This is a genomic window from Psychrobacter sp. TB55-MNA-CIBAN-0194, from assembly GCF_040309505.1.
GTDB classification, from domain to species: domain Bacteria; phylum Pseudomonadota; class Gammaproteobacteria; order Pseudomonadales; family Moraxellaceae; genus Psychrobacter; species Psychrobacter fozii.
This window is the reverse complement of the sequence record NZ_JBEOOW010000011.1, coordinates 57672-115342: the sequence shown is the minus strand read 5'-3', so window position 1 is coordinate 115342 and position 57671 is coordinate 57672. Positions and strand designations below refer to the sequence as shown.

47 protein-coding genes, 1 tRNA gene and 1 pseudogene (1 of these 49 only partly in view) are annotated in these 57671 nt (G+C 41.0%); 30 read left to right on the top strand and 19 right to left on the bottom strand.

Annotation, left to right across the window (positions count from 1 at the left end):
• The 6 genes and pseudogenes from AAEY75_RS12990 to AAEY75_RS12965 form a co-directional block, all read left to right on the top strand.
• A protein-coding gene (locus tag AAEY75_RS12990) for a haloalkane dehalogenase (RefSeq protein WP_352259771.1) crosses the window boundary here: on the top strand, positions 1-134 show its 3' end. Its footprint begins 778 nt before the window's first position; the window shows 134 of its 912 coding nt (coding positions 779-912); the start codon falls outside the window, past its left edge; it ends in the stop codon at positions 132-134.
• 10 nt (positions 135-144) lie between these two features.
• Positions 145-885 (top strand): SDR family oxidoreductase, encoded by a 741-nt coding sequence (locus AAEY75_RS12985; RefSeq protein ID WP_352259770.1) that lies wholly within the window; start codon positions 145-147, stop codon positions 883-885.
• 80 nt (positions 886-965) lie between these two features.
• Complete coding sequence (locus AAEY75_RS12980; protein WP_352259769.1) at positions 966-1610, top strand: SDR family oxidoreductase; 645 nt, start codon at positions 966-968, stop codon at positions 1608-1610.
• A gap of 79 nt (positions 1611-1689) precedes the next feature.
• A complete protein-coding gene (locus AAEY75_RS12975; protein ID WP_352259768.1) occupies positions 1690-2397 on the top strand; it encodes a DNA alkylation repair protein in 708 nt (235 codons plus the stop codon).
• Positions 2398-2399: 2 nt separating this feature from the next.
• Complete coding sequence (locus AAEY75_RS12970; RefSeq protein ID WP_352259767.1) at positions 2400-3302, top strand: haloalkane dehalogenase; 903 nt, start codon at positions 2400-2402, stop codon at positions 3300-3302.
• 327 nt (positions 3303-3629) lie between these two features.
• Positions 3630-3985, top strand: a pseudogene (locus tag AAEY75_RS12965) (transposase); the annotation flags it as partial.
• A 1000-nt stretch (positions 3986-4985) separates the two neighbouring features.
• On the opposite strand, the gene AAEY75_RS12960 reads toward AAEY75_RS12965, so the two are convergent.
• The 3 genes from AAEY75_RS12960 to AAEY75_RS12950 form a co-directional block, all read right to left on the bottom strand.
• On the bottom strand, positions 4986-5183 hold the full coding sequence (locus tag AAEY75_RS12960; protein ID WP_502944409.1) for a recombinase family protein: 198 nt from the start codon (positions 5181-5183) through the stop codon (positions 4986-4988).
• 77 nt (positions 5184-5260) lie between these two features.
• A complete protein-coding gene (locus AAEY75_RS12955) occupies positions 5261-6424 on the bottom strand; it encodes an MFS transporter (protein ID WP_352259766.1) in 1164 nt (387 codons plus the stop codon).
• Between the two features lie 79 nt (positions 6425-6503).
• The gene (locus AAEY75_RS12950; protein WP_352259765.1) at positions 6504-7466 is read right to left on the bottom strand and encodes a DMT family transporter; all 963 of its coding nucleotides are present in this window, start codon (positions 7464-7466) and stop codon (positions 6504-6506) included.
• Positions 7467-7637: 171 nt separating this feature from the next.
• On the opposite strand from AAEY75_RS12950, the gene AAEY75_RS12945 reads away from it, so the two are divergent.
• Positions 7638-8156: a MarR family winged helix-turn-helix transcriptional regulator gene (locus AAEY75_RS12945; protein ID WP_352259764.1), complete on the top strand. Its 519-nt coding sequence runs from the start codon at positions 7638-7640 to the stop codon at positions 8154-8156.
• A 270-nt stretch (positions 8157-8426) separates the two neighbouring features.
• Here AAEY75_RS12945 and AAEY75_RS12940 read toward each other — a convergent pair whose 3' ends face one another.
• A complete protein-coding gene (locus AAEY75_RS12940; RefSeq protein WP_352259763.1) occupies positions 8427-9917 on the bottom strand; it encodes an ATP-binding protein in 1491 nt (496 codons plus the stop codon).
• Position 9918: 1 nt separating this feature from the next.
• Positions 9919-10638, bottom strand: coding sequence for a heavy metal response regulator transcription factor (locus AAEY75_RS12935; protein ID WP_352259762.1), 720 nt, complete (start codon positions 10636-10638; stop codon positions 9919-9921).
• A gap of 243 nt (positions 10639-10881) precedes the next feature.
• Between AAEY75_RS12935 and AAEY75_RS12930 the strand changes: the two genes are divergently transcribed.
• From AAEY75_RS12930 to tatA, 10 genes are all read left to right on the top strand, one after another.
• The gene (locus AAEY75_RS12930) at positions 10882-11166 is read left to right on the top strand and encodes a hypothetical protein (RefSeq protein WP_102093213.1); all 285 of its coding nucleotides are present in this window, start codon (positions 10882-10884) and stop codon (positions 11164-11166) included.
• Positions 11167-11342: 176 nt separating this feature from the next.
• A complete protein-coding gene (locus tag AAEY75_RS12925; protein ID WP_352259761.1) occupies positions 11343-11621 on the top strand; it encodes a hypothetical protein in 279 nt (92 codons plus the stop codon).
• Positions 11622-11711: 90 nt separating this feature from the next.
• Positions 11712-12305 carry a c-type cytochrome gene (locus tag AAEY75_RS12920; RefSeq protein ID WP_352259760.1) on the top strand — a complete coding sequence of 198 codons (594 nt, stop codon included), beginning with the start codon at positions 11712-11714 and terminating at the stop codon, positions 12303-12305.
• 139 nt (positions 12306-12444) lie between these two features.
• Entirely contained in the window at positions 12445-13092 is a 648-nt protein-coding gene (locus tag AAEY75_RS12915; protein WP_352259759.1) for a DUF411 domain-containing protein, read from the top strand.
• A 97-nt stretch (positions 13093-13189) separates the two neighbouring features.
• Complete coding sequence (locus AAEY75_RS12910) at positions 13190-14890, top strand: copper resistance system multicopper oxidase (protein WP_352259758.1); 1701 nt, start codon at positions 13190-13192, stop codon at positions 14888-14890.
• Positions 14891-14915: 25 nt separating this feature from the next.
• Positions 14916-16184, top strand: a complete 1269-nt coding sequence (locus AAEY75_RS12905; RefSeq protein ID WP_352259757.1) for a copper resistance protein B — start codon at positions 14916-14918, stop codon at positions 16182-16184.
• A gap of 27 nt (positions 16185-16211) precedes the next feature.
• Positions 16212-16697, top strand: coding sequence for a DUF305 domain-containing protein (locus tag AAEY75_RS12900; protein ID WP_110922566.1), 486 nt, complete (start codon positions 16212-16214; stop codon positions 16695-16697).
• A 129-nt stretch (positions 16698-16826) separates the two neighbouring features.
• Positions 16827-17006 carry a hypothetical protein gene (locus AAEY75_RS12895; protein ID WP_110922567.1) on the top strand — a complete coding sequence of 60 codons (180 nt, stop codon included), beginning with the start codon at positions 16827-16829 and terminating at the stop codon, positions 17004-17006.
• A 115-nt stretch (positions 17007-17121) separates the two neighbouring features.
• Positions 17122-19752, top strand: coding sequence for a copper-transporting P-type ATPase (locus AAEY75_RS12890; protein WP_352259756.1), 2631 nt, complete (start codon positions 17122-17124; stop codon positions 19750-19752).
• An 80-nt stretch (positions 19753-19832) separates the two neighbouring features.
• Positions 19833-20117: a Sec-independent protein translocase subunit TatA gene (gene tatA / locus AAEY75_RS12885; RefSeq protein ID WP_110922569.1), complete on the top strand. Its 285-nt coding sequence runs from the start codon at positions 19833-19835 to the stop codon at positions 20115-20117.
• Between the two features lie 58 nt (positions 20118-20175).
• Here tatA and AAEY75_RS12880 read toward each other — a convergent pair whose 3' ends face one another.
• The 5 genes from AAEY75_RS12880 to AAEY75_RS12860 form a co-directional block, all read right to left on the bottom strand.
• Complete coding sequence (locus AAEY75_RS12880) at positions 20176-23517, bottom strand: tyrosine-type recombinase/integrase (RefSeq protein WP_352259755.1); 3342 nt, start codon at positions 23515-23517, stop codon at positions 20176-20178.
• Complete coding sequence (locus AAEY75_RS12875; protein WP_352259754.1) at positions 23504-25978, bottom strand: site-specific integrase; 2475 nt, start codon at positions 25976-25978, stop codon at positions 23504-23506. Before AAEY75_RS12875 ends, AAEY75_RS12880 begins: the two co-directional genes overlap by 14 nt.
• A complete protein-coding gene (locus AAEY75_RS12870; protein WP_352259753.1) occupies positions 25978-26487 on the bottom strand; it encodes a hypothetical protein in 510 nt (169 codons plus the stop codon). Before AAEY75_RS12870 ends, AAEY75_RS12875 begins: the two co-directional genes overlap by 1 nt.
• 605 nt (positions 26488-27092) lie before the next feature.
• On the bottom strand, positions 27093-27770 hold the full coding sequence (locus AAEY75_RS12865) for a hypothetical protein (protein ID WP_352259752.1): 678 nt from the start codon (positions 27768-27770) through the stop codon (positions 27093-27095).
• A 14-nt stretch (positions 27771-27784) separates the two neighbouring features.
• Positions 27785-28924, bottom strand: coding sequence for an SEL1-like repeat protein (locus AAEY75_RS12860; protein WP_352259751.1), 1140 nt, complete (start codon positions 28922-28924; stop codon positions 27785-27787).
• Positions 28925-29050: 126 nt separating this feature from the next.
• Here AAEY75_RS12860 and AAEY75_RS12855 point away from each other — a divergent pair, with 126 nt between their 5' ends.
• The 8 genes from AAEY75_RS12855 to AAEY75_RS12820 all read left to right on the top strand — a co-directional run bounded on the left by AAEY75_RS12855 (position 29051) and on the right by AAEY75_RS12820 (position 40502).
• Complete coding sequence (locus AAEY75_RS12855; RefSeq protein ID WP_352259750.1) at positions 29051-30598, top strand: type I restriction-modification system subunit M; 1548 nt, start codon at positions 29051-29053, stop codon at positions 30596-30598.
• Positions 30588-31760, top strand: coding sequence for a restriction endonuclease subunit S (locus tag AAEY75_RS12850; protein ID WP_352259749.1), 1173 nt, complete (start codon positions 30588-30590; stop codon positions 31758-31760). Before AAEY75_RS12855 ends, AAEY75_RS12850 begins: the two co-directional genes overlap by 11 nt.
• Complete coding sequence (locus AAEY75_RS12845; RefSeq protein WP_352259748.1) at positions 31760-33061, top strand: DUF6161 domain-containing protein; 1302 nt, start codon at positions 31760-31762, stop codon at positions 33059-33061. Before AAEY75_RS12850 ends, AAEY75_RS12845 begins: the two co-directional genes overlap by 1 nt.
• A gap of 47 nt (positions 33062-33108) precedes the next feature.
• A complete protein-coding gene (locus tag AAEY75_RS12840; RefSeq protein WP_352259747.1) occupies positions 33109-33852 on the top strand; it encodes a hypothetical protein in 744 nt (247 codons plus the stop codon).
• A gap of 152 nt (positions 33853-34004) precedes the next feature.
• The gene (locus AAEY75_RS12835) at positions 34005-37316 is read left to right on the top strand and encodes a type I restriction endonuclease subunit R (protein WP_352259746.1); all 3312 of its coding nucleotides are present in this window, start codon (positions 34005-34007) and stop codon (positions 37314-37316) included.
• 28 nt (positions 37317-37344) lie between these two features.
• Complete coding sequence (locus AAEY75_RS12830) at positions 37345-38169, top strand: M48 family metallopeptidase (protein ID WP_352259745.1); 825 nt, start codon at positions 37345-37347, stop codon at positions 38167-38169.
• Between the two features lie 357 nt (positions 38170-38526).
• On the top strand, positions 38527-39225 hold the full coding sequence (locus tag AAEY75_RS12825) for a M15 family metallopeptidase (RefSeq protein WP_352259744.1): 699 nt from the start codon (positions 38527-38529) through the stop codon (positions 39223-39225).
• 56 nt (positions 39226-39281) lie between these two features.
• Complete coding sequence (locus AAEY75_RS12820; protein WP_201584307.1) at positions 39282-40502, top strand: DUF819 family protein; 1221 nt, start codon at positions 39282-39284, stop codon at positions 40500-40502.
• An 826-nt stretch (positions 40503-41328) separates the two neighbouring features.
• On the opposite strand, the gene AAEY75_RS12815 is transcribed toward AAEY75_RS12820, so the two are convergent.
• From AAEY75_RS12815 to AAEY75_RS12805, 3 genes are read right to left on the bottom strand one after another with little or no spacing between them, the layout of a single operon-like run.
• Positions 41329-41619, bottom strand: a complete 291-nt coding sequence (locus tag AAEY75_RS12815; RefSeq protein WP_352259743.1) for a hypothetical protein — start codon at positions 41617-41619, stop codon at positions 41329-41331.
• Entirely contained in the window at positions 41616-42818 is a 1203-nt protein-coding gene (locus AAEY75_RS12810) for an Arm DNA-binding domain-containing protein (RefSeq protein ID WP_352259742.1), read from the bottom strand. Before AAEY75_RS12810 ends, AAEY75_RS12815 begins: the two co-directional genes overlap by 4 nt.
• An 11-nt stretch (positions 42819-42829) precedes the next feature.
• A complete protein-coding gene (locus tag AAEY75_RS12805) occupies positions 42830-43045 on the bottom strand; it encodes a hypothetical protein (protein ID WP_045447035.1) in 216 nt (71 codons plus the stop codon).
• 150 nt (positions 43046-43195) lie between these two features.
• Between AAEY75_RS12805 and AAEY75_RS12800 the strand changes: the two genes are divergently transcribed.
• Entirely contained in the window at positions 43196-43420 is a 225-nt protein-coding gene (locus AAEY75_RS12800) for a helix-turn-helix domain-containing protein (protein ID WP_110922585.1), read from the top strand.
• 241 nt (positions 43421-43661) lie between these two features.
• On the opposite strand, the gene AAEY75_RS12795 is transcribed toward AAEY75_RS12800, so the two are convergent.
• A tRNA-Val gene (locus AAEY75_RS12795) sits at positions 43662-43738 on the bottom strand.
• Positions 43739-44038: 300 nt separating this feature from the next.
• On the opposite strand from AAEY75_RS12795, the gene AAEY75_RS12790 reads away from it, so the two are divergent.
• Positions 44039-45016 carry a glutathione S-transferase family protein gene (locus AAEY75_RS12790; protein WP_352259741.1) on the top strand — a complete coding sequence of 326 codons (978 nt, stop codon included), beginning with the start codon at positions 44039-44041 and terminating at the stop codon, positions 45014-45016.
• Positions 45017-45213: 197 nt separating this feature from the next.
• Here AAEY75_RS12790 and hemB read toward each other — a convergent pair whose 3' ends face one another.
• The 5 genes from hemB to AAEY75_RS12765 form a co-directional block, all read right to left on the bottom strand.
• Positions 45214-46221: a porphobilinogen synthase gene (hemB, locus tag AAEY75_RS12785; protein WP_197099950.1), complete on the bottom strand. Its 1008-nt coding sequence runs from the start codon at positions 46219-46221 to the stop codon at positions 45214-45216.
• A gap of 399 nt (positions 46222-46620) precedes the next feature.
• On the bottom strand, positions 46621-48435 hold the full coding sequence (locus AAEY75_RS12780) for an efflux transporter outer membrane subunit (RefSeq protein ID WP_352259740.1): 1815 nt from the start codon (positions 48433-48435) through the stop codon (positions 46621-46623).
• Positions 48432-51692 carry an efflux RND transporter permease subunit gene (locus AAEY75_RS12775; protein ID WP_352259739.1) on the bottom strand — a complete coding sequence of 1087 codons (3261 nt, stop codon included), beginning with the start codon at positions 51690-51692 and terminating at the stop codon, positions 48432-48434. Before AAEY75_RS12775 ends, AAEY75_RS12780 begins: the two co-directional genes overlap by 4 nt.
• A 35-nt stretch (positions 51693-51727) precedes the next feature.
• Positions 51728-53128: an efflux RND transporter periplasmic adaptor subunit gene (locus tag AAEY75_RS12770; RefSeq protein ID WP_352259738.1), complete on the bottom strand. Its 1401-nt coding sequence runs from the start codon at positions 53126-53128 to the stop codon at positions 51728-51730.
• 842 nt (positions 53129-53970) lie between these two features.
• A complete protein-coding gene (locus AAEY75_RS12765) occupies positions 53971-54996 on the bottom strand; it encodes a polyprenyl synthetase family protein (RefSeq protein WP_197216859.1) in 1026 nt (341 codons plus the stop codon).
• Between the two features lie 837 nt (positions 54997-55833).
• Between AAEY75_RS12765 and rplU the strand changes: the two genes are divergently transcribed.
• The 3 genes from rplU (at position 55834) to lolA (ending at position 57568) form a co-directional block, all read left to right on the top strand.
• Entirely contained in the window at positions 55834-56145 is a 312-nt protein-coding gene (rplU, locus tag AAEY75_RS12760) for a 50S ribosomal protein L21 (RefSeq protein ID WP_110922591.1), read from the top strand.
• Positions 56146-56236: 91 nt separating this feature from the next.
• Complete coding sequence (gene rpmA, locus AAEY75_RS12755; protein WP_021813611.1) at positions 56237-56494, top strand: 50S ribosomal protein L27; 258 nt, start codon at positions 56237-56239, stop codon at positions 56492-56494.
• Between the two features lie 390 nt (positions 56495-56884).
• Positions 56885-57568, top strand: coding sequence for an outer membrane lipoprotein periplasmic chaperone LolA (gene lolA / locus AAEY75_RS12750; RefSeq protein ID WP_110922592.1), 684 nt, complete (start codon positions 56885-56887; stop codon positions 57566-57568).
• Positions 57569-57671: the final 103 nt, after the last annotated feature.

Sequence of the window (57671 nt, the reverse complement as noted above, 5' to 3'; positions counted from 1 at the left end):
TGGAGTACTTAAGAAGCTTTATTAAAGGCTGCCCTGAGCCCTTAAAAATTGCAGAAGCAGGACACTTTGTTCAAGAATACGGTGTTGAAATTGCAGAGAAAGCGCTTGTTCACTTTGAAATGAATAATAAATAGGCTATATCCAATGAATACAAATATTGAAAATAAAGTGATTGTTATAACGGGTGCAAGCAGTGGTTTAGGTGAAGCAACTGCGCGTTTTTTGGCTCAAAAAGGCGCTAAAGTCGTATTGGGTGCGCGTCGTAGTGAAAAACTAGCAGCTATCGTAAATGATATTCGTGCTCAAGGTGGCGAAGCTGAATATGTCACGATGGATGTCACCAAATCCGATCAGGTTAAAATGCTTGTCGACAAGGCAATTGAGACTTTTGGGCGCTTAGATGTGATGATCAATAATGCCGGCTTGATGTCGATTGCTCCGATGGCTGAGGTTAAGATTGATGAATGGGATCGCATGGTCGACATTAATATCAAAGGAGTACTTTACGGTATCGCCGCTGCACTTCCCGTGTTTACCAAACAAAATAGTGGTCACTTTATTAATCTCGCTTCCGTTGCTGCACATAAAGTTTCACCGGGTTCGGCTGTCTATAGCGGTACAAAATTTGCGGTTAAAGCGATAACAGAAGGATTGAGAGCGGAAGTGGGTGGCAATATACGTACAACGCTATTATCACCCGGCTTAATTGATTCTGAATTAAAATTCGGTAGTTCGGATGAAGCCACCTCTCAATTTGTTAAAGATATTTATAAAGACGCCATTCCAGCGTTATCTATTGCCAAAGCTGTCGCCTATGCGATTGAACAACCAGATGATGTCGATATTAACGAAATTATTATCAGACCAACTATTCAAGACTTCTAATCTAATGTGAGTTGATCCTGCCTTTTTTGTATTTTGTTTGGCAGGTCAACGTGAAACAGTTGCTTTAAAAGGTATAAAAAATGAAAAAAACACTCGTTATTGGCGCTAATGGCCAGATTGGTAAAATAGTGGTTGAGTTGCTTCACAATCAGGATCGCCCAGTTGTCGCAATGGTTCGTAGCAAACAACAAGCTGAGAAGTTAGAAAATATGGGTGTAGAGGCTGTTATTGGCGATCTTGAAACTGATTTTGAACACGCTTTTAAGGGCTGCGATAAAGTAGTATTTAGTGCAGGTTCTGGCGGTAATACAGGCGACGATAAAACACTTTTAATAGATTTATGGGCAGCAAAAAAAGCAGTTGATTATTCTTTAAAGGAAGGTATACAACATTTTGTAATGGTAAGTGGTTTAGGCGCACAAGACCCTGACGAATTTGAATCAGAAATAAAACCCTATTTGGTGGCAAAGCATTTTGCGGATCAGTGTCTATTATCCAGTGGTCTAAATTACACCATTCTTAGACCGGGACTCCTTACGAATGATAAAAGCAACGGGCTCATAACAACCACGCGTTCGACTTCTACAAATGATCTATTCATTAGCAGAGAAGATGTCGCTAAATCAATAGAGTATTGCATTAATCGTGACGAAGTCAGTAACCAGATATTTGAACTTTATCATGGTAATGAAGTGATTAGCTCGGCATTAACCGCTAGCAATTAATTTATAACCAACGATTCGCTAACCACTATAAAATAATATATTAGCGAAAGAAGCTATTAATATTAGAGTTTTAAATAATATGCAAAACTACCTTCAAGAAATAGAAACAATCACTTCTAAAGCAGGTGAAACCGTTCCTTTACAAAGAAAAGCTTTTGAAGGAGGTTTTTCTTTTAAGCAATTGCCTTTTGATAAACAACTAGCGATATGGAGTTATATCTGGACTAACACCAAAGTGTATAGAGCAGAAATGTTTTGTTTGTATTTCTTGGAGGAGCATATTAAAAACAAAGATGAAATGCTGGCCGCTTGGCCAACGATTAAATTATGGCAAGACAAAATTAATCGATGGGAAACAAGCGATAGTATTTCAAAAATTTATGCTCAATTAGTAGAATATGATGCAGCACTAATTTTACCAACGTATAAAAAATGGAATACGTCTAAAAACCCATGGCATAGAAGACAAAGCATAGTGGGTTTACTTTATTATAGCGCTTATAGAAAACACTACTTACCTTTTCAAGTACTTATAGATTTGGTAGCACCTTTAATTTCTGACCACGCTTATTATGTGGAGAAAGGCGTGGGTTGGACTCTTAGAGAAATAGGAAATATATACCCTAAAGAGCAGGAAGAATTTCTATTTAAGAACGCAACTAAAATTTGTGCTTATGGATATAGCGCGGGTACAGAAAAATGGGATAAAGCAAAACGAGAAAAACTGAAGCAAATTAGAAAAGCAGCAAGAGTTTTAAACCGCAAAAAAACATTTAAAAAGGAATAAATATGTCAAACAACAAACAAATATCAGCAGCGTTTCCTTTTGAATCTAAATTTCAAGAAGTATTAGATTCTAAAATGCATTATGTCGATGAAGGAGACAAAAATTCAAAAGATACTTTTTTACTCATACACGGAAACCCTACATCAAGTTATTTATGGCGAAACATCATTCCGCATGTAAGTCCGTTAGGTCGTGTGGTTGTTCCTGATCTTATTGGAATGGGTAAGTCTGACAAGCCCGATATAGATTATACATTTGAAGACCATATTACCTATTTGGATGCGTTTATTGAAAACTTAGGGCTGAAAAACATCATTCTAGTCATTCAAGATTGGGGTTCTGCTTTAGGTTTTAACTATGCCAATCAGCATAGAGAAAATGTAAAAGGGATTGTTTTTTTTGAAGCTATGTCTCAAGTTTCTTATTGGAAAAATACGACTAAAGAGACAGAAACATTATTTAAAAAATTTCGTGACCCTGCAGAAGGGCATGAAATGATTGTTAAAAACAACTTCTTTATTGAGGCTATGCTACCCATGATGGCGGGCAGAGAATTAACTCAAGAAGAAATGGACCATTACCGAGCGCCTTATTTGGAAGAAAAGAGCCGTAAACCACTGCTTATGTGGCCTGGTCAAATTTCGTTTGATGGCGTCCCAAAATTTACCACTGACATTGTTAATTCATATAATGAGTACCACAAAAATTCAGATGTGCTTAAGTTGTTATTTTATGCAGAGCCAGGACTAATCATTAATCGAGAATTAGGTGAGCATATCGCTGAAACGTGGAAAAATATTACTGCAGTAGATTTAGGTGAAGGGAAGCATTTTCTACAAGAGTCACATCCACACGAAATTGGTGAAGGTATTATCGATTGGTATAAAAATATTTTAAATAAATAAATAAATATTAATTATAGGAGCGAGTGGTCAAATAGGAAAAATGCTTAAGCGTTATATTGGGTAGACTACGGAACCATGAGCACATTTATTTGACCACGGCAACCTTAATTCTTTATTAGCTAAATGCTTCATGCTTTTCATAATTATTTCCAAAACGCCGTATAAGCTGCTTGCTCAAAAAGTAGACTTAAATGAAATTAAGTCTACATGGATAAAAAAAGTGCTGATAATTAGCTAGTACCTAAAACTACTTGTTGATGCGACGATACCAGTCATGTGAACCGCCCCGGGATTGTCGGAGACTTAACATTCTGAGAGAATACGAGAATGAAAAGACAAACCTACACCCCCGAGATGAAAGAACGCGCCGTTCGCATGCTGATTGAAGCGTCTGGCGATTACCCCTCCACATGGTCAGCTATTCAAACCATAGCCCCTAAGATTGGCTGCACACCTGAAACCTTACGATCGTGGCATAAAAAGCACATCGATCAAACCATTCCTGCCTCAGTGCAAGCTCAAAGTGAAAAAGAGCGCATCAAAGAGCTTGAACGCGAGAATAGAGAACTCAAGCAAGCCAACAAGATTATAGGTAAGGCTGCTGCTTTTTTCGTCCAGGCGGAGATGGGCCGCCCACCCAGATAATGGTTCAGTTTATTGATGACTATAGAGGTAGTTATGGGGCACTTGTCGCCTGAGTGTAGCTTTAAGTATGACAACCATTTTGCCACTTTGACGGCGACCTATGCGCTTAGTAAAGCAGATATAACATTGCCAGATCAAACACTCTATAGTCGATCCAATATAAAATAAATACAGCGATATGGGTTACATTTTGCGCAGTCTGCGTAGGCACAGCAAGCAAGAAAATGCATGCCAGTATTACATGATTATATTTGTACCTTTTTTATTTAGGACTAACTATATAACATAACAGGTTTTACCAATAAAAATCTTAAGGAAAATAATTTGACAGTTCGCCCAGCTTTAATAAGCTTTGGCTAAATATTCAAAGCAAAACTCAATAACACGCGTTTACCAGACTGAATTCGTGAAACACTGTGCTCATACTTATCGGGACGAAAAAAATAAACTCTGTCAAACAGGTTTATAATGCAGTTTGAACACTCGAACACACCACCAACTTTAGGCTGAATTAAGACAAAGTTTAATTTGTAATAACGGCCTTTTTGCACGGGATCACAGTGCTTCATAACGCTGTGGTTAGTAGGGTAGGTGACATAATTAATTGAAAAAATTCTACTACTGAAAATTGCTTTGTTGGTTACTCTTTCCGTCATATCTAATCCATTATTTTACGTGTATTAAACGTCTCTTAACGCATCTCAAGCTAATTGTATTGGTGGTAACTTAGTTGAATACTAGCGTGAATAATGTAATGAAATGTTCTACTTAATCTGAATTTTCGACAATGAATACTTGATAGGCAAGCGAATCAGCAGCTTATGGATAATTACATTCGTTTTGCCAACGAATTACATCAGAACTGCCAGTCATTATTATTTCATACTGTCATCGGATGACTGACGTTTACGATGCTCACTGAACATTCAATATCAAAGTTATTTAAGATAGATAGCTTTTTTGCTGATAACATTCTTTTGAGAGTATCCCAATCAGCTTGGTTCAAACGCGCCAATCGGCCAATTTGCTCAACTAAGATCACATCGCCCTTATGATATGAGCATCTTCAATCAGTTGCATAAGCTTGGGTCGCACCAAGATGGCTCCTAATTCGTTTTCGATATAGAAGGCGGCAATCTTGTGGCCATGATCGTTGGCAAAGGCTATGAGTTCGCTTTTGGCACGCTTAGCGTCTTGTTCTTTGGTAGACGCTCGTAGATACGCTCTGATAAACATAAACACCTAAAATAGTCTGTTATAAGTAGTCTATTAATAGGTTTGAAGGGTGAAATAGCTGGTTCCCTTGGGGTATACTAATAACGAACTACAAAGTCTTGTGGAGAGAATTTATTACAAATAGTGAATAACAGTAAAACTCCAATAATCATGCCAATCCACGCTCCCGTTAAATCACTTGAAGCATCAATTAAAACACCAGCCATGAATGGGAATGTGGATGCAATTAAGTATCCACCACCTTGCACAAAAGCTAATAAAGTCACAGCTTGCTTGGCATTAGAGGCATAATCAAGCGCTATGATTAAAGATAAAGGAAATAAAGCACCAATCCCCAGTCCTAAAATTATCACCGTTAAAAAAGCAAGCTTTGAGGGAATATAGATAAGCAGTACTAGACCAACTAATATGAGTGATAGAGTGACAAACAATGGCTTTCGGCGATCGGTAAATTTTTTGATAAATATAGAAATTAGAATACCAGAAATCACTTCTGCTACCGTTAAAATACTTAGTAAAGCGCCAGAAGCATCTCTACTCCACCCAAGCTGAGTGTAATTTAACGGTAACCAAGCTAAAACCAATGTATAGGCGCCTGTTCCTATGCCAAAGAAAAGCATTAACAGCCATGCATTTTTAGATCTTATAGGTAGAGGTAAATAACTGTTTCCACGGCTTTTAATATGTGGCATACCAAAGGAAAACAGTATAACTGCCAATATGGCAGGGATAGCCATAATTGATAAAGCAGCATTCCATCCAAAAGCTCCTTCTAATGGAGAGGTTGTAGCAGCTGAGATCGCAGCCCCAGCCATAATGCCTGTTGTAAATAATCCCATAAAAACGCTAGCATTGTCTGGCGAAATTCTTTTTAAGTAAGCGGGCATCAAAGTTTGGATGACTGCTATACCAATGCCTCCAATGAGAGACGTCAGCAATAGAGGTAACGTAGAGTCAGCAAAAAATCGGTAGCCACAAGAAATTCCTATCGCCAACAACCCCGCTAATATACCTATATACTCGCTTACTCTAGATTGAATTCTAGGACCTAAAAGTGCAAAGCAACCCATCATCGCAACTGGCAAAGTAGTCAATAATCCAGCAGTTTGATTATTGATTCCTATAGTATCTATTAAAACGGGTATGATTGGAGATATGGAAGCCATAATAGGTCTAAGATTAAGACCTACAAGTATTATTATGGTGGCTAGTAGCCATTGATTATAACTAAACTTACTCATTTTCTATCTCACTCTCTTGGTTGTATTTCTTTTTTAGTTATAAGTTGATGCATCATCAATATTTAAAAAATCAAACTTCCTAAGTTTTATTAGTCACTTCAAGTTTTTGTTTTGATAATGTCATCATCTTCATACCACCCCATGTAACAAGTGCAACACCGAGTGCAATCAAAGATGCACCTAGAATGAGTCCGTCCGGTGGAGACTCACCTTGTAAAAAAACAGCGACAGGCACACCTACAATTGCGCCAACAGACCCCAGTAAGCTAAGTAAAACCGGACCCCCCGTTTTTTGAAGTAGAAACAATAATTGAAACTGACCGGCGAATATGAAGGCCTGTAAGGCAATTAAACCAAGTGGCAGGAAACTTCCCAGTGGAGCAGTAAGTGAGAAGTCCGGTAGAAGGCTTGTTGCGCCCAGTAAGACTACAGCCGCAATCAGCATGCCTGGAGCAAGCGCATTGGGAGACGCTCCTTCCGGCCAACGCAATGTACGATAGAGATTTCCGATAGCGAGCAAAACAGGGCCACAGAGTGCTATCAAAATCCAAAACACACTGGCATCTGGTGCAGAAAATTTACGGGCAGCTAGCACACCTGCACCGGCAAGTGCAGCTGCAACCCCAAGAGCTCGAACCGTCTGAAATCGCTCCATTCCTAGCGCTAGCGCCCCAAGATAGGTGAGAAGCGGTGGTAAGGATATAATTAGGGCTACAAAACCGGCACCGACATGGGGAATAGCGGAGAAGAAAAGTAAGTTAGAGCCTGCAACGCTGACCAAAGCAGAGATAAAGTAATATTCAAAGCTGCGTTTATTGAGAGGTGGAAGTTCATGGCGTAGTAACGCAATAACTAACAAGATTGTGGCAGCACCAGCAATTGACCAAAATAAAAAGGCAAGCGGAGATAAAGCGATTTCACCCGCATATTTTGCAACGTTGGTAGAGATACCAAGTAACGAGCCTCCAACTAGAAGACAAATTAAAGGAACTAGCCATACACTTCTACAAGGAGAGCTATTTCGCTCTGTAAACTTAGTCATATAATATCCTAACGGCTGGAAATGACCTTGATGTCAGAATACCATTTAATATCTTGATGTCAAGATAAAAATATTGCTATTATTACTGCTTATAAGCAGTTTCTCAGTAGGAACAGACGTTTTAATATCTCCAAAATCATAAATATTTTGATCGTAACGAGGAGTAAATTAATGCAAACTGAAGAGTGTATACAGGAAGATGCGGTACAGAAGATTATTAGTCAGTGGCAAAACCAAGGATTTGCTTCTGATAGCTTGTTGGCAATGGAGACTATAGGGCGTATAAAGCGGTTAGAAGTGATATTAATGCGAAAGTTATCTGCTAACTATAAGATAAATTATCAAATATCACGCTGGGAATTTGATGTGTTGGCAACATTGCGACGCGCGGGAACCCCATATTTAATGAGCCCAACTGTTTTATTTGATAGCATGATGGTCAGTTCTGGTACGATGACCAATCGCTTACAGCATTTAGAAAAGAAGGGATTTATTGAGCGCATTGACAACATAGAGGACAAGCGAAGTTTATTAGTTCAACTGACTCCTAAAGGTCTTAAGTTAATTGATATAGCAGTCGTATCACATGTGCAACTAGAGAATGACTTAATGAAGGATATTAGTAAAGAAGAGCTGCTTATCATCAATTTGTTACTAAGGAAGGTTGAGAGTCAACTACCTGTTGACTAGATTGTATTTACCTTTATATAGAGATAAAAATCATATCAACTAAAATAACTAAATTTACTATGGAAAAACTCACTACATGTACATCACGAAGTACACCGTGACTATTTTAGTGAGTTAAAACATTGCTACCACTAGCCCACAGCCTACAGTTCAAGTCCTAACTAGGGAACCGCTATTGTTCTCACAATATAAGCAAACCTATCTCAATATTTTGTTGATCCATCGATACTTATCGTTTCTAAACCCCAAGCTTCATAGTATGAAGAGGGGTTAATACTTGGCCATCAACAACTCCACCTTAACCTCAAAATAATACTCCTCTTTGATAGTAATACTCACTCTACCTTTATGGGCATTAGCGATGGCCTGCACGATAGACAATCCCAATCCTGTACCTGCGTACTTATGACTAGTCTTATCATGACGATAGAATCGCTCGAATAATTTATCAGCCTCTCTCTGATCTAATGGTTTGTCTAAACGATTGGTCATCGCTATCCTTAACCATTGCTGCTTTGAGGGTCGAACCTCGTCTTTAGTCACATTAAGTGAGGTGGTTGAGGTGAAGATTGTAGCGGATATCATGATAGTACTATCACTAGCTGCATAATAAATGGCATTTGATATCAGGTTGGCAAACAGTCGTTGCAATAAGCCTTCATCACCCAACACCATTTCAAAATCACCCGATTTCTCAAAAGTTATCCCTCGATCTTCGGCAATCATTTCATAGTAATCAACGAGCTTGGTGATTAAGCTATCCGTATCCACGTGACTGATTTGCGAGTCACTTAACCCTTTCTGGGTTTTTGCCAGTAGCAGCATATTGTTAATCATGGCGGATAACTGCTCTAACGTATCATGCTGATGATGTAGCTGCTCGATATATTCGTCGCCTTCTCTTGGCTTAGTTAACATGACCTGCGTTTGTGTACTCAGCGTCGCTATTGGCGTACGTAGCTCATGAGCGATATTGTCTGAAAACCGTGATAATGATTCAAAGTTGCTTTCAAGCTTGATCATCATCGAATTGTAAGACTCTGCTAGTGGCCGCAGCTCTAACGGCATATCGCCAACCGACACTCTCTCATCTAACCTTTGCAGGTTTATGCCTTTCATTTTTTGTACGATAGTGGCCAACGGCGCAAACCCCCAATACACACTTAATGCCGCTACTGAAACCAACAACAAGGTGATGGCTGTGAGTATCAAGCTCAGCTGGCGATTAAACTGGATAAGATATTGATGATGCACATCGGTAGGTAGAGCAATAAACGCCAAAATCTCTTGATTTGGAATAATAATGGCTCGGTAATGCCTATTGTTTATCTTGATCATAAACTGCTGATCGTGATGTTCCTGCCATAGTGATAACAAGCTAAAATCGGCTGGCAAATTATGAATGAAGTTACTGGGGTCACTGGATAATAACTTGCCTTTTTTATCTGCTACTAAGGTTTTTAAATCATAATCCAGCCAAGAGGAATGCAAGTGATTGTCATCAATGAGTGATTGGGACTTTGACACAGTAGACTTTGATACTGTGAATGGTTCTATAGGCTCGTTAACACTAACCATGCGTTTACGCAGATTAAAAGCCGCATGGGTAATAATCTCTGAGTCCATTTGCTCAAAGTGTCCACTCACAGAGCGCTGCACCCACGCATAGATGATGACCTGAGAGATAATAACGAAGACTGTCAATAAGGAAATCGTTCGCCATAGCAGTGACCAGCGCCGGTTTCTGAGTGTATGGTTCATGCTATTTAGAATCGTCTCCGTCCGCATCACTTTGAACCTCAGTAGCCAGCGCCTCTAATCGATAGCCCATGCCGCGCACAGTATGAATGAGCTTTGCTTCATGATCATCGTCTATTTTTATACGAAGACGCCTGATCGCCACATCAATCACATTGGTATCGTTATCAAAATTCACATCCCATACTTGGGAGGCGATCACGGTACGTGGTAGCACTTCACCTCGGCGCTCTAATAAAAACTGTAGTAAGGAAAACTCTTTTGCCGTGAGCTTAATAGGCTTGCCGCCTCTATATACAGTGCGCTTGGCAATATCCATCTTGAGATCTGCTATTTGTAGGATCGTACTTTGATAGTCGGCTTGATTGGCGCGTCGTAATAGACTCTTTATTCTGACGATCAATTCTGCAAACGCAAAAGGTTTGGTCAAATAATCATCACCCCCAATCTCAATCCCTTTTATTTTATCGCTTAAGTCATCTTTTGCCGTTAGAAAGAGTACAGGCGTTTGCTTACCCGCTGCTCGGTAATTGCGAACCAGCTCAAAGCCGCTAACATCAGGCAGCATCACATCCATTAGGATCACGCTAAATTCTTCAGTCATCAATGCATGATAGCCATCTAGACCAGTTAGGTGATGATCAACAATAAACCCGGCTTCGGTTAAGCCTTTTTTTATATACTCGCCAAGCTTCAACTCATCTTCTACCAGTAGGACTTTCATTGTAATTTCTCAGTACGATTATGATTGTTTAATGTTCTAACCAGCACAGATGACAACATTGACTGCTAGCTGACAAAGATGTCATGTCCTCGTAATCAGATTGTCAGTCTTCTTTTGCTAATCTATATAAATGAAACATAGTGGCTCGTTCCTAATATCTAGCAGCTATGAATTATTCTTACAGGTCATTAATTTAATGACCTAATAACTCAAACACCTAACAACTTACAAAAGAGGCTTTATATGAAAATACACGGTTCATTCAAAAAAGTAGTACTGCTGTCGGTATCTGTACTTATCGGTATTACTACTGCTAATGCGCATACTACTGATCTGAGTACTTCAATCATCAATAACTGCGACGCTGTTACTGACTTTGCAAAAAACTTGGATCATAACGATGCTCAGCTTTCTAGCGCCCAAATGAAAAGCTATATCGATGCTAGAGTGGCTTGTGAGATTGAACACAAAGATCAACATCTACAGTCTGAAAAATACTTCATTAACAAATATGGTAGCGATAAGTAGTATCAGCTCTGATGTCATACTAAAGGATTGATGACAATATTAAAAACCATAAATAGCAAGATGACAGAATTGTAATCTTGCTGTCATCTCTCTGTCAGAATCAATAAAGTATGCTTTAAAGTAACTTAATATTTTAAAGTTTTTCGACTTCATACCAAATAAAATAAGGATTTACCATGTCACTATTCAAATCAATACCACTGTCTAAATCAATCGTAGCAACTGCTATAGCCTTAGTTGTTTCAACCTCTGCTTTAGCGCATGACCCAAAAATGCATGCTGAAAAAGATCAGATGAATTGTGAAAAAATGGAAAAGCACATGCAGATGATGGGCAAAATGGATCATAGCAAAATGGATATGAACGATCCTGCTATGAAAGCCATGATGACTAACATGAGCAAAATGAAAGCGATGTACCAAAAGCACTGTGTTACTAGTAAAAGTGACTCTTAGACATTGATCGTAGAAATTCAACATTGTTGTTAGATGGTTTTGTCGAGCCGTAGTTAGGTATTAACAAAAATGGATTTTTAGGACAAACCTATGAAGTTTTTACTAGGGATACTTTTTACTGTCTTTGTCGCTATTGTGGGCATTTTTATTGTGGTGACTAGTGGCGTGATAAATATCGGCGCTGATCAAGCCCATAGTCCGCTGGTTTACGATTTTCTAGAAACGGCCCGCACGCGTTCAATAGAAAATGCTAGTCAGGACATTGCGGTTCCAAACTTAGAAAAGACAGAAATGATCAGCTCGGGCGGGGCAGACTATAAAGATATGTGTGCAGGTTGTCACTTGTCTCCGGGAGTGGCACAAACTGACTTTAGCGAAAGTTTATATCCAAAGCCGCCCAGTTTTACCAGTGCTGCATTGGTTGAACGCTATAAGACCGATGCCGGTGCTCAGCAAGCCTTTTGGGCCATTAAACACGGTATTATGGCATCAGGCATGCCCGCATGGGGTGCTTCGCATGATGATGATAGGATGTGGGCAATGGTTGCTTTTATCAGATCGTTACCTGAATTAAATGAAGCCCAGTACACCATGTTAACGACTAGGATAGACGATGATATGTTGGACATGTCATTTGATGGTGAGATGGATATGCCAAGTGATAGATCGGGCATGCAACATTGATTTTTTGTAAGAGAGGCAGTGCTCAATAGTGCTGCTTTTTGCGATTGTCATTTTAAGTGATACCAGTATTACATGACTCAGTAATACGGCTTTGATTTTTATAAATTTGATCGTCAGACAGACGCTTAGGAGTGGTTTTATGAGACGCTATACTAATAGATTTATTAATGCACATCATCAGATATCTGGTCGTGTGCTCTCAGCGATCGTGGTATTGCCATTATCGTTAACGATTGCCGCTTGTAGTCAACCTAACGCCACTGCTGCTGACGCAACACCAGCGACTGAGCCAACTGCCGCTACGCAAAAAACAGCGCTAATAGAGCAACCACAAGCCGAAATAATACCTGTCAGTGCTCATTCAGATACCCAGTCAACTATTTTACGAAATGTGTCAGCCACCGTCTATAAAGACGCCAACTGTGGTTGCTGTAAAGAGTGGGTCAGCCACGCAGAAGACAATGGGTTAAGCGCAGTTGCCCATGATGTTGCCGACGTATCTTTGTTTAAGGATCGTTATGGTGTACCACAGCAAATGCGCTCTTGTCATACTACCGTGACGACTGATGGCTTTGTCTTTGAAGGCCATGTCCCTGCTAAGCACATAGCGCAGTTCTTGAAAAACCCGCCAAGTGATGCCATTGGTCTTGCCGTACCTGGTATGCCAGTTGGTAGCCCTGGTATGGAGTATCAAGATAAATTTATGCCGTATAAAGTGATGCAGCTTAACAAAGACGGCACCACAGAAGTTTATGCCACTATTGAGTCTCCTCAGCAGCAGATATAGTTTGATTAAAACATTACATAGCTCATTCTGCTTTATCAAAATCTGCCAGATATAGAGAGCCAACACTCATTTCATGGATTAAGTTAGGTAAATTATTATGAACAAGAATATGTTCAATCGCAGGCGTTTCTTAACAGGGTCTTCTACTTTATTAGGGGCATCCATGCTATCTACGCTGCCGTCTATTGCCAATAGTGCCCTCGGTAATGGGCAACAAGATGTAGCCGTCAACAGTGATAAAGCTGACCATATCGTACCCATCCTAACCGGTACAGAGTTTGACTTATACGTCAGTAAACAGTTCGCTATTGTGAACGGTAAAAAGAGCATGGCGACACTCATTAATGACTCGCTACCAGCACCGACGCTAAAGATGCGTGAAGGCGATACAGTAACCATCCGTGTTCATAATCAGATGGATGAGTCGACCTCTATTCATTGGCATGGTTTGCTCGTACCGTTTGAGATGGATGGAGTGCCAGGTATCAGCTTTGATGGTATTCCTGCGAACAGTACCTTTACTTATAAATTCAAACTTGTGCAATCAGGCACCTATTGGTATCACTCACACAGTGGGTTCCAAGAGCAAACCGGTATGCTCGGCGCTATCGTCATTGAACCCAAAGGGCGTGAGCGTCATCCAATCGAGGAAGACCATGTTATTGTGCTCAGTGATTGGACCAGTCGCAACCCGCACAATCTACTAAAGCTGCTCAAACAGCGTGCAGATTTTGACAATTATCATTTACCAGATTTCAAGAAACTGCTGGCCGATATTGCAGCAACAGATCTAGAAGCCGCTCATGACAAGCGCAAAATGTGGAATAAGATGCGCATGATGCCGACTGACTTCACCGATCTATCTGGTGAAAAAACCTTTACTTACCTTATGAATGGTAAAACCACCGCAGCCAATTGGACACAGCTAGTGAAAGCGGGACAGCCTGTCAAACTGCGCTTTATCAATGGCTCAGCGCAAACCATCTTCGATGTGCGTATACCGGGTCTCAAAATGACTGTGGTGGCAACAGATGGTATTGACGTCGCACCCGTTGCGATTGATGATTTCCGCATTGGGGTGGCTGAGACTTATGATGTCATTGTCACGCCTACTCAAGACGCGCATACGATATTTGCCCAAAATATCGATCGTTCGGGCTATGTCGCGACCACGCTTGCAACCAAGAAAGGCGCTCGTGCTGCAATACCTGCTATGGATAAGATCGAATGGCTGACCATGGCCGATATGATGGGTGCGATGGGTGACAAAGGCTACAACGCAAAGCATGCTAAGACCGAGTATGACTTTAAATCTGATATGCGTGTCGACAGTCCACGTATGAACCTCGATGACCCCGGTATCAACCTGCGTGAGATTGATAGAAAGGTTTTGACTTATGACCAATTACGCTCTGTCGATGAGGCCATATTTGCGGAGCAGCGCCAGCCTACTAGAGAGATCGAGCTACATTTAACGGGTAACATGGAGCGCTATATTTGGGCCTTAGATGGCGTTATGTTTAAAGATGCAACCCCTGTCAATATTAAGCCTAACGAACGCGTACGTATTACCTTAGTCAATGACACGATGATGAATCATCCGATGCATCTGCATGGAATGTGGAGTGATTTGCGCACGCCATCTGGAGACTTTCAGGTACGTAAACATACGATTGTGGTGCAACCAGCGCAAAAGATTAGCTTTGATGTGACGGGTGAGTTTGGACGATGGGCATGGCATTGCCATCTGCTTTATCACATGGAAGCCGGTATGTTCAGAGAAGTTGCTGTCGTTTAACAAACCTTCAAATATGAGGCTTATTATGAAAATATTTAAGAAAAATCTGCCATTCGTTGGTTTGTCATCGCTAGTCTTGCTCACATCATCTTTTGCAACAGCTGCTGAGATGTCTGATATGGATCACAGCGGCATGGATATGTCGGGCGATATGATGTCTGGCATGGATATGTCAGGCATGGATATGTCTGATATGGATCACAGTGGCATGGATATGTCAGGTGATATGTCTGGCATGGATCATAGCGGCATGGATATGTCAGGCATGGATATGTCTGATATGGATCACAGTGGCATGGATATGTCAGGTGATATGTCTGGTATGGATCATAGTGGTATGGATATGTCAGGTGATATGTCAGGTGATATGTCTGATATGGATCATAGCGGCATGGATATGTCAGGCGACATGTCTGGTATGGATCACAGCGGTATGGATATGTCGGGCGACATGTCTGATATGGATCACAGTGGCATGGATATGTCAGGCGACATGTCTGATATGGATCACAGTGGCATGGATATGTCAGGCGATATGTCTGGTATGGATCATAGCGGCATGGATATGTCTGGTATGCAAGGTGGGCAGCCACCAGCCGATGCTCGCAGTCCAGACTATTCAAATGGGGTTCCCTACGGACAGTATGGTAAGCCAATGATGATGGGCAGCATGCCATTATGGGGAGTGTCAGTAGACGACTTGGGCTATCAGTTTGATGAAGATCAAATCAACTTCGAGGCGACGGGTTGGTATGGTACTGATAGCAATCGTATAAGGCTACGCACGGAAGGTAGTGCTCAGACTAAAGATGATAAAGAAATCGATAGCTTGAGCTCGCTTGCTTATTGGAAACCACTGAGCATTTTTTGGAATGGTGAAGCTGGTGTCGCTTACGATACTGAAAACGATAAATCTGCCCTTATGGCAGGTATTGTCGGCACCGTGCCGTATTTCATCGAAACAGATGTGAGAGCCTACTTATATACCGATGGTCAACTTCGTCTTGATCTGGGCGCAGAGTACGAATGGCGTTTGGATCAGCATTGGGTGGTCATACCGGAGGTGGGATTGACTGCCTTTAGTAAAGATGACCATGATAATGACATTACCAAAGGCTTTAATGAGATGGAAGCTGAGGTTAGGCTGACTTATGAGACGTTTAGTCGCCAGCTAGCACCTTATGTAGGCTTTAGTTATGAGACAGCGCTTGGCAAGGCTCGTGGTCAACGACGTCAAGAAGATGAATCGGTTGATAGCAGTAGTTTGACTGCGGGGGTCAAATTCTGGTTCTAATATTATTAAAATAATAGGAGATATACTATGAATACTTCAGATCAAAGCACCATGAATCATCAACAGGGCATGAACCCGTATGTAAAGTTCACCCTGATGATTGTGACGTCTACGATTGTGATGTACATCATGATGTATTTCAATACTTATGAATGGGATCATATTTATTTTAGTGAAACCCGAGCTTATATGGCGCTCTACATGGGTGCTGGTATGGCAGTGGTCATGTTGGCATTTATGACCAATATGTATAAGAAGACCAAGGTCAATTTGATGGTCTATGGTCTAAGCGTATTAATGTTTGCCGTCGGTATTTGGGGCGTTAGATCACAAGCAACTGTGGATCAAGTCGATTGGATGCAAGCGATGATACCGCATCACTCGATTGCTATTCTCACCAGTAGTCGTGCTGATATTGAAGATCCGCGTGTACAGCAGCTTGCTGACGATATTATAAAAGCACAAAAACGTGAAATTGATGAAATGAAACAGTTAATTGATGAGTTGGAATAAACAGTCACAAATTCTGAGCACTCTGTATTAGGTATCATTAAGTAAGTAGCCTATTGAAAGGTATATGTTCACACGCCAGTACTATATCATTACTTATACTAAGGAAATAACAAGTAAGGAGTACTCATCATGATTATTATGATGCACGGTATGATGAGCGGGCCTATGGATGGCCTCATGAATGGATCGATGATGCACGAGATGAGCTGGGGGATGATGGTTCTATGTTTAGTATTTGCCCTACTGTTTTTGGCCATATTGATATTAATTATTATGTCGCTACTCAAACACCTGCGTAAACCAGATTGAGTCTTATTCTTAGATAAGTTATTAAGCGTATAAAGTAAGAGTAGAGACAACGGCTATCAGCGGTTGATATGACTGAATCAGAATATTTACTTATGGTCTTCAAGGAGTAGTTTTTATGAAACATGTGGCCAAGCAAGCGCATATCAAAAGCGGTAAATACGACAAAGTGCCAGAGGGCTACAGCGGAACTGTTTATACCTGTCCGATGCATCCAGAGGTGAAAGACGTTACAGATAGCGGCTGTCCCATATGCAAAATGTCTCTTAAACCTGAAGACACTGTTGTCGAGATGGTAGCAATGAAAGATGACCATACAAGCTGTCATAGTCCGTCAAATACCGAGGCCCATCCTACTAAAGAAAGTAAGTACGACAAAGTACCGGAAAATTATAGCGGTACCGTTTATACCTGCCCTATGCATCCCGAAGTGAGAGATGTGGAAAAAAGCGATTGCCCAATATGCGGTATGTTTCTCAAACCTGAGGGCGAGGTTACTGATTCAAATGATAATGAAGACAGTCATGCACACCGTCATGGAAAGGATACTGACCGTACTAAGGTAAACTCTATAAAAGGCGGCAAGTACGATAAAGTGCCAGCTGGCTACAGCGGAACCGTTTATACCTGTCCCATGCATCCCGAAGTCAGAGATATTGAGAATAGTGGTTGTCCCATATGTGGTATGGCACTTGAATCAGAGACTGTTGCTATTGGTGAAGAGGATACCTCAGAGCTCGATGACATGACTCGGCGTTTTTGGATTTGTACCGTGCTGACCGTCCCTTTGTTTTTGTATGCAATGAGCGATATGGTAGGTATAAATTTAGACAGCTTCATTCAAGGCGGTCAGGGTGATATCGCTGGGCAGATTGCTCAGTGGATACAGTTTACGCTTGCGGTACCAGTGGTGCTATGGGGAGCAGCACCTTTCTTCGTGCGAGGTTGGCAATCCATAAAAAGTCGCAACCTAAATATGTTTACCCTAATTGCGATAGGTGTAGGCACAGCATTTGGTTTCAGTCTGATAGCAACCTTTATTCCGGGCATTTTCCCAGACAGTTTTAGGGATGCATCCGGTCGAGTCGGTGTTTATTATGAAGCAGCAGCAGTTGTCACGACGTTAGTACTACTAGGTCAGGTGCTAGAGCTTAAAGCCCGAAGCCAGACTTCTGGCGCAATTCGTGCTCTTCTTGAGTTGGCACCACCAAATGCAAGGCGGGTAGATGAGCAAGGCGTTGAGACAGAAGTCTCCCTTGACGAAGTTATCAGTGGCGACAAATTACGGGTTAAGCCAGGAGAGAAACTCCCTGTAGATGGTATTGTGCTTGAAGGCAGTAGCAGTATCGATGAGTCGATGGTAACGGGGGAACCTATTCCGGTTTCTAAAGCAAAAGGCGATACGGTTACTGGTGGCACGGTAAACGGCACGGGAACCCTACTGATTGAAGCGGTTGACGTGGGTGATGACACGGTTCTGTCCAAGATCGTCAAAATGGTTGCTGAAGCCCAGCGCAGTCGCGCACCAATACAGAAACTGGTGGATAAGGTGGCTGGATGGTTTGTGCCAATTGTCCTTATCTGCTCTATCATAACTTTTATCGTCTGGGCTATCTTTGGGCCTGCGCCTGCCATGGCTTTTGCACTGGTCAACGCTATTGCAGTGTTAATCATCGCTTGCCCCTGTGCGTTAGGACTCGCCACGCCTATGTCGATTATGGTCGGTACCGGAAAGGGTGCTCAGAATGGTGTGCTTATCAAAAACGCTGAAGCGTTAGAGAGCATGGAAAAAGTCGATACCATCGTTGTCGATAAAACGGGAACATTAACCGCAGGCAAACCAGAGGTCACTGCTATCGAAGCACTTGGTGGCTTAGATGAAAATGAACTGCTTATACTTGTCGCTGCGGTAGAGACTGCCAGCGAGCATCCTTTGGCAGAAGCTATCGTTAAAGCTGCGCAGGAAAAATCTCTTGATATTGCTAAAGCCAGTGATTTTAGCTCAACCACTGGCGAAGGCGCGCAGGCACTGGTCAATGGCAAGCAAGTCGCTGTAGGCAACTCAAAATTCATGCAACGTCTTGATAGCTTTGACAGTACGCTTTCAGAACGTGCTGATAAGCGCAGAAAAGACGGCGAAACGGTAATGTTTGTAGCAGTAAACGGCCAAGCTGCTGGTTTAATATCAGTCGCTGATCCGATCAAGCCGAGTACTAGCGAAGCGATATCTTTACTGCATCAGGCTGGACTAAAGGTGGTCATGCTAACAGGTGACAACGAAATAACTGCTAGAGCCGTTGCCAGTAAGTTAAATATTGATGAGGTACATGCTGACGTCTCTCCAGAAGACAAAAACCGTATTATCAAAGAGCTACAAAATAGCGGCAAGGTCGTGGCTATGGCGGGTGACGGTATTAACGATGCTCCCGCTCTTGCACAGGCTAACGTTGGCATTGCCATGGGCACAGGAACAGATGTGGCTATGGAGAGTGCTGGCATCACGTTAGTGAAGGGTGATCTGATGGGAATTGTCAGAGCCCATAAACTGAGTCATTCTACGATGCAAAATATCAGACAAAATCTGTTTTTTGCGTTTATCTACAATGCGCTTGGTATACCGCTTGCGGCAGGCGTTCTGTATCCATTCTTTGGGCTGTTGCTCAGTCCAATGATAGCAGCCGCTGCGATGAGTCTGTCTTCAGTATCTGTTATTGGCAATGCGCTGAGATTGCGTCGCTTGAAACTGTAATTTTTGTACGGTAAAGAGGGTCTTAAAGCACACATACACATACTGGTCTTATCAAGACTTTAAAATATAAGGATCACGTTATGGGCAGTTTTTCTATTACACATTGGCTGATTTTATTAGTAGTGGTGGTGGTCGTATTTGGCACTACTAAGCTTAAAAATGCTGGCAAAGATTTAGGCGGTGCAGTAAAGGGTTTTAAAGAAGCAGTCAAAGATGAAGAAACTTCGCGTGCTCGCAATAATCGTTCACTTGACCATGAAAATAGTACACCAGTTTCAAACAATGGTTCAAATACACAGGTAGGGGCTCAGGCTGATGATACAGAAATCAGTCCTGTCACCACTGATGATCAGCAAAAAGTATAAAGGCTGCATCTTGTTCCCGTAACGTGCGTTATGACAAATAAGGCTTGATGTAAGAAGATTAATTCACAATAGCTAGCTTTTCATCTGTAATAAGCATCATATGCACAAAAAACCGTAGTAGCGGTGAGTGCTGCCATTTATTCGTTTGCTCTCTAGGATCTCGGCTAGCAATACCGATATGGAGAGCGCTTGTCGAATCATTAGATTGCTGCTTAATGTCTTGATAATCAGTATGTGACATATTTTTCATCCATAAAGCTTCGTTGCTACTTATTAGCCAATGTTTCAAAGGCAGCAGTTTCTCAGCAATATTGATGAAACGCTGCAACTCTTTCTCATCTCCTTTTCTAAATGGTAGGTATGCTCTGCTATTAGAGAGTTTTTGACTACATATCTCAATAAACCAAGCCCAATCAGTTCCTGACTTTTCTCGTAGACGATAGGCATTATTTAATAAAGGTGACAGCAATCTTAAATCACTTTGGTATTGAATGTGCAGTGGGCTTAAGACAGTAGGTTCTGAGTCTATGAGCTTTACAAAACGAGGTTTACCGCGTTTAGTAGTGATAGCGACAACTTCGTTGGCACGTTTTATTAAAATATTTGCATCTTGAATAGGAATATGTGCCAACTGGGCTGCTTTATCTAATGGTATATTTTTATCATAAGTCTGTAGCAGCAGTTGAACTCGGTTTAGACCATAACGACCAAACAGTTCATTAGTGGCTAGCGTATTGGTACTCAAGAGAAATTGCTTATCACAGCTTTCGATCGTAAATTTCGGTGACTTGCGTTTGCCTTCTATGATATTTTTAAATAACAGCGTACGTATACTAGGCATATTGATCACACCGTTATCATCAATGTCAGCATTATCATTGATCTTTCTTTCGCTAATTTTAGTAGATTTGGTAAGATTAAGTAGTGTTTGTTTAGGTAGTTTTATATTAGAGACGCTTAACGCATAAGTAGCCATCAAAGTGGCAAAATGGTTGTAATACTCAAAGCTACGCTCAGGCGATAAGTGCCCCATAATACCTGATAGGGCGTACCAACGATCTTGTGCATCAATATGCTCACCCAATAAGCCATGTTTGATACGTAAAATATCGCTTTTATCATAATCGGTTAGTGCCTCTATGAGATCTGGATGACCTAATAGTGCTAAAGATAGGTTGCTCACAGCCGTATGTCTAAATCCATGAAAGGTATGCTCTGCCACATTGTCATCTACCGATATGTCTTTTAAGACTCGTTTGAGTAACTGTAAGGGAACATGATCACCAATAGGGCGCTGATCTGATGATAAGGTAAAGATAAATTTGTTTGAGTTACTGCCAATATTACTTTGTACAAAGGTGATAAAGAGATTCAATTCGTCAGGCTTTAGAAGGGCAAATATAGGAATGCGGCGGATACTACTTTGAGTCTTAGTTGAGCGGTAGCTATTAGGCCTGATCACCACTGAGGGTGTGGCTACATTTAAACCTTCGATGTCACTATACTTAAGTCCCAACAGCTCTTTTTTGCGCATGCCAGTACGATAGACTAAGATAAATAAAAGTGCGAACATCTCCCGCTCTAGTATATCTACAGAACCCAGTATTTGCGTGATAATGGTTTGGTACGCTTGCGGTGATATCAGCTCGGCACGTACACGCCGACCGTTTTTGGAGTGTTGAAAATTCACGGAGGGTAGATTATATTTGCTCTTAGCAAAGTTGTGCATACTCTTCAATAAATTGGCAGAGTATCCAATGTCAGTATTGTTCCGTACGACAGCTTTGTACTCTAAAATATCTTCATAAAGTTCCTCAAACTCTTCTTCTGACCAAATATCAAGCGGCTGCGCCGTTGTAAAATATAGCCATTCATAGCCTATAGTTTTAATATATTTCAAAATAGACTCATTACTAGGTGATTTTGACTTTTTTCTATTTAGTAAACTTAGTACCCAATCTAATAAAATTTTTTCACTTAAGTCATCATATTGCTTATAGCGTTTTTCTACTCTTTCGATAATTGTGTACGGATTGCTATTGGATTTTTTCTTTTCATATTTTTTATGCATTTTAAAGTCTTTAGTGAGACTCATAATCAAATCAGACTTTCTAACCTCTATTTTTTTGGTAGAAATGTTGGCCGTCTCTTTTTGAGCAATAGAGCTTTTACTGATAGATAGCGCTAAAATATGTTCTAGATTATAGTGCTCAACTTTATGTTGATATTTTTGGTTCAAAAAATTATCAAAATCCTGCGTGCTCAGTCCAGCAGTGTTATGCATACCTCGAAGTATACCAACTGAAGCATGATCAATATCAGCGCCATCGAGCATCTCCCAGTGGTAGCTTGCGTAATATAAAAATTTTGAAAAGGAGAGGGGTTTAATATTTAAAGGCTTGATTAGGTTAGATAAAACAGTGGTCAAGTATAGCTCAATCTTATCTGCTGACAGCTTGTCAATGATATGATTGATATCTGTTTGACTGCTGTTTTTATGGTAACGGATCAGCCAACACTGACTGACTACATCTACGACGATTTGCTTGGTGTTATAAAGCTTGTCACTTTCTTCTTCTCGTTCATTACCAAAGCGCTTTTGCACAAAGCGCGGTGAGATTATTATCCTTTCTTTGATGAATGGCTGATGTTTTTTGGCGAGCAATGAGGTAAGCCACCCTTGGAGCATCTGTATTTCATTAATACCACCATACACAATCCCTGAAAATATCAGCCAGCCTAAGATCTGATCTTGGCTATAATCAGCTGTTTGATTCCAGTGTGTTTGTGCGACACGAATAATCTTGACCAGTGACTTGCCATTTTTGACCCAGTCGTTATTAATAATCAATGGATTGAACTTTGTGGGCTGCGGCGCGACAATCTTAGGGTAATAGTGTTTTGCAAGCATGTAATATTGATTTTGATAATCAATAAATTGACTAACAGTTTGCCATGCTTGTGTTAATTTTTTGGTTGTTTTATAGGCTTTAGAAATTTTGTCTTGAACAACAACTTGAAACTTATCGAACCCTTCGTTAGATAAGGGTTTTAGTTTATTATCAAAGTCACGCTGAAATTGGTCTAGTTCTTGACTCTGTAATAACCATAACTCATCAGCAAAACTTATAGGGCTCGGTATAACTAAAAAGGTGCGATTACTTGGCCAAAGTACTTGTTCGTAATATTTGTCAAAAGATTTGGTGAACCTAATATTACCAGGATGAGTTCTTTGCAGGGAATCCCACTCAGTCTGCAGGTCGGCCAGTAGCTGTATGTCGTATTTTTTAGGGCTATCGTCTTTGAGTTCAGAAGGATAAGGCACGTAGCGTCTTTTTCTGCCATCAAAATTTGCCAAGCCATCGATGATTTTGGGCAGGTGAATATTATCTATCAACATGGTCTACTCCCGCATATATTCTTTCAATATGGCTTATCTTAGAATAGTTGTTTATCTCTATAAGGTTTAACCCTAACTGTTCAGCGATCTGCTCAAATACAGGTGCTACACGTCTTATATCTCTTTTACTGCTCGATGAGAAACGTCCTAATACCTCTTGACGAGATTTTTCATGACCAATAATAGTGTTGATGAGTGGCAGCTGAACACTACGTTTCTCAAGCTGAGTACGCACAAAGTGACGAGTCCAGTAAGGGTTGGCATCAATAACGTTTTTGGTAAAATTATAGGTGTCACCGCGCTTAATATCTTTTAGGTTACTTACACTTGCAGACAAAATTTTCAATAACGCTTCATCGTTACCTAAGCGAATATCATCAATGGTAGTGCTGATGTCATGCTTCAATTGATGCTTAGCCTGATAGTCAATTATATAGTCTCTATATTCTGTCAAATGGCGTACAAGGGTGAGGCATAGTGGTATCAGACGATCACTTTTTACTTTCTTAACGGGCTTATCGTTGATCTCTAGCCACCCCATATCAAGATCGATATCGTACATCTTGCCAAGACCGTTGTTCGGTCGCACACCCGTTAAAAGGCAAAAGATAAACCATATAAAAATACTGGTTCTATTAAAGTGCTCATCATAATTTGTACTTTGATCTACCCAAATTTTTATCTCATCTATGATGTTACGAACGGTTTCGAGCTTGAGTGCAAACCCAGAGCCTATGGTGTATTTATGCCAAGGGGTGATATAAGCTAAGTCAAAACTACTTATATTGCTGAGTACACTTAGCGCCGACTTATAGTGAGCGATGATCCCTTCACTAGTATGGCTGCTATAGTACATCGCTGGAGCATGGGGCGCTGGCGTGCGGCAAATGATATCGGCAATATGTGCATGACAATCTGGCGTATAGCGAGAGAGTACAACATGTAATATTGTTTCTATTCGATTGACCGAAAGATAGGGCAGTCCAAGGCTATTACGCAAGTTGGCAAGATAAGTCGTAAACTCTTCTTTTATAGGCAACTGACAAGCCAGCAGGTTATCAATTAGCCATAATGGCAGTGGAATTTTAATAGTGTCAGAATGATTTTCGTAATCTTCCTTTGTTAACGTTTGGCTAACAGATCGTTTAGTAATACCAAGGCTATGTTTAATATAAGCTCTTTTGTCATGGATGCTAAAAATACTAGGATGACCGACATAGCCTGGTATTATTAAGGACTTAACTGGAAGGCCAGTAAGCATTGATAGCAATAAAATGCCAGCGCAGGTTTTATTATTATCTGACTCTGGTAAAGATTTAGCATCTTGGTGTAGTGCTGCAAATAGGGTTTGATAACCAGCAACGGAAAGTAAGCGTGTGTTAGAGTTGAGCGCGAGATTACGCTGGGACATATAGTTTTGCTGCAGCGATAAGTCGATAGTTTGCAGCGGTATAGAGTTTCTAACTAGAGGGTTTGGATAGTTGTCGTAGCTGATATAGGGCAATTCATTGTGATCGATGTACTCTTCAAAGCTCGTCGTTAACCCTTCATAGGCTTCGGTATTAGCTTCCAGAAATGCTAGGTCTATGGTGGTAGAGTTGTGTTCGACATCATCAGGTGTGGTGTTCCAATTGTCTTTATCAGGCTCACTATTCCAGTTAGAGTTTGTAGCTTCATAATCGAGAGGATATATTGGTTTATCATCGGATAGGTTTATGGGTTTAATGCTGTTATTTTTTGGTGGCTTCTTGCGTTCAGGTTTTGGTGCATGCAAGTCGTGTGCGTGTTGGTAGGCAGTCGTTATTTTATCTATCTGGCTCAGCTTGGCTTTTATGTCAGACTTGTCTTTTTTTACTTTCTCTGTATGAGTAGCTTGGCCATTGATTAGTGCTACAAGTTCGCTTTTTTGCTGATCTAATAGACTATTAAATACCGATAATATACGCTCTATACTCATCTCAGTGTGGAAGATGTCAGGAAGTGCGTTCCAAAGCCATTTGCGCCTAGAAGATGCTGAGAATTGTGCCATCTTAAACTGCATCAGTATATTATTGGTATGAGTTTTCTTATCTTGAATGATAAGTAAAGCTGCAGTGTGCATTGCTATTGCTAACCAAACTAGGTGTTGCAATGAGTGGCCTAATTGTTGTTTGGTGACAATATTCTGCATTAGGATAAGCAGCTGCATCATCAGTGGTTTTTCTGCTAAATGAGTACGACTGATTTGCATATACTTAGAGGCAATAGGCTCATCTTGTAGTATTAGTACAGTCATCTCTAATAAAGGTTCAATAGAATTATTAGAGGGTTTATAACTGTCATGTACTGCGATAATGATGGTAGAGATAGCATCTATAATAGCTTCTGGGTAAACAAACGCTTCCTCACTCTTTAAATAATCAATGGTCTTTGCAGACAGCCATTGTTCCTCATTGGGTGAGGTGTCATTATCTTGAGCCATCACGATACTCCAGTAGGACGACGTTTATGATAAGTCTGCTCATTTATTTTTATAAGCCGACAAAATGTAGTAATAGCAAAAGTATTTTTGCCAAATAGTTTTTGGTTTATTTCTTGATCCAATAGCTCGTTTAGCTGCGTATAAACGAGCTTAATATCTATCTTTTTATTATGTTGAGCAATGAGGTCAATCAGCTCGTAAAAACTGATGCCAAAATCAAACTGACTCTTTGAGATGTATTTCACAGCCACTTCTTTTCTTAATACATCAAAATCAATATAAGGGCTTTTTACTGTATGAAATAGCTCAAAGTTGTTCAGCAAGAACCACTTTTTATCCTCTTTTATAAAGCGGGTAAGTTTCGAGCAAGCATTACTTTGCTCAAGTTCGATAGTCTTGCTGTCAAGCAGCGGTCTAATATGGCAGGTATAAATATCAAATAAACCAACGATTTCTGGATATACAAGCACATTGAGTGTTTGTAGCTTAGCAATCGATAGTGATTTCATATATTTCTCACTGAGATATCGAGTTGATGGTTTGGTCGTTATATCCTGTGTATTGACCTCCACTAATAATTTACGAGGATTAGCAAACAATTGAAAGCCAATTTGTGAGGTTTTGAGGAAAAATCATGAAATACACGACAGCAGGTGATGTCTTGCTATGCTTTTGAGCTTTTATAGACAATCTATGGTGATCTTATCTGAGGTAGTTTAGGAGTTTAGGAGTTTAGGAGTTTGTAGGCGTATGAATGGATAAGATAACTAGAAACGTAGTTTAGGGTGATAGCTTGGGAGTGGAAAGTGGAGCGAAAATGTTCTATTAATAGAAGAGTAAAGCTTAGATGCCTGATACAGATTGATCTGTAATTCTAAGATGTCAAAATAGGGTTTAGTTTTATTTCAAATCACTTCTTAAAATTTATAATATTTTTCATTCTTAATTCATATAGCTCAAGCTACTTTTTGTTCAATGAACACATGCACGACAGACTCGATTAATTATCGACATGAAAGAAATGTTGATCATAAACGCGAATACCTATGTGTCTAAATCATATAAATTTGGTGGCAAAGACAGGTGGTTTGTACTGAAGGTGGCTTTGACACCATTATTCACTCATATAGTTTATGATCTCAAAGCTATTTTCTGCCCAATACTGCAAACGCTTTTTGCTCTGCAATATATTGCCACTGCCATCGATCTGATAGCATTCGGACGAATTTTCATAGATATCAATATCTATACAGAGCCATGCAGTATTTGTGCTGGCACGTGATAGGGACCAAGTTAAGTTGTAAAAATCAACTGGTGTATTTTTGCTACTATCTGAGTAGATACGTTCAGTGACAAACTGATTTGAATCACCAATGCTCGCCATTTTAGGAATGACCACTGTCTGCGTCGCTAATGAATACTTGCCTGAAGGCTTATCAAAACCGTAAAAAGTTAAAGGATTAAGGGTGAAGTAGTTGATGCCGATAGATTCTTCGATTACCTCATCATCGTACCTATAGGTGAAGCGTTGCTCGGCACCTTGAACAAGTACGTTTTCAAATGTCAGGTTTCCTTTTGGTGTTACCTTGATTTCAATTGACTCTTTATGACCATATACAATAGCTGATAAGGTTCTACTGCTTTCTTTAGTATAGATATTGAGTAAGGCAGTCTCTACCGGAAATTGATTCACTACTTGATCGGTATCATCGAGCGATGAGTTGGTTTTTATCTCCGCCGCGTGAGCGCTTAAAACTAGGCTGGCTAGTAGACAGAATGTGACTGTTTTCATATGGACTTGTTCTATTATTGGGTTAATTCTCGATATTGAATACAGCCGTAGCGATTACCATTTTGACAAGCTTTAGCATACCATTTGGTTGCTTCAGCATCGTTTTGAGTGACTCCATCGCCATTGAGATATAACGAAGCAAGCATCAATTGAATAGAGTAGTCGTCTTTGCCACTTTCTACTATTTTATTTAACCATTTAAACGCTTGAGTATAATCTTGCGCGACATCTTCACCATCGTAGTACATCATTGCTAGCCCCGTCTGCGCCAGCAAACTCCCTTGATTCGCTGCTTTTTTATACCACTTTATAGATTCATCATGACTTTGAGCTACACCCTCACCCTCACCTCTAGAGTACATCCTAGCAAGCTCTGTTTGCGCGCTAGTATGTCTGTGCTCAGCCGCTTTTTGATACCAGTAGGCTGACTTCTGATAATCTTCTTCAGTACCATAACTATCGTAGTACATAAAGCCTAATGCGTACTGAGAACGAACAACATACTCATCGTTTGGGTCATCTCCATTAGCCATTTTTTTAAATAGTTCAAGCGCTTTTATTTGACTTTCATGATCGTCGTAGTGACCATGATACTCATATGCAAGATTAAACAAAGCGGGAACATAGTTTTGTTCTGCTGCTTTTGTAAGCCAATATTTTGATTTTTCTGGATCTTTAGGTACTTCATTGCCGTAAGCATATATTAGCCCTAAACCAAACTGTGCTTCGGCTACGTTTTCTTTGATTGCTTTTTGATACCACTTAAAGGCTTCAGAGTAATCTAGCTTGACATGTATACCATCATGATAAATACCGCCAACCTTCGCTTGGGCGACAGCATTACCTTGCTTAGCCGCTTTTAGGTACCAGCTCAAAGATTTTTTAGCATTTTTATCTACTGCTTTACCTTCATAATATAATTCTTGAGGTTCAAAGTTGACAACTTCACTATCCAGTTTTTCTAGCGCTTCATATTTTTCGGCAAGCTCAAGCTGAGCATTGACATCTCCTGATTCTGCTAATGCTTTAATAGACTCAAAATCTGCTGCTAATGCGGAACCACTTATACCCAAGACTAAGACTACTATGCCTATTTTCTGGATAAAGGTTTGAAACAAACTCATCTTTTTATCTTCCAGCATTTTAATAAACAAATGTTACACTATTTTAAGGGTGTTTCATAATTAAATGACTGTCAGTTTAAGATATCGACTATATACCCTGCTATCATTACCTCACTATAATAACCAGCAATTTTCCAGCGCGTTAAGGAATAACCAATGCCCGACAGTACTGCCAGTCATATTACCCAAATCAACCAAGACGACATCAACAAAGCGGTATGGAACGCCTGTGACACCTTTCGCGGGGTCATCAGCGCCGACACCTATAAAGACTTTATCTTGACCATGCTGTTCTTAAAGTACCTATCTGATGTTTACCGCGATGAGTACAACAAGCTGGTTGAGCAGTTTGGCGGTTCTGGTAACGAGAACCCTGAGCTGATCCATGCCATGATGTCTAAGCAGCGTTTTGTACTGCCTGAAGGTGCCAGCTTTTGGGACTTATACGAGCAGCGTCATCAGCCGGGCAATGGTCAACGGATTGACGAGGCGCTACATGCGATTGAGGAAGCTAACGGTACCAAGCTCAAAAACGTCTTCCAAGATATTAGCTTTAACACCGACAAACTCGGTCAAGAAAAGCAAAAGAACGAGCTATTACGCCATTTACTAGAAGATTTTGGCAAAGATATTCTGAACCTCTCCGCTGAGCGCGTCGGTAGCCTCGATGTGATCGGCAATGCTTATGAGTATTTAATCAAGCACTTTGCCGCTAGTAGTGGGGCGACGGCTGGCGAGTTCTATACGCCACCTGAAGTGTCTAACTTGCTAGCGACTATTCTTGAGCCTGTCGAGGGTGATGAGATATGTGATCCAGCCTGTGGTTCAGGGTCGCTACTCATCAAGTGCGGGGCGATGGTACGCAAAAACTCAAATACTAAGAAGTATGCGCTATACGGTCAAGAAGCCATTGGCTCGACATGGGCACTGGCCAAGATGAATATGTTCTTGCATGGTGAGGACAACCACCGTATCGAGTGGGGCGATACCATCCGTAATCCGCTGCTACTGGGTAGCGATGGCAAGCAATTATTACAGTTCGATGTGGTGACAGCTAACCCGCCGTTTTCACTGGATAAATGGGGTCATGAAGATGCCAGCAGCGATCCCTATGGTCGCTTTCATCGCGGTGTACCGCCCAAGACCAAGGGCGACTATGCCTTTATCAGTCATATGATCGAAACACTCAAGCCCAGCACTGGTCGTATGGGTGTGGTCGTACCGCACGGCGTGCTGTTCCGTGCCTCAAGTGAAGGCAAAATCCGTCAGCAACTCATCGAAGAAAACCTGCTTGACACGGTAATCGGTTTACCTGAGAAGCTGTTTTTTGGCACGGGTATTCCAGCCGCTATTTTGCTGTTTAAAAAGAACAAAACTGATGACAAAGTTTTGTTCATCGATGCCAGTAATGAGTTTAAATCCGGTAAAAATCAAAACCAGTTAACGCCTGAGAATATCAATAAAATCATCGAGACCTATAAGGCGCGAGAAAGTGTTGATAAATACGCGTATCTAGCGAGCTTCGATGAAATTAAAGAAAACGACTTTAACCTAAACATTCCACGCTATGTCGATACCTTTGAGGAAGAGGCGGAGATTGATCTGGATGCGGTGCGTGCTGAGCGTCTTGAGTTAAAAGCTGAATTAGAGAGTCTAGAAGCTGAGATGGCAGGGTTTTTAAAGGAGTTGGGTTATGGTGCCTAATGGGTGGGAAGTTAAACAGCTAGCCGATCTTACTACGAAAATAAGCGATGGTATTCATAGTACACCTCAATATGCCGAAAATTCAGATATCCATTTTATTAATGGTAATAACTTAAAAAATGGTTCAATAGTAATTTCATCTGCTACAAAGAAAGTTTGCGCTGAAGATGCTCAGAACCATGTAAGAGATTTGAGTGATAGAACGATTTTAATGTCAATTAATGGAACTATTGGTAACTTAGCTTTTTATAATAATGAAAATGTTGTCCTAGGTAAGAGTGCTTGCTATCTAAATGTGAATCATGACGTTGATATTAAATACATATATTACACACTGAATAGCTCTAAAACTCAGAATTTTTATACTACAGAGCTAACAGGTTCTACAATAAAAAATCTTTCGCTAAAGACTATCAAATCTACAAAAATATTGACTCCTCCGCTTCTAGAACAACAAAAAATTGCTAAAATTCTATCGACTTGGGATAAAGCGATCAGTACGACTGAGCGTTTGATTGAGAATAGTACCCAGCAGAAAAAAGCCTTGATGCAGCAGCTTCTGACGGGTAAAAAGCGTTTGCTTGATGAGTCAGGTAAGCGGTTTGAGGTCGAATGGGAGGAATTGAAATTAGAAAATGTTTTCAAATTATCTAGCGGTGATACTAAACCAAAAGATGTTGAAAATGAGCCTACCGAGGAACAGAAAATCCCTGTATTTGGTGGTAACAATATTATGGGTTATTCCGCTAATAGCAACTCAGAAGGCGATGTGATTTTAATTGGTCGCGTAGGTGAATACTGTGGTGTAACTAGACTTATTCAAGAAAAATGCTGGATTACTGATAACGCTCTTTTTACGAAGGAGTTTTCTGACGAATTTGATAAGTTGTTCATAGTATACCTTTTGCAAAATTTTCAATTATCACGTCTACGAAATAAAGGTGGTCAGCCTCAGATTTCTCAAAAACCAATTTACACTCTAAAACTCAAAATACCTTTACTTAAAGAACAACGAAAAATCGCCACTGTGTTAACCAATGCCGATAAAGAAATTGAGTTGCTTGAGCAGCAATTGGCTGATTTGCAGCAAGAGAAAAAGGCGCTGATGCAGGTGTTGTTGACGGGTAAGAAGCGGGTGGTGGTTGATGGGGAGGTTGTTTGATGGATATTGATATTACAAATAACGTCAACCCGAGAAATATTCAAGATAGAGAAATAGACATTTCATTTAAAGATGCGACAGGAAAAGAGTTCAAATTTAATACTCTATATAAACTACAAGATTTTATAGCTTCTGAAACAGAGTTTTGGATTAAAGCTGAAGAGCCTCTTCAAATAAATGAAAGAGTGAGTCTTGAAGAGCGAACTCAAGTGCATAACTTTAGAACAGAAAAGACCCCTTTAGTTTATTTAATAATGAGCACTGGTCGATGCTTCCAAGATTTAAATCACAGATTTGAGATTGAGATACATGGATATTTATTTGATACCCAGCCAGACCAAGACAATAAAATAAAAATGGCTATAAACTCTGTCCAGTATGGTCTTAACGGGGGTCAGTTCAATCACTGGATATGGTCCGAACATGTACTTTGTAGAAAAGGACTTAATATATTTAACGAGTCCGGCGCAATAGCAGCTAGTAGTTTTTTTGAAGCTTTCATTGAAAAACCTACATTTACCAACCTAAATAGTTTAGAAGGCTTCAAAGGTGCTCTAATAGCTTACGAATTTCAGATGCAAGGTGAGAACGGTTTAGAAAATAGGACAACTCTCGAAGCCAAATCCGTGAAAGACTTAAAAGATAATATTCTTGAGATACGAGATAACTTGTATACAGACGTGAATAAATCTAAGGAAGAATTCGATAATTGGAAAAAGGGTACAGCCGAATCATACAAGACGGATACCAAAAATTTACATGAGTCTCATAATAAAAAATTCAATCAATGGCTTGTTAAAGTTGAAAACCTTGAAAATACGTATAAAGAAAAATTACGTTTAGAGCCTGCTGCTAGCTACTGGAACACCAAAGCAGAGGACTATAAAAAGTTAGGCAATCGGTGGGCGTTCATTCTTTCAGGATTTGTCGCTGTTGGACTTGCCATTTTTGGTGTTTTATTTTATACGTGGGTAAATGCTCAAGCTACTGAGATAAGTATAGATAGTCTGCAGGGGGTTGTCCTGTTTATTACCCTTCTTTCAGTCTATGCCTTTGCTATAAAAGCACTTTCAAAATTGGTATTTAGCTCTTACCATTTGCAACGTGATGCAGAAGAGCGAGAGCAATTGACCTATCTATATCTGTCATTGACTCATGAAAAAGATGATTTTGATACCGATGCACGCAGTATTGTATTACAAGCCTTGTTTAGCCGAGCAGATACAGGGCTTATATCAGGTGATTCTAGTCCAACTATGCCTGGAGTACATGAAATTATTAATGCGTCGTCTAATAGATAGAAGCGTAGTGTGCGTGTCAGCGCACCGATTAAAAAAAGAGAAAATCAATGAATGTAGAGAGCTTTAAAGAGCTTTATGATAGTTTTGGTGTATGGGCACCAGTAATCATAGTTTCAATTACTTTGATAAGGATATTACTAAACCCCCAGAAGCTTAGAGAGTTTATGGATACATTTTCGTACGCTCGCCGAAGAAGTATTAGAGATAAAGAAAAGTCTTTAGAATCACCATATCTAGACTCACTAACTCGCGAGAGTATACAAAAGCAAATAGCCGAGGACTACTTTTATCAGTCTACAGGCATGAGGTTAGACTTTTATTTACGTCATGCTATATTGCAGTTATATGAGTATTCAAAGGGGAGTATAACCTTATCCAACTTTAAGAGATCTAAAATTCATCTATCTTACGAGGATAATCGACTTAAAGTTTCTATAAATAAATTTGAAAAATTGTTTGGAATATTCTCTGGTATTTTCTTCTTAGTATTGTCTGCTATAGCAACATTCTTAACGTTATACCTTATAAGCTTTTTGCTTATGACAGACTCTACTAATATTTTATCTAAAGATGATATAGGTTCTGCTATTGTCATCATTATCTATATTATAGTGATGTTATGGGGCTCATTTTTATTTCTAAATATTTTTTCTGAAATGAAAAGTTCTGAGAAAATTGAGAAATATTTGAATGAAAACCCTGATTTTAATGACGTGTATTTAACGAAAGAGTCAGTGTTTGATATATCTGCTGATAGGACACAAGCCATCGAAAATCAAGATGAGTCGTAAAGTAACTATAAAGCTGACTCTGCCATCACCGCCACGCTAAGCTAAGCCCTTTGGGTAACGCGCAACATTGGCGGTTCTTCTTTGCCTTTTTTATGACATTATCAGTTACAATCGATAAGACCAAACAAACGCTATGTCTAAAATGGGTAAATATGACCAACCCCAGCATCAACTTCCAAGAAGAATTTGCCTCAAAAATCCCTGCCTTAACCTTGCTGATAACATTAGGCTATGAGTTTATTCCACCTAGTCAATGCAGTGCCATGCGCTTAAAAGTGGCTTCAAATAAAGCGACTAACCAAGTCGTCTTATTGCCGATCATGCGTGCGTTTTTAGCCAAGCAAACCTTTACATTTGAAGGTCAGGCGCATCATCTATCAGACAGCGCCATAGATAAAATCATGCACGAGCTAAACCCAGCGATGAACTTAGGGCTGCAGGCAGCAAACGAGGCGCTATATAACGCTATGCTTTATGGCGTGACCGTGACTGAGTTCATCGATGGTAAGAAAACTTCGCAGACCATCGCTCTGATAGATTGGAATAACATCGACAATAATAGCTTTCACGTTACCGAGGAGTTGGTAGTACTCAATAGCGAGGGTACGAGTAGTCGTAGACCTGATATCGTCTGCTTTGTGAATGGTCTACCGCTAGCAGTGATCGAAGCCAAACGCCCGGACTCCAGTAGAGAGTGGCAATCGACCAATGCTCAAGCGGTATCCCAGCATATCCGAAATCAAAAGCCAAAAGAAATCCCACATTTATTTGCCTATAGCCAACTACTACTGGCGGTCAATGGTAATGACGGTCTATACGGAACGTGCAAAACGCCTGAGAAGTTTTGGGCAAAATGGGTCGAAGAAGAAATCTCTGAGCCTGAGTTTGCCCGCATAAAAAATCAAACGCTCAGCGATGAGCAGATTGAGAGTTTGTTTAGCCATCGCCCTGTCTCTATTAAAGAGGAATATAAATCATTAATTGATGGCGGTGATCTAGCCGTCACTGACCAAGACCGCTTAATCATCAGTCTTTTGCAGCCACAGCGTCTGCTTGAGATGACGCGCATGTTTACCTTGTTTGATAAAAAGGTGGGCAAAATTGTTGCTCGTTATCAGCAAGTCTTTGGTATCAAAGCCCTGATTGAGCGTATTAGCAGTTTCGATACTTCTAATCACAAGCAGGGTAGTCGGCAAGGTGGAGTGATTTGGCATACCACAGGCAGTGGTAAGTCTTTCACGATGGTGTTCTTCTCCAAAGCACTTATTTGGTTAGAAGAACTCGCCAAGTGCCGTGTCATTATCGTCACCGACCGTGTTGATCTAGAAACTCAGCTTAGTAAAACCTTTGCTTCTGGTGGTGTGCTTAGTGATCGCGATAAAACTGATGCCATGGCAACCTCTGGTCGCCGCCTAGCGCAGCAAATCGGGCATGGTAATGAACGCGTTATCTTCTCCATTATTAATAAGTTTGGTTCAGCCGTTAAGTATGATGAATGCTATAACGACAGCCCAAACATCATCGTCATGGTCGATGAGGGCCACCGTAGCCAAAACGGTGAGAATAATATCCGTATGGCGCAAGCCTTGCCAAACGCTGCCTTTATTGCCTTTACTGGTACGCCGTTGCTTAAGGATGATAAGACTGAGAATAAATTCGGTAGCATTATTCACTCTTATACCATGCAGCAAGCGGTAAAAGACAAAACGGTTACGCCACTGTTATACGAAGAGCGTATCCCTGAATTGAATACCAATGACCAAGCCATCGATGCATGGTTTGACCGCATTACCCAAAAGCTCACCGATGATCAGAAGAGTGATCTCAAGCGTAAGTTCTCCCAAAAAGGTCAAATCTATCAGGTTGAAGGTCGTATTGAGCTGATCGCTCATGACATCTCTGATCACTTCCAAAACTTTAAACAGCAGCATCTAAAAGGTCAATTAGCTTGTGATTCTAAAGCCTCTGCTATCCGCTATAAAATGGCATTGGATAAGATTGGCAAAGTGACCTCAGTGGTTGCCATGTCGCCGCCTGATACTCGTGAAGGGCATGATACTGTTGATGGAGAGTCAAAAGACATCGTCCAGAATTGGTGGCAAGATAATGTCGCCAAAGAGTATGGCGGTGACGAAAAAGCCTATACCAAAGCCATTATAGAAGCCTTTGGTCAAGATGATGGTCCTGACATTATGATCGTTGTCGATAAGCTACTAACGGGCTTTGATGAACCAAAAAACACCGTACTATATATAGACAAGCCTTTAAAAGAGCACAACCTGATTCAGGCAATTGCTCGTGTGAATCGCTTGCATGAAAAGAAACGCTTTGGTTATCTGATTGATTATCGTGGCATCTTAAAAGAGCTGGATGTCACCATTGAGAAATACCAAGACTTAGCAGAACGTACGCAAGGTGGCTTTGATATCGAAGATCTTGAGGGTCTGTATAACGCGATGGATACCGAGTATAAGCAGCTACCAAGACTGCATAGTGATTTATGGGCTATCTTCTCATCAGTGAAGAACAAACAGGATGGGCAAGCGTTAAGACAAGTACTTGCACCAAAAATGCAGGAAATAGAAGGTAGGGTAGTCGATACCAAGCTAAAAGAGCGAGATGACTTTTATGCAGCTTTGACCGAGTTTTCTAACGCCATGAAAATTGCGTTGCAATCAGCGTCTTTCTTTGAGGATAAGTCGTTTGATAGTAAACGTGATCGCTACAAAGCCGATCTAAAAGCCTTTGTTAATCTACGCAAGCAAGTGCGCGAGGATGCTGATGAAACCATCGATTACGATGAGTATGAAGCAGATATTCGCAGCTTACTTGATAAGCACATCGCAGGGCTTGAAGTGAAAGAAGCAAAGGGCATTTACCTAGTCGATAATTTAGGTAAGGATGTTAAGCCTGAAGCGATGAGTGAGGATGAAGCCCGTAACCAAACGGATAAAATCACTGGTCGGGTGACCAAGATGATTGAGCAAGATCTGGCTGATGATCCTTATGCCCAAGAGTATTTTTCTAAACTGCTCAAGCAAGCGATTGCAGATGCTAAAGCCATGTTCGATGCACCAGTAAAGCAGTACATGATGTTTGCTGACTTTGAGCAAGCCGTCAAAGACCGTGATGTCGCTGATGTGCCAAGTGCGTTTATCGATGATAGTGGTAAATTAAACAAACATGCACAGGCGTATTTTGGTCTGTTTAAGCATTTATTTGACGCCGACTTCTTAGCAGACAAAGAGCTAGATAACGACAAGCTAGTCGCTTACGCCTTTGAGATTGATAATATCGTTAAAACAGCAGTGGCTGAGTATTCTATTAATCCAGCAGAGATCGAAAATGCTATTAGTGTCAAATTGCTGCCGATGTTATTTATGGATTTGGGTATCGATAAAGCGCAACAGCTCATCGAGGAAGTACTAAAGATTACCCGTCTTGGACTTTCGAGAGACAAGTAGCCTAAGAGTAGCAAGAGGGTAGTAGGCAATGACTGAGAATGGTGTGTTTTATTATGGTCAAGATAAAATTGATTATGAAGTTGTGCGTAAAGAAGTAACTTATAAAGGAAAGATAAACAAGTCTAGAAGCGATGAGCTAATTACTGAAAAGACCAAGCCTCGCAAAGTGGTCATCAAAGTACATCCTAATCAGCGTGTGGTTGCCACCGCACCTGTCGATGCTACCGATGAGATGATTTATGATGCCATGATGAAACGTGCTCGCTGGATATGGCAAAGCCTACAGGACTTTGCCAAGCAACAAGATCATGTATTGCTCAAGCGCTATGTCAGCGGTGAGACCCAATTTTATCTGGGTCGTCGTTACGTGTTAAAAGTGATAACCAATATAGAAACTGCCAATGTAATACAGAGCACTGTGAAGCTTAGTCGCGGTAAGTTAAATATAGAATTGTCTCAAAGTGATTCTACATTAAATATTGAAGAACGAACTGCTATCGTCAAAAGCCTAATTGATGAATGGTATAAGAATAAAGCCAAGCTTATCTTTATAGAACGCCTAGAGGTGGTATTACCTAAAGCAGCGTGGGTAACTGATACGCCAGCTTTCAGACTGTTAGTTATGAAGAAGCAGTGGGGTAGCTGCTCTACTAAAGGTAATCTAATACTTAATCCTCATTTGGTTAAAGCATCAAAGGAATGCATCGATTACGTGATACTACATGAGCTGTGTCATATAGCTGAGCACAACCATAGCGAGCATTTCTGGCGGTTACTAATGCAAGTAATGCCGAACTGGAAAGAGGTAAAAGCGAGGCTTGATGAGATGGCTGAGCTGTATTTGAATGAGTGAGTATTAGTAACTACTGCTACAGCAATTACTCTAGGATCATAGATAGTCTCATCTATCGAGACTTTCATCAAATGCATTCTAATTTCTATAATCCGTCATTCTCTAGGTTACTAATATATATTATTGATATACTTGCCTGCTGTATAAGAACAAACAAATGTCTTTATCGTTGATTGATGACAATAATTTTAGATCCCTTAGAAAGTTATCATAAATGTTAGATTGATTTCACCTTTTATCTCATAAAAGCTCATTTTACCCTACTTTGCAATTACCAGTTAACTTGATCTAAGTATCAGCTGTATCTTTACAGTGCGCTATTAGAAAAACAGCTACCAGACTATTTCGAGAAATGAAATGCTTATATCTTCCATACCTACGTCTACCCAGCATAGTTGGAAAAACATAGAAAATATTCCTATTATTGAATCAAATGAATCATTGCTAACCATCCCAAATACTGAAAACCTAAAGCAATTTCCTATTTATTTTGATCATAATGTTCCTCATGCCATCAATATTTGTGTTGCTAGGCATTCTGTTACCCAGAGATTGCAACAAGCTGCTAACTTACTTCCTGACCATTTAGGTATTTTGGTACTTGATGCTTGGCGTTCTCGTGCTGTGCAAAAAGCCATTCAAGAAGAAGTTGGTAATACTATTGAGATTAAGTATCCACATCTTAGTGTCAGTGAGCAACAACAGCTTCTATCAGATTTTGTTGCGCCCGCGCGAGCAGATTTTATTAGCCCGCATTTAACAGGGGGCTCTGTAGATATCACTCTGTTTGAGCGTGAGACAGGTGAGTGGCTAGATATGGGTGCTGATTTTGATGAACCTACAGAACGCTCACATACTCATTTCTATGAAGATCAGCCTGAGCATCCTGCTTGTCAAAACCGACGCTTGTTATATTCAGTTATGAGTAATGTGGGTTTCACCAACTTACCCACTGAATGGTGGCATTTTGATTATGGAAATCCACTTTGGGCCTATTATAACCAACAAAATCATGCCGTTTATGGCGCCGCTCATTGGGATGCTGTAACCCATTAATGGTTACTACTTCTCTATTTTGAGACGTATCTATGTCAAGTTCAAGGAGGGACATTATGGAAACATTGATTCAAGCAGATGATCATTTAGCCTTATGGGCTTTTGTTATGGTCGCAGCAACCTCTGCTATTTTTATCGAACAACGTTATAAATGGGCAAGTAAAATTCCAGGTGCGGTCATTGCACTATTGATTGCCATTGCCGCATCCAACCTAAAAATCATCCCAACAGATGCACCTACATATGACATCGTTTGGGGTTATATCGTTCCTCTAGCAATACCTTTGCTATTGTTCAAAACCAACATACAGTCTCTTATTAAAGAGAGCTGGAAATTATTACTGTTGTTTTTAGCTTCGTCTATGGCAACTATGGTTGGTACTATTCTTGCATTTATGGCTCTACGTCATTACATTCCAGAATTAGACAAAGTAAGTGGCATGATTTCAGCGTCATACAGTGGTGGAGGGGTAAACTACGCCGCCATGTCAGCCAAGTTAGCACCAAGTGAAAGCATTAATGCAGCTACTATTGTGGCTGACAATATGATGATGGCTTTTTACTTCTTGATATTAATTGGATTGGCTGGAATACCTATTGTACGTCGCATATGGGGTTCGCCACATACTGATGCAATTGAAAAAAATCCGGAAATGTTAAACAGTCGTACATTGTCTGAAGCATTCTGGAAGCCCAATCTTATTTCCTTAAAAGATATTGCGATTTGCTTGGCTGCCTCAATGCTAATAGTATTAATTTCGTTCAAGCTGTCAGCATTTTTACAGGCGCTATTGGGCACTAGCGACAATATTGTAGTTGGCCTTATTATTAGTTTGATTACTGATAAGTATCTTTTGTTGACGACAATCACGTTTATAATAGTTTCTATCTTTAAAAGCTCTTTTGAAAAGCTTAATGGTAGCCAAGAGTTGGGTACTTACTGCATTTACTTGTTCTTTGTAGTCATCGGTATTCCAGCATCAATTGGTTTGATAGTGACTCAAGCACCACTGCTGTTTGTATTTGTCTTGATAATTGCTATGGTCAATTTAGCGATCACCATGGGTGTGGGTAAATTGTTCAAGTTTAGCGTTGAAGAAGTAGTGCTGGCTTGTAATGCAAATATTGGTGGTCCGACGACTGCGGCAGCGTTAGCTATTAGTAAGGGTTGGACTAACTTAGTAGGCCCTATCTTGGTTATCGGTACGGTAGGCTATGTAATCGGAAATTATGTAGGCACTATTGTATATTTCCTAGTGACTCAGATTGGTATGTAGTTATTAAAATAGAAAATACCATCAGTGTCGACTTTTGACATCTTGAAGGTTAGACAAGAAAAAACCATATCAGTTGTACGTTTTTATATATTGTTCAGGAACTATAGACTAAGAAAGAAAAAGTAAGCCATTTTTAGTGGCTTACTTTTTATTTGCGTTCTGAATAACTTTTTAGTTATGGCGTACCTGCATACCTCACACAGTTAACATACGCCCTTGGTTTCTACCTCAAATGAGGCTTTATCCCAGATTGGAAAGTTCCACTTAAAAAGATACAAAAGAATATCTTGATGATGTAGAGTCTTTAGGACTAGATGCTTACGGGTTCTATGATAAGGCTAAAGAAGCCAGTGTAGTTTGTAAGGTGTAATCTTATAAAAGTTTTAGTTAAAATATATCCAAACTGACTAAACTGAAAAAGCCTCAACTTACGAGCTGAGGCTTTTTTTATTTTTCCTATTTCAAACTAACCGCTATCTCTCACTATTTGAAGCTCTACCTACCTAAGACAAGCCGTCCACCAGAAAAACTGATACATCCCTCACAAAACCAAGAGTTTAATCTCCTTGCATAAGGTATATCTGCTGGAACATCTAATTGATAGGGACGACCACAGTACTCGCAGTGTACGTCATCTAAATAAACCTGACATTTCGTAAGCGTAGCAAACAACTTATTAATCTCCATGTTGTGGCCACAACAAAGCAGTTCCAAATGCGCTATATAATTACTAGGCGACACATAGGACCAATACTCATGGCACAAACGCTTTTCTGCATTCCCTAGAGCTAAATCAAAGACGAAGTTCATACTCATAATATTCTCCTTAGTACCCATAGCCAGTGTGTGGTAGTAGCTTGTAAAGCTCAATCTCCAACTGACCACGCATCTCATCAAGTATATAATCAGGATTAGCGTCTAAGCGCTTCTGTACCCATACCCGCATTGCCATATGATTATCGAAGCAGCTATCTACATTTAATAAACGAGCCAAACCAGCACCTGATTGAATACAGAGCTCACAAATGAGGTGGTTACCTATATTATTTGCGTCATTACTGGCATAGCCACTAGGTTTAAACGTTGCATGCAGTTTATCGTAATCAATGATTTTCATTGTGACGTCCCCTTGTCAGTAGATGCCTGTACAGTCTGACTACGCATAACTAAGGCCTCAAATGCACTGCCATCTTGGCGTGTCATATTTGGCACATAGCGGCTATAAGTATTGAATAGCATCTTAGTCGTAGAGTGTCCCATTTGGCTGGCAATCCACTCAGGACTTTCGCCAGCAGCTAGCCATAGCGTTGCTGCGGTATGACGGCTCTGATAAGCATTGCGCTTCTTGAGACCCAAAATCTTAAGAGTAGGATGCCAAACACGCTTATTCACGTTGTTGTAATCAAGTGGTTCACCTGTATGCGCGCAAAACACATAATCAGAGCGTCCATAAGTAATCGTTTGCTGTTCTTTTAGAGCATCATAGACCCAAGGTGACATTTGAATTGCACGGTAAGACTCCTGAGTCTTAGGAGGAACAATTTTGCCTTTAACATAAGCTTGTTTGATCACAATCTCACGTCGATCAAAGTCAATGTTCTCCCACGTCAACCCATCAATCTCACTCGTACGCATCCCTGTGAAAAAACGTACCAGATAATAATTGCGATAGTCTGCTCTCACACCATTAATAAACGTCCAAACCTCATTCAGTGTGAATGGTTGAATATCCGTTTTAGGCTGCTTGAGCGCATTGATATCGTAATAAGGGCTGTCAAACTGATAGCGTTTAGCCGCTTCTTTTAGTATCATACCTAAAGGTACCATGATCGAATTGATGCGTGCCGCTGACAGATGTTTGTTAGCTTTTCCGTACGTTACTTTGGCGAGCGATGAACGGAAGGCTAATACATCTGTCTTTTTTATGAGATGAATGGGCTTAGTCCCAAACTTAACAATCAAGTACATATCGATAATCTCCTTTATTTTGCGCTTATAAGTATCACGCCATTCAATTTCTTTTTCAGAAAACCATAATTTTGCAAACTGCTCAAAGGAAGGTGTATTCGTATTAATACATTCCTTGCGATCGTTCAACGCTACCATTTCTGCCGCTTTATCACTTTTTGGAAAGTACTTAGCGTAGTTGAATAAACCTAGGATGATTTCTGCTTCCATTTTCTCAATCACTTTTTCAAGCTTTTTGCGATTCGCTGGCGTGTCCGTCAGGTTTGTCGTCTCCCGACAGCGTATACCCATATAATAAAAATCGACGAATAGCATATTGCTACCTCTGCGGGTTCTAATACTAGCCATTCTATTTCTCCTTATTGTAGTGCCATGGCGTTGATACTACCGGCGATGCCAGTGCGCATATCTTTTTCAATCTCCTCCCAAATGTACAAAATCTTACGACCACCGAACGGGCGTATATAATGAATGCCTTCGATCAGCACACTATCCTTGAGCTCATTACGGATAGTACGAGGGTTATATTTGATGAGCTCAGAAAGCTCTTGGGTAGTTAGGTAGGTATGTGACATAATAAATTCCTTGTAAGCCAATTAAATAACTAGGTTGTTTTATCGAGATAACAAATAATTCTATAAAAGTAATTTGTTATTCGATAGAAGTACTTTACTAGTTATCGTTAGTCGATGCAAGTACTTTTTTAGTCTATTAAGGAATTATTAATGATTTTATGTAATTTACCAGTGCTACTAGCTGAACGTCGTATGAAGGTGGCAGATCTAATAAGAATGACAGGAATTAGCAAGTCGACAGTGCACAAGATCTATAACGAACAGACTTCAAGAATAGATTTTGACACTATGGATAAAATTTGTGAGGCACTAGATATTGAAGTAGGTGATTTATTTACTTATGTACCTAACGACTCGCTAGATAAAAAGAAGTAAATAAATATTGAGAGTGTTTTAGATAATTTAGGGTAGAGGTCGAAAGTGCGACTCTGAAAGAAAGGCAAAATAGAGAGCAGGCGCAACTTAGGCACAATTTAGGCACACACGTTTTTTGATGACGTTTGCGGAAAGTGAGAAAAGAGGAAATTTGCATCGACGTATAGTTTCCTTTTTCACTACAGCCCATATTTCACGGACAAAAAAAAGCCCCAATCGTGAGATTGGGGCTTTCTAAATTTGGTAGGCATAAGCAGACTCGAACTGCTGACCTCTACCATGTCAAGGTAGCGCTCTAACCAACTGAGCTATACGCCTATTTAGGTCATGCATTTTAGCAAGTTTTTCAAACTTTGCAAGTCTTTTCTATAACAATAATGACTTATTATCATAATATCTGATACAGCCTCAGATATTGAGTATTTATTAGTATATTTTATTTAGTTTTAATAAATACTAATTTAATTAAGTTTAGTTTTTATTGTTAATTGGGTTGCAAACTCTACTATTTATCGAGGTAGAGCTGATAAGATATATCTTTAACTTTAGTGATAATGATAACGATTTCAAGTCAATCGTGTTCATTAAGAATAAAACGAGCACAAGTTGGAGGATAATATGGGTCTATTGGTAGACGGACAGTGGCAAGACAAATGGTACGATACAGAATCTAGCGGTGGATGCTTTGAGCGTGAAGATGCCGGATTTAGGAGCTGGATCACGGTAGACGGTAGTGCAGGGCCATCAGGCGTAGGAGGCTTCAAAGCTGAAGCCAATCGTTACCATTTGTATGTTTCACTAGCTTGCCCTTGGGCACATCGTACCCTCATTTATCGTAAGCTAAAAGGCTTAGAGGATATAATTTCTTTATCTGTCGTTCATCCGTTTATGGGTGAGAATGGTTGGACGTTTGCAGCGGGAGAAGGGGTTATTGCTGATCCATTGAACCATGCATCGAATGCCTATGAGATTTATATCGCGGCAAAACCAGACTATACAGGGCGCGTCACGGTGCCTATCTTATGGGATAAGAAAACCAATACCATCGTTAGCAATGAGTCGTCAGAAATTATCCGTATGTTTAATTCAGCTTTCGACGAAGTTGGTGCTGTAGCAGGTGATTTTTTACCGACCGAGTTATTAACAGAAATTGATGAGATTAATGCCTTTGTCTATTCTGCGATAAATAATGGTGTATATAAAGCAGGGTTTTCGACCACACAAGAGGCTTATGAAGAAGCCGTGACCGCACTATTCGACGCACTAGATACGTTAGAGGTACGCCTGTCAGGTCAGCGCTATTTGGTAGGCAATACCATAACAGAGGCTGATTGGCGATTGTTTACGACTTTAGTACGTTTTGATGCTGTGTATGTCGGGCATTTTAAATGTAATCTGCATCGTATCGTTGATTACCCAAGTCTATGGGGATATCTGCGTGATTTATACCAAGTGCCAGGTATTGCAGAGACAGTAAATATGGTGCATATCAAGCAGCATTACTACACCAGTCATGCCAATATTAACCCCACTCGTATCGTACCTGTTGGGCCAGTGATTGATTTTAATGAGCCACATAACCGTGCACGTCTATAGTTTTATAGTCAGCGAACTGCTAAACCGCTACGGTGTTACCCTCCTTAGATGTACTATTTGTACAATCTGCAGTCGGCTGCCTTGTACCCATTTTAGAGTTCTTTGACTATATTTATCAAAAAATATTCAAAAAAAGCCCCAACTTCTTAATAGTAGTTGGGGCTTTTTTTGTGAGATTAAATGTAGTTTAACTATTATTAAGCATTGTTTAGCTGACGTGCTGCTTCTAGGGCAAAGTAAGTCAAGATACCATCAGCACCAGCGCGGCGAAAGCCAATCAGTGACTCTAAAATGACCGCATCACTCAACCAGCCGTTTTGAATGGCTGCCATGTGCATGGCGTATTCACCAGAGACTTGATAAGCAAAGGTTGGTACACCGAAAGTATTTTTAACTTCACGAATCAAATCTAAGTATGGCTGACCAGGTTTAATCATCACCATATCAGCACCTTCATTGATGTCCATGGCCACTTCATGCAACGCTTCTGCACGATTGCCAAAATCCATCTGATACTGTTTCTTATGACCGCCTTTTAGGTTGCCCGCACTGCCGACGGCATCACGGAATGGGCCGTAATAAGAAGAGGCATATTTAGCCGAGTAGGCCATGATAGCGGTATTGACAAAGCCTTCAGATTCTAGGGCATCACGCATGGCTTTGATACGGCCATCCATCATATCGCTCGGTGAGATAATATCAGCACCTGCGCGTGCATGTACCAACACTTGCTTCACCAATACTTCGACAGTTGCATCATTGACCACATAACCGCTGTCATCGAGCAGACCATCTTGACCATGTGAGGTGTAAGGGTCTAGCGCCACATCAGTCATGACCACCATTTCTGGTACGGCATCTTTCACCGCTTTTACCGTACGTGCTGTCAGGGCATTTTCGTCATATGCTGATCTGCCATCCGGTGTCTTTAGTGAGTTATCAATCACAGGGAAGATATCGATGGTCGTAACACCTTCTGCCAATAGTTCTTTGGCATATTTAATCAGTAGGTCAATGGATAGGCGCTCGACACCTGGCATGCTCGCAATTGTTTCGCGCTGGTTTTCGCCTTCTAATACAAAGACGGGAGCGATGAAATGCTTAGGATGTAGTTCAACTTCACGAATCATCGCTCGCACGTTATCGTTATAACGTAGACGGCGCAAGCGAGTAGCAGGGTATTGGCGATTAAAAGTATAAGTCATCATAATTCCTTATTTTAATTACAATCAGGGTTATTCGGATGTTAACTGCGTCAGGCTCTGTTAGATCTGCTTTATAAAGCAGTCCAATTTTTTATAGAATTCATATAGGCAACAGTGTGTTCGATAAAATGTCACTATAGTCATATCATTATATAAGTATTACTGCATTAACCTCGCTTGAAGTATTTAATATACATCTACACTCGGTTGCCTTGTACTACTTTTAAATTGAATCGACCATACTATAACCAATAGTCGCTACCGAAAGCAAAAAGCCCCACCAAGTCGGTAGGGCTGATTGTACGTATCGACTGTCAATGTGAGGATATCGTTACGTTACAAGATGATGATTGTATGATTTAAGGCCTAACAATCTTTGTAACGTGAACTGACTCTACACTATTTTTTAATTAAGCGTGTTTCTTCAGTGATCACACCTACGGCAGCATCTTTTTTGCCATCATCGTTAACATCGACTACAGCAGTAGGGGTAAAGGTAGTTGTTTCTACAGGTTGTGCCTGTTTGATAGCCACAGCTTCTTGCTGAGAAGCAACACGTGCCGAACCAGCCGCATCGATAGCCTTGGTCGCTTTTGCCTTATTGGTATTGGCAGCTACATTGGCGATTTGAGCTAAATTAGTATGTTGCGGCACAGGGATAGCAGTCGGGATGTCTAGATTGGAACCACCACCAAGCACTTGATATAACTCAATCTGGCTAATGATTTTTTGTAGCTCTAAATTCAAGATACCTTGCTGAGTTGAGAACAACGAGCGCTGTGCATCGAGAACGTCTAGATAGTTAGAGATACCAGCTTTGTAGCGAGCATTGGCAATCTGATACGTCTGGTCAAAGTTATCCTGCAAGCGATACTGTGCGTCGAGCTGATCACCCAATGTGGCACGTGTCGCTAGGACATCTGATACTTCACGGAATGCCGTTTGAATAGAGTTCTCATAGCTAGTAAGCGTTTGCTCACGTTCAATCTGCGCCACATCGTAGTTGGCATCCAAGCGACCAGCATCAAAGATAGGCACGCTAATACTAGGGCCAAATGACCAGCCAACTGAGCCAGTGTTAAATAAGTCATTCAAGCTACCACTACTAACACCAATGCTACTGGCTAGACTGATAGACGGGAAGTAAGACGCACGCGCCACTTCGATATTGGCACCAGCGGCTTTTAGATTGTATTCCGCTTGCAGTACATCTGGGCGATAGCGTAGCAGTTCACTAGGCAGTCCAGCACTAAATATCTGCTGGTTAGTGATGTTAGTAACAGATGCGTTCGGAATAAGATTGCTAGGTATTGGTGCACCGACTAAATACTGCAAAGCATTACGGGCTGTTAATACACTGCTCTGAGCACTCAGCATCGCAAGATTGGCGTCTTCTAATGAGGCGCTGGCTTGCAAAGAAGCAAGCTTGTCATCGATACCAGCTTCAAAGCGCTTGGTGGTAATAAACAGCGACTCTTTACGGCTTTCATAAGTTTTAGAAGCCAGTTCAAGCTGTGCTAGGCTATAACTTAAGTTAGCGTAGCTTTGAGCAATATTACTGATTAGACTGATTTGAGTGGTATCTTTTGCGGCGCTGGTGGCCAAAAAGTTCTGTAAAGCCTGATCTTTTAGGCTTGAGATCTTACCCCAAAAGTCTAGCTCGTAGTTTGCCAAACCTAGATTGACGTTGTAGCTGCTACTAGGGTTACGATCCACGCTGTTTTGAGCGCTGCGAGAATAACCACCGCTACCATCAATCGTTGGCAAATCACTAATATCAGTGATTCGATATTGTGCACGGGCTTTTTCGATGGCCAAGCGTGCATTCTCAAAGTCTTTATTGTTTTCAAGACCGAGCGCAATCAAACTCTTTAAACGCTCATCGCTATAGAAGTTCTGCCAGCGTTGACTGGCGATACTTGCCTGATCAGCACTACTGACAGTTTCTTTGTCATACGCGCCATAGGCTTGCTGAACCGGAATATTAGGCTCAGCAAGTACAGGACGCATATCCGCTTTTGGGATGGTGTTACAGGCAGCCATGCTTATTGCTAAAGCGGTCAGGCCTATTAGACGACTGCCATTTCTGCGGGCGCTAGATAGTGATAAAGGGATAGAGGTCATGGGGCGCTCATCTGTCGTTGCGCACGCGCTGGCAGTAATGCTGACTGCCGCGTGTGCTGAGTTTGAGGTAAAAAGTGAACGAAAACTCATTGTGTATTATCTCCTAAGTTCACAGGCTGATAACTCTTAGAGAGAGTCGGGCTTTGTGGATCACCGCTTTGTGGATTACCGTTTGGTGTATGCGGCGTATTACCACCATCATCTCTGTCATTTGGCTTATTATTCTCATACTTATGAGGGAAGATGCTACGTATCCAAATATAGAACATTGGAATAAAGAATACACCTAACAATGTTGCACTGACGACCCCACCAACCACACTGGTACCGATCGCACTTTGACTGCCAGAGCCAGCACCAGTGGCTAAGAATAATGGTATAACACCAAGACCAAAGGCAAGCGATGTCATAATAATTGGACGTAAACGTTGGCGTGCGGCTGTCATCACGGACTCTTTGAGACTATAACCAGCTTCTTGATAGTCTCTCGCAAATTCGATAATTAGAATAGCATTCTTAGCAGACAGTCCGACTACGGTGAGCAGACCTACCTGCAAATAAACGTCGTTGGCGAAGCCACGCATCCATGTAAATACTACCGCTCCTAAAACACCAAGCGGAACGACCAATAGGACAGAGAACGGAATAGACCAGCTCTCATACAAGGCGGCTAGACATAAGAATACCACTAAGAGCGAGATTGCATATAGCAATGGAGCCTGAGCACCTGATTTTTGCTCTTCAAGTGACGTGCCTGTCCACTCATAACCGACGCCTTCCGGCAGATTGGTTATCATCGTCTCTACCGCAGCCATTGCTTCACCCGTACTGAGTCCAGCAGCAGCAGCACCCTGAATGTTCATAGAAGGGAAACTGTTGTAACGGGTCAGACGTGGAGAACCTGACTGCCATTCACTGCTAGAGAACGCATCGAATGAAATCATATCGTTATTGTCATTACGTACGTACCACTTACCAAGATCGTCAGGGTTGGTACGACTACTCGGCTCGCCTTGTACATAAACGCTCTTAATACGACCACGGTCAACGAAGTCATTGATATAACTTGAGCCCCATGCGGTCGAGATAACGCTATTGATACTGGACATCGACAAGCCATAAGCAGCGGCCTGTTCTTGATTGACATTGACCTTGAGCTGCTGTGCATCTTCTTGACCATTAGGACGTACACCAGAGACTTGGTCGTTTTGAGCGGCCATGCCCAACAACATATTGCGAGCTTCGAGCAGCCCTTCATGACCGACGTTTCCGGTATCCTGTAGCATCAAGTCAAAACCACTGGCATTACCAAGTTCAGTAATAGCGGGCGGTACAATCGGGAATACTTGTGCCTCATTAATCTGAGTAAAGAAATAACCCATTGCCCGGCCAGCCACAGCTTGCGCGGTATTTTCATCACCTGGGCGTTCATCCCAATCTGACAAGCGTACAAACGCCAGACCCATGTTTTGGCCTGATCCGGCAAAACTAAAGCCTGCAACGGTAAAGATAGAGGCAATATTATCGGTTTCTTGAGTATCGTAATAGTTTCTAACTTTATCTAGTACGTCTTGTGTTTGATCGAGTGTAGAGCCAGATGGGAGCTGAACTAAGGTAAACATAATACCTTGATCTTCTTCTGGCAAAAACGAGCTAGGAATGCGTAAAAAGACCACCGTCATAATACCAATAATGGCAGCATAGCCAATTAAATATAACCATTTACGACCGAAGCTTTTACCCACGAAGCGCTCATAAGAGATGCTTGCTTTAGAGAAACTACGGTTAAACCAACCGAAGAAACCTTTTTGAGTGGCCATATTACTCTTGTCATGGCTCTTGCTACGTTTAAGCAAGGTCACACACAGGGCAGGGGTAAAGATAAGGGCAACTAAAGCCGATAGTACCATGCTGGTAATTAAGGTAATGGAGAACTGACGATAGATAGCACCAGTTGAACCGCTAAAGAACGCCATAGGTACAAATACTGCTGATAGAATCAGAGCAATACCGACAACAATCTTACTAATTTCACCCATCGATTGAATGGTAGCATCTTTGACAGAAATGTCAGGATCTTCTTCCATAATCCGTTCGACGTTCTCTACGACTACGATGGCATCATCGACCAGTAGTCCGATAGACAGTACCATCGCAAACATGGTCAGAACGTTGATACTAAAACCTGCGATATACAGCACACACAAGGTACCGAGAAGTACCACAGGTACAGCCAGTGTCGGGATAATCGTTGCACGCCAGTTCTGTAAGAAAATGAACATGACGATAAATACAAGCACAATAGCTTCGATGAGCGTATGTACTACTTGTTCAATAGACAACCGAACGAATGGTGTCGTGTCATAAGGAGTAACCGTGGTTAGGCCAGCAGGAAAGCTTTGTTCCAACTCAGCCATACGAGCACCAAGTGCTTCGCGCGTATCAAGTGCGTTAGCGCCACCTGCCAAGGATATACCCATACCAGCGGCTTCTTGACCGTTAAATAGTGAGTCAACACTGTAGTCTTGACTTCCAATCTCAACATCTGCCACATCGCTTAAGCGTACTTGCGCGCCTGAGGCATCCGTTTTCAATAGTATGTCTCTAAATTCATCAGGTGTTTGTAGGTAGCTTTGTACTGTTACAGTTGCGTTGATAACCTGTTGTTCAGTGTCAGCGGGCGCTTGACCTAACTGGCCTGCAGAGACTTGCGCGTTTTGTGCACTGACGGCAGTAATGACATCAGAAGGCATCAAGTTATAGCTACGTAAGCGTGCAGGGTCTAGCCAGATACGCATCGCGTAGGTAGAACCAAACACACGAACTTCACCAACACCTTCGACACGGCTGATCTGATCAACGATGTTTGAGTTAATGTAATCGGCGATATCACGGCGATCCATACTGCCATCTTCAGAGATGAATGCTTGCACCATCAAAAAGCTGCTAGAGGATTTGTTGACCGTGACACCTTGACGCTGAACGGATTCAGGTAGTGAGCTTGTTGCCGCTTGAAGCTTGTTCTGTACCTGTACCTGAGCGGTATCAGAGTCAGTACCAGTCTCAAAGGTTAGCGTCACTGATGCGCTACCGTTTGACGAGCTGGTTGATGACATATACATCAAACCATCAAGACCTTTCATTTTTTGTTCAATGATCTGAACCACTGAGTCTTCGACGGTTTGCGCACTGGCACCAGGGTAATTTGTGCTAACTGTAACAGTCGGCGGTGCAATACGTGGGTACTGTTCGATCGGTAGATTAATGACCGATATCACCCCGATGAGCATGACTAAGATAGCCAATACCCATGCAAAAATAGGGCGATTAATAAAAAAACGTGACATAGTATATCCCTAAGTCTTCCTATCTTTGAATGGAATTAGTTAGCTGCATCTTCCGCAGGTTTCTTGGCCGTGTTGCTCTCAGCAGGTTTCTTAGTTTCTGTTGCTGCTTGCTGCGGTGTTTTGGCCGAAGTACTAGCAGGCGCGCTATTTCCAGTTGATGCTGGTGTAGCGTTTTCTACAGGTTTGGCAACGACTTCTTGATCAGGCTTAACTTTTGAGCCACCTATGACGACCAGTTTTTCACCTTCTTTGAGACCGTCAGTTACTACCCAATTACCGTTATAAGTACCATTCACTGTGACAGGGCGTACTTTGATTTTATTGCTTTCATCAACGATATAAACCTGAGTCTCACCTTTGACAGAGCGTGTGACCGCACTTTGTGGTACCAGTACCGCATTGTTGATCACACTTTGGGTCAAGCGTGCGCTGACATACATACCTGGTAGTAGAATACTGTCACTATTTGGGAAGATTGCACGTAAGGTGACAGCACCTGTTGACTCATCAACCTTTGCTTCAGACAGGGCCAGTTCGCCACTGACAGGATAAACCGTACCATCTTCTAATACCAACTCAACGGTATTCAAGCCCGCTTGAGCCTTGCCAGCAGAAATCTGTTGACGCAGTTTAAGTAGCTCGGATGAAGACTGGCTGATATCGACATAGATAGGATCTAGGCGTGAGACAGTCACTAGTGGATCAGCTTGACTTGCGCTAACCAATGCACCAGCAGTAAAGCTCGAACGATCGCTACGACCTGATATTGGGGCACGTACTATAGTGCGGTTTAGATCTAATGAGCTGGCTTGCAAACCAGCTTTTGCGCTTTCAATACCTGCTTTTGCACTTTCAATACCTGCTTTTGCTTGACCAATAGAAGCATTGGCACTTTGTACAGCAGCTTGAGCCGTACGGACAGTGGTTACCGCTTGTTCATATTGTTGTTTAGAGATGGCATTGATTTCGACCAATCCGCTCAAGCGCTGCAAGTCGTTTTGAGCTTGAGACAGTGTGGCTTGTTGGCTAACCAGATCAGCTTGTGCATTGACACTATTGGCCACTGCTGTCTGATAGTTGGCCTCTGCCTGTTGTACGGCTGCTCGACCACTCGTCACAGAAGACGCATAGTTGTCTGTATTAATACGATAAAGTGGTTGACCTTTTTTGACTGTACTTCCCTCACGGAACAGTATTTCGTCAATGACGCCATTAACCTGTGGGCGGACATCTGCAGTCTGATAGGCTGAGGTACGACCAGAAAAGGTTTGTACTTGTGGTACGGTTTCAAAGGTTACGGTCTGTACGTTGACGACGGAGGGTGGCATTTGCTGCTGTGCGGCATCCCCAGCGGCATCTTCGTTACTGTCACAGCCCACCAGTACAGCTCCAGATAGTACAGCTGCTATTACAAGCGCAAGATAAGAGTGCTTCATCAATGTCCTCGTCAATAATATAATTGCGGTATAAATAAAAGAGTAATAATCAATAGTAGTGTTCGAGATATTGTTATTTGTTCTATAGTCATTCCACTATAAAAGTATGACAGCGTTAACCTCGCTTGAAGTATCATATATACATCTACGCTCGGTTGCCTTGTACTACTTTTAAATTGAATCGACTGTATGACAATCAATGCTAAGCGTTATGAATAATATACATAGGCGTTATAATATTGATTGTTTAATAAATATAAAGATGGCTATTGGTACTAAATATATAATTAAATAGTTAGATTTAGCCAATAAACATAGTCCGCTATTATAAACTAAAGGGTTAACCCCACAGTCAAGCTAATAAAAACAGATATTCTGAAAAAGAAAGCCACATTTGTTCTCATGAACTGTACAAACATTGAAGGGGTAAGCATCACAAGAGATAACGTTTACCAAAGCGTAACGTTGTGACAGCGCAATATAGTGTTGTTTTTTTGTTATATAGTCTATTTTTATATACATATCTGAGATTGTGCTTAAGAAATGTTGCGCAGACAGCAAAAATGTGATTTTAGCAATACCTAAAAACATCTTTAACCTGAGCGAACGTACATGGTGTATCAATCAAAGCCTCTTGATCAAACATTATCCGACCGTCAAAACAATTCTTACACGATTATAGTACTGCGAGGATTTATAAAACTTAAAGAAAGGTAACGATTCAGCTAACATACCGGTTCTTAAAAGTATGAATTGTTAGCTTTCCATGCATTAGTCACTAAAAATGCTACCCAAAAAGGAGCCGTCTTAATCAATCAATAATAAAGACGACTCACATTTAATTATACTAATCGAGCGCTAGCAAGTTCAGTCAATTGATATAAGCCTGTGCGATAGCGGTTGTCAGGTAAAGTACTAAGGGCGTCTTGAGCCAGCTTGGTTTCTTCCAACGCGCGCTGTTTGCAATAGTCTAGAGCGCCTGAACGACGTACCAAGTCAATAAGTTGTTCAGCGTTTGGTGTCTTGCCTGTCTGCACAGCAATACGTAGCTGCTCATAGCCTTCGGTGTCGCTGTTTTTTAGCAGCTCAAGTGCTTTGATGGTTGGTAGCGTAGGTTTGCCTTCAGCAAGATCATCGCCTAGGTTTTTTCCCATCACTTCACTATCGCCACTATAGTCGAGCACATCATCGATAATCTGAAAGGCGTTGCCAAAGTGTTGACCAAAATCACCCAATGCCGCCATGTGCTCTGTTTTATCTTGCAAGATAGCCGCCCCTTGTGTGGCCATCATAAACAGACGCGAGGTTTTGCCATCGATAATGCGCAAATAGTCATCTTCTGTGGCAGTAGGATTATGCTGATGCTGTAGCTGCAACACTTCACCTTCAGCAATATCACAGGTGCCATCTGAAAAAACTTGCAACAATGGTAAGCTTTGAAAGCCGACCAACAGATTGAAGGCTCGGGCAATCAAATAGTCACCGACCAGTACGGCTGTGGCATTATCCCATGTGGCATTGGCGGTTGGCTTGCCACGACGCTGACCTGACTCATCAATGACATCATCATGAACGAGCGTAGCGGTGTGCAGCATCTCGGTGATTGCTGCTAAATGCATGGCTTTTTCTGATGGATTGTCATTGAACATGCGTGCACACAACAACGTAATCAGCGGGCGCATACGTTTACCGCCAGCATTAATCACATGTTGCGAGACGCTCATTACCAATTGAACTTTGGAATTAAGACTACCGAATACTTGCTTGTCCATGATTTCAAAATCATCAGCCACGATACTTTGGATATCAGCATAGTTAGGTGTTGATTGAGTCATTGAATCTGTATTATTTGAAGGGGTACTGGTCATAATAAATAGTCATATTAATAAGAGTAGAAAGAGTTTTTAACCTTGACGCTTTTTAAACTTGATGCTATGGCAGGTAAGGCGTTTTTCTATAATAGCATAGCTCTGTCTCTAAATTGTTGGTTAAAGTATTTAGAGAGCAGCGCGATTATCCTTTATACCATACCTATAATACATAGTTATTGGCATAACACATTAAAATCAATTTAAATGATAACTATGTAAATCTAGCTATCTCTGTTGTGTTTTTATAGGCAGGCATGAGTGATAAAGGGCTATAAGTAACTGATTATATAAGTTATAATAACGGCTGTTAGGCATAAACTGTTATTCATTATTTTTATGCTGGCTGTTTTTTATTGAGTAGTATCTTAGATACGTTCACAATCAACAGCTTATATAGTAATAACGGATACGGTTATTAGGGTCTGTTGAACATTCAAATGTGGTGCTGGCGGTCACTATTTTTTAGACAATATGCAGTGAAATTTTTGATGCCTAGTCATTCTAGGTTAGACAATTTCGCCATATATTGGCAAAAAATAGTACTGCCCCAAAGGGCTGATGCTAAAATCCCCCCAAACGTTGTTACAAGCCTAGCTAAGGTCTCGACATTATCGTCGACTTGCGCCTAGTTTGGTGAAATTTTAGCGATCAGCAGCCCTAATATTTGAATGTTCAACAGACCCTAGTGTAACCACCTTACAAAAACAAGATGAGCGGCTTGCTTTTATGAGCAAAAAGCCGTAAAATCTTGCCTTTAATTTTTCCCTGTCGTGTTCGTCGTAAAAGCGTTGGTATAACATCAGCCACGGCACACGGGTTAAACGGAGTCATACAATGTACGCAGTAATCAAAACTGGTGGTAAACAGCACCGTGTAGTCGTCGATGAATTGCTTAAAGTTGAATTGCTAAAAGCAGAAAAAGGCGAAACAATCAAATTTGAAGACGTATTGATGGTTGTTGACGGCGATAACGTCAAAATCGGTCAACCTGTCGTTGAAGGCGCTAGCGTAGAAGTTGAAGTTGTTGAGCATGGTCGCGGCGAAAAAATCCGTATCATCAAGCACAACCGTCGTAAGCATTATCACAAAGAACAAGGTCACCGCCAATGGTACACCTTGTTAAAAATCAAAGCCATTAATGCCTAATTACCCATTTAGCAATTATTGCTAAACAGTGCACTAAATGCTTAAGAGTTATCGCATCAGCGGTAAGTCAAATTAACAAGGAGATTTTCTCATGGCACATAAAAAAGCTGCCGGTTCGAGCCGTAACGGTCGTGATTCAAACCCAAAAATGCTAGGCGTAAAAATCTTTGGTGGCCAAGCTATCACAGCTGGTAACATCATCGTTCGTCAACGTGGTACAGAATTCCACGCAGGCGAAGGCGTTGGCATGGGTCGTGACCATACTTTATTTGCACTGAATGACGGTGTTGTAAAGTTTGCGACCAAAGGCAAATTTAACCGTCGTTATGTGACGGTTGAAAACGCATAATTATCTATTTAAGTCATTTTATTCTTTGAATAAAATGATTGGATAATTAAAAAAGCTCCTATTGCCTTATGGTAGTAGGGGCTTTTTTTACGTGTATTCATTCTTATTGAAGCTTGCCAGAAGTAGTGAAAAATAATAAGAAAAACGGCTCATACTACTTAATAGTGTATAACCAATGCGTTTACAAGCGTGTATGGCAGGCGTAGTAATGATTGCAAATCATGACTAGGCGCGCAATAAAAAAACTGGCACACTGTTGTCATTGTTTATGGGCACCAATTTTATATTGGTCAGATAAGCACTTATAGAAAACAAAAAATTTAATGAGATGTTTTACTTTTAAGCGACTATTTTTTAAAAGCTACTATGCTTTTTTAGAGAGGATTTATAATGACTTTATCAATGAACAAATCAATCAAACAAAAAATGATGAACGGTGCTTTAGCGGGTGTATTAATGACATCGCTTGGCGTAGCAGCTCCTATGATTGCGATGACTCAATCGGCAACGGCAGCCCCTGCAGATAACTTGACCGCTGCTAAGCGTTTGAACACGCTTTTGACCAACACTAAGAGTATGACAGCCAACTTTACCCAAACGACTAAAGGGGCAAACAGCGGTACGTTTAGTGGCTCTATGAGCGTTCAACGTCCGAATAACTTCCGTTGGGAAACAAAATCGCCATCACAGCAGATAATTGTTGCCAATGGTAGCTCAATGTGGGTTTATGACAAAGACTTGGAGCAAGCGACCAAGCAAAACGTCGATAGCCAAGTAGGTAACACTCCAGCACTATTGCTATCAGGTGATCCGAGCAAAATTGATCAGAACTTCAAAATCACTCAGCCATACTCTAATAAAAACTACTATGTGCTCTATCCAAAATCAGATAGTGCTAGCTTCAAGAGCTTATCAATGAGCTTTAGCGGTGGTAAGCCAGTGATGATGGTATTAAACGACAGCCTTGGTCAGACCACATCGATTAAGTTCAGTAATATCAAACTGAATCCAAGCATCAGTAGCAGTCAATTCAAATTCACACCACCAGCAGGTGTTGATGTTATCAATCAATAACAATCAATCACGACGCTGTAGTTAGTGATTCAATAAAAAAGGACAAATCTTAAGTGATTTGTCCTTTTTTGTGGCAGTGAGTAGGGCTGTATCTTTACAACGA

Coding starts and splice junctions, on each gene's coding strand:
- AAEY75_RS12985 (WP_352259770.1), top strand. CDS start 145: ATGAATACAAATATTGAAAATAAAGTGATTGTTATAACGGGTGCAAGC.
- AAEY75_RS12980 (WP_352259769.1), top strand. CDS start 966: ATGAAAAAAACACTCGTTATTGGCGCTAATGGCCAGATTGGTAAAATA.
- AAEY75_RS12975 (WP_352259768.1), top strand. CDS start 1,690: ATGCAAAACTACCTTCAAGAAATAGAAACAATCACTTCTAAAGCAGGT.
- AAEY75_RS12970 (WP_352259767.1), top strand. CDS start 2,400: ATGTCAAACAACAAACAAATATCAGCAGCGTTTCCTTTTGAATCTAAA.
- AAEY75_RS12960 (WP_502944409.1), bottom strand. CDS start 5,183: ATGTTTATCAGAGCGTATCTACGAGCGTCTACCAAAGAACAAGACGCT.
- AAEY75_RS12955 (WP_352259766.1), bottom strand. CDS start 6,424: ATGAGTAAGTTTAGTTATAATCAATGGCTACTAGCCACCATAATAATA.
- AAEY75_RS12950 (WP_352259765.1), bottom strand. CDS start 7,466: ATGACTAAGTTTACAGAGCGAAATAGCTCTCCTTGTAGAAGTGTATGG.
- AAEY75_RS12945 (WP_352259764.1), top strand. CDS start 7,638: ATGCAAACTGAAGAGTGTATACAGGAAGATGCGGTACAGAAGATTATT.
- AAEY75_RS12940 (WP_352259763.1), bottom strand. CDS start 9,917: ATGAACCATACACTCAGAAACCGGCGCTGGTCACTGCTATGGCGAACG.
- AAEY75_RS12935 (WP_352259762.1), bottom strand. CDS start 10,638: ATGAAAGTCCTACTGGTAGAAGATGAGTTGAAGCTTGGCGAGTATATA.
- AAEY75_RS12930 (WP_102093213.1), top strand. CDS start 10,882: ATGAAAATACACGGTTCATTCAAAAAAGTAGTACTGCTGTCGGTATCT.
- AAEY75_RS12925 (WP_352259761.1), top strand. CDS start 11,343: ATGTCACTATTCAAATCAATACCACTGTCTAAATCAATCGTAGCAACT.
- AAEY75_RS12920 (WP_352259760.1), top strand. CDS start 11,712: ATGAAGTTTTTACTAGGGATACTTTTTACTGTCTTTGTCGCTATTGTG.
- AAEY75_RS12915 (WP_352259759.1), top strand. CDS start 12,445: ATGAGACGCTATACTAATAGATTTATTAATGCACATCATCAGATATCT.
- AAEY75_RS12910 (WP_352259758.1), top strand. CDS start 13,190: ATGAACAAGAATATGTTCAATCGCAGGCGTTTCTTAACAGGGTCTTCT.
- AAEY75_RS12905 (WP_352259757.1), top strand. CDS start 14,916: ATGAAAATATTTAAGAAAAATCTGCCATTCGTTGGTTTGTCATCGCTA.
- AAEY75_RS12900 (WP_110922566.1), top strand. CDS start 16,212: ATGAATACTTCAGATCAAAGCACCATGAATCATCAACAGGGCATGAAC.
- AAEY75_RS12895 (WP_110922567.1), top strand. CDS start 16,827: ATGATTATTATGATGCACGGTATGATGAGCGGGCCTATGGATGGCCTC.
- AAEY75_RS12890 (WP_352259756.1), top strand. CDS start 17,122: ATGAAACATGTGGCCAAGCAAGCGCATATCAAAAGCGGTAAATACGAC.
- tatA (WP_110922569.1), top strand. CDS start 19,833: ATGGGCAGTTTTTCTATTACACATTGGCTGATTTTATTAGTAGTGGTG.
- AAEY75_RS12880 (WP_352259755.1), bottom strand. CDS start 23,517: ATGTTGATAGATAATATTCACCTGCCCAAAATCATCGATGGCTTGGCA.
- AAEY75_RS12875 (WP_352259754.1), bottom strand. CDS start 25,978: ATGGCTCAAGATAATGACACCTCACCCAATGAGGAACAATGGCTGTCT.
- AAEY75_RS12870 (WP_352259753.1), bottom strand. CDS start 26,487: ATGAAATCACTATCGATTGCTAAGCTACAAACACTCAATGTGCTTGTA.
- AAEY75_RS12865 (WP_352259752.1), bottom strand. CDS start 27,770: ATGAAAACAGTCACATTCTGTCTACTAGCCAGCCTAGTTTTAAGCGCT.
- AAEY75_RS12855 (WP_352259750.1), top strand. CDS start 29,051: ATGCCCGACAGTACTGCCAGTCATATTACCCAAATCAACCAAGACGAC.
- AAEY75_RS12850 (WP_352259749.1), top strand. CDS start 30,588: ATGGTGCCTAATGGGTGGGAAGTTAAACAGCTAGCCGATCTTACTACG.
- AAEY75_RS12845 (WP_352259748.1), top strand. CDS start 31,760: ATGGATATTGATATTACAAATAACGTCAACCCGAGAAATATTCAAGAT.
- AAEY75_RS12840 (WP_352259747.1), top strand. CDS start 33,109: ATGAATGTAGAGAGCTTTAAAGAGCTTTATGATAGTTTTGGTGTATGG.
- AAEY75_RS12835 (WP_352259746.1), top strand. CDS start 34,005: ATGACCAACCCCAGCATCAACTTCCAAGAAGAATTTGCCTCAAAAATC.
- AAEY75_RS12830 (WP_352259745.1), top strand. CDS start 37,345: ATGACTGAGAATGGTGTGTTTTATTATGGTCAAGATAAAATTGATTAT.
- AAEY75_RS12825 (WP_352259744.1), top strand. CDS start 38,527: ATGCTTATATCTTCCATACCTACGTCTACCCAGCATAGTTGGAAAAAC.
- AAEY75_RS12820 (WP_201584307.1), top strand. CDS start 39,282: ATGGAAACATTGATTCAAGCAGATGATCATTTAGCCTTATGGGCTTTT.
- AAEY75_RS12815 (WP_352259743.1), bottom strand. CDS start 41,619: ATGAAAATCATTGATTACGATAAACTGCATGCAACGTTTAAACCTAGT.
- AAEY75_RS12810 (WP_352259742.1), bottom strand. CDS start 42,818: ATGGCTAGTATTAGAACCCGCAGAGGTAGCAATATGCTATTCGTCGAT.
- AAEY75_RS12805 (WP_045447035.1), bottom strand. CDS start 43,045: ATGTCACATACCTACCTAACTACCCAAGAGCTTTCTGAGCTCATCAAA.
- AAEY75_RS12800 (WP_110922585.1), top strand. CDS start 43,196: ATGATTTTATGTAATTTACCAGTGCTACTAGCTGAACGTCGTATGAAG.
- AAEY75_RS12790 (WP_352259741.1), top strand. CDS start 44,039: ATGGGTCTATTGGTAGACGGACAGTGGCAAGACAAATGGTACGATACA.
- hemB (WP_197099950.1), bottom strand. CDS start 46,221: ATGACTTATACTTTTAATCGCCAATACCCTGCTACTCGCTTGCGCCGT.
- AAEY75_RS12780 (WP_352259740.1), bottom strand. CDS start 48,435: ATGAGTTTTCGTTCACTTTTTACCTCAAACTCAGCACACGCGGCAGTC.
- AAEY75_RS12775 (WP_352259739.1), bottom strand. CDS start 51,692: ATGTCACGTTTTTTTATTAATCGCCCTATTTTTGCATGGGTATTGGCT.
- AAEY75_RS12770 (WP_352259738.1), bottom strand. CDS start 53,128: ATGAAGCACTCTTATCTTGCGCTTGTAATAGCAGCTGTACTATCTGGA.
- AAEY75_RS12765 (WP_197216859.1), bottom strand. CDS start 54,996: ATGACCAGTACCCCTTCAAATAATACAGATTCAATGACTCAATCAACA.
- rplU (WP_110922591.1), top strand. CDS start 55,834: ATGTACGCAGTAATCAAAACTGGTGGTAAACAGCACCGTGTAGTCGTC.
- rpmA (WP_021813611.1), top strand. CDS start 56,237: ATGGCACATAAAAAAGCTGCCGGTTCGAGCCGTAACGGTCGTGATTCA.
- lolA (WP_110922592.1), top strand. CDS start 56,885: ATGACTTTATCAATGAACAAATCAATCAAACAAAAAATGATGAACGGT.